The sequence below is a fragment of the Aeromicrobium sp. Leaf289 genome, from assembly GCF_001423335.1.
Taxonomy (GTDB): domain Bacteria; phylum Actinomycetota; class Actinomycetes; order Propionibacteriales; family Nocardioidaceae; genus Aeromicrobium.
In genome coordinates this window covers 1-57,115 of sequence record NZ_LMNK01000006.1, presented here as the reverse complement: position 1 = coordinate 57,115, position 57,115 = coordinate 1, and the positions used below count along the sequence as shown (strand labels likewise).

52 protein-coding genes (1 of these 52 cut by a window edge) are annotated in these 57,115 nt (G+C 71.8%); 34 read left to right on the top strand and 18 right to left on the bottom strand.

Annotation, left to right across the window (positions count from 1 at the left end):
• From ASF37_RS15910 to ASF37_RS15890, 5 genes are all read left to right on the top strand, one after another.
• Positions 1-454, top strand: the 3' portion of a protein-coding gene (locus tag ASF37_RS15910) for a DUF5819 family protein (protein ID WP_156368231.1). It extends 326 nt beyond the left edge of the window; only the last 454 of its 780 coding nucleotides appear in the window; its start codon lies off the left edge, out of view; it ends in the stop codon at positions 452-454.
• A gap of 80 nt (positions 455-534) precedes the next feature.
• Positions 535-1,437 (top strand): HTTM domain-containing protein, encoded by a 903-nt coding sequence (locus ASF37_RS15905; RefSeq protein WP_162237348.1) that lies wholly within the window; start codon positions 535-537, stop codon positions 1,435-1,437.
• Between the two features lie 163 nt (positions 1,438-1,600).
• Entirely contained in the window at positions 1,601-2,956 is a 1,356-nt protein-coding gene (locus tag ASF37_RS17000) for a hypothetical protein (protein ID WP_082506563.1), read from the top strand.
• Between the two features lie 76 nt (positions 2,957-3,032).
• The gene (locus tag ASF37_RS15895; RefSeq protein ID WP_056555277.1) at positions 3,033-3,806 is read left to right on the top strand and encodes a DUF5819 family protein; all 774 of its coding nucleotides are present in this window, start codon (positions 3,033-3,035) and stop codon (positions 3,804-3,806) included.
• Positions 3,803-4,864, top strand: coding sequence for an HTTM domain-containing protein (locus ASF37_RS15890; RefSeq protein WP_056576044.1), 1,062 nt, complete (start codon positions 3,803-3,805; stop codon positions 4,862-4,864). Before ASF37_RS15895 ends, ASF37_RS15890 begins: the two co-directional genes overlap by 4 nt.
• On the opposite strand, the gene ASF37_RS15885 is transcribed toward ASF37_RS15890, so the two are convergent.
• Positions 4,845-6,074, bottom strand: a complete 1,230-nt coding sequence (locus ASF37_RS15885; protein WP_200914503.1) for an MFS transporter — start codon at positions 6,072-6,074, stop codon at positions 4,845-4,847. The two genes, ASF37_RS15890 and ASF37_RS15885, sit on opposite strands and share 20 nt — an antisense overlap.
• The gene (locus tag ASF37_RS15880; protein WP_056576521.1) at positions 6,071-8,038 is read right to left on the bottom strand and encodes a M13 family metallopeptidase; all 1,968 of its coding nucleotides are present in this window, start codon (positions 8,036-8,038) and stop codon (positions 6,071-6,073) included. The genes ASF37_RS15885 and ASF37_RS15880 overlap by 4 nt, the downstream gene beginning before the upstream one ends.
• 108 nt (positions 8,039-8,146) lie before the next feature.
• On the opposite strand from ASF37_RS15880, the gene ASF37_RS15875 reads away from it, so the two are divergent.
• A complete protein-coding gene (locus tag ASF37_RS15875) occupies positions 8,147-8,980 on the top strand; it encodes a siderophore-interacting protein (RefSeq protein ID WP_056555279.1) in 834 nt (277 codons plus the stop codon).
• A gap of 294 nt (positions 8,981-9,274) precedes the next feature.
• On the opposite strand, the gene ASF37_RS15870 is transcribed toward ASF37_RS15875, so the two are convergent.
• Positions 9,275-10,528 carry a DUF6716 putative glycosyltransferase gene (locus ASF37_RS15870; protein WP_156367983.1) on the bottom strand — a complete coding sequence of 418 codons (1,254 nt, stop codon included), beginning with the start codon at positions 10,526-10,528 and terminating at the stop codon, positions 9,275-9,277.
• Positions 10,529-10,608: 80 nt separating this feature from the next.
• Between ASF37_RS15870 and ASF37_RS15865 the strand changes: the two genes are divergently transcribed.
• Entirely contained in the window at positions 10,609-12,018 is a 1,410-nt protein-coding gene (locus ASF37_RS15865; RefSeq protein WP_200931250.1) for a bifunctional cytidylyltransferase/SDR family oxidoreductase, read from the top strand.
• A gap of 3 nt (positions 12,019-12,021) precedes the next feature.
• On the opposite strand, the gene ASF37_RS15860 is transcribed toward ASF37_RS15865, so the two are convergent.
• Positions 12,022-13,338 (bottom strand): DUF6716 putative glycosyltransferase, encoded by a 1,317-nt coding sequence (locus tag ASF37_RS15860; protein ID WP_235499135.1) that lies wholly within the window; start codon positions 13,336-13,338, stop codon positions 12,022-12,024.
• Positions 13,339-13,524: 186 nt separating this feature from the next.
• Here ASF37_RS15860 and ASF37_RS15855 point away from each other — a divergent pair, with 186 nt between their 5' ends.
• From ASF37_RS15855 to ASF37_RS15845, 3 genes are read left to right on the top strand one after another with little or no spacing between them, the layout of a single operon-like run.
• Positions 13,525-14,841 (top strand): acylneuraminate cytidylyltransferase, encoded by a 1,317-nt coding sequence (locus tag ASF37_RS15855; protein WP_082480696.1) that lies wholly within the window; start codon positions 13,525-13,527, stop codon positions 14,839-14,841.
• Positions 14,834-15,721: an N-acetylneuraminate synthase family protein gene (locus tag ASF37_RS15850; RefSeq protein WP_055965209.1), complete on the top strand. Its 888-nt coding sequence runs from the start codon at positions 14,834-14,836 to the stop codon at positions 15,719-15,721. Before ASF37_RS15855 ends, ASF37_RS15850 begins: the two co-directional genes overlap by 8 nt.
• On the top strand, positions 15,718-17,061 hold the full coding sequence (locus tag ASF37_RS15845; protein WP_056576054.1) for a DUF6716 putative glycosyltransferase: 1,344 nt from the start codon (positions 15,718-15,720) through the stop codon (positions 17,059-17,061). The genes ASF37_RS15850 and ASF37_RS15845 overlap by 4 nt, the downstream gene beginning before the upstream one ends.
• A gap of 11 nt (positions 17,062-17,072) precedes the next feature.
• Here the strand turns inward: ASF37_RS15845 and ASF37_RS15840 are convergent, their stop codons facing one another.
• The 4 genes from ASF37_RS15840 to ASF37_RS15825 are packed head-to-tail and all read right to left on the bottom strand — an operon-like array spanning position 17,073 to position 22,361.
• Positions 17,073-18,302 (bottom strand): CDP-glycerol glycerophosphotransferase family protein, encoded by a 1,230-nt coding sequence (locus tag ASF37_RS15840; protein WP_056576056.1) that lies wholly within the window; start codon positions 18,300-18,302, stop codon positions 17,073-17,075.
• Between the two features lie 25 nt (positions 18,303-18,327).
• Positions 18,328-19,467, bottom strand: a complete 1,140-nt coding sequence (gene glf, locus ASF37_RS15835) for a UDP-galactopyranose mutase (protein WP_056581713.1) — start codon at positions 19,465-19,467, stop codon at positions 18,328-18,330.
• On the bottom strand, positions 19,464-20,456 hold the full coding sequence (locus tag ASF37_RS15830; protein ID WP_055965218.1) for a glycosyltransferase: 993 nt from the start codon (positions 20,454-20,456) through the stop codon (positions 19,464-19,466). Before ASF37_RS15830 ends, glf begins: the two co-directional genes overlap by 4 nt.
• 51 nt (positions 20,457-20,507) lie before the next feature.
• On the bottom strand, positions 20,508-22,361 hold the full coding sequence (locus ASF37_RS15825) for a CDP-glycerol glycerophosphotransferase family protein (RefSeq protein WP_156368230.1): 1,854 nt from the start codon (positions 22,359-22,361) through the stop codon (positions 20,508-20,510).
• A gap of 61 nt (positions 22,362-22,422) precedes the next feature.
• On the opposite strand from ASF37_RS15825, the gene ASF37_RS15820 reads away from it, so the two are divergent.
• The 4 genes from ASF37_RS15820 to ASF37_RS15805 all read left to right on the top strand — a co-directional run bounded on the left by ASF37_RS15820 (position 22,423) and on the right by ASF37_RS15805 (position 26,650).
• Positions 22,423-23,769 (top strand): TrkH family potassium uptake protein, encoded by a 1,347-nt coding sequence (locus ASF37_RS15820; protein ID WP_056581634.1) that lies wholly within the window; start codon positions 22,423-22,425, stop codon positions 23,767-23,769.
• Positions 23,762-24,436: a TrkA family potassium uptake protein gene (locus ASF37_RS15815; RefSeq protein ID WP_055965227.1), complete on the top strand. Its 675-nt coding sequence runs from the start codon at positions 23,762-23,764 to the stop codon at positions 24,434-24,436. Before ASF37_RS15820 ends, ASF37_RS15815 begins: the two co-directional genes overlap by 8 nt.
• A 207-nt stretch (positions 24,437-24,643) precedes the next feature.
• Complete coding sequence (locus ASF37_RS15810; RefSeq protein ID WP_056581633.1) at positions 24,644-26,374, top strand: sodium:solute symporter family protein; 1,731 nt, start codon at positions 24,644-24,646, stop codon at positions 26,372-26,374.
• Positions 26,375-26,383: 9 nt separating this feature from the next.
• Positions 26,384-26,650, top strand: a complete 267-nt coding sequence (locus tag ASF37_RS15805) for a hypothetical protein (protein ID WP_056555297.1) — start codon at positions 26,384-26,386, stop codon at positions 26,648-26,650.
• Between the two features lie 3 nt (positions 26,651-26,653).
• Here the strand turns inward: ASF37_RS15805 and ASF37_RS15800 are convergent, their stop codons facing one another.
• Positions 26,654-27,208 carry a 1-acyl-sn-glycerol-3-phosphate acyltransferase gene (locus ASF37_RS15800; protein ID WP_055965236.1) on the bottom strand — a complete coding sequence of 185 codons (555 nt, stop codon included), beginning with the start codon at positions 27,206-27,208 and terminating at the stop codon, positions 26,654-26,656.
• A 109-nt stretch (positions 27,209-27,317) separates the two neighbouring features.
• Positions 27,318-28,196, bottom strand: coding sequence for a serine aminopeptidase domain-containing protein (locus ASF37_RS15795; RefSeq protein ID WP_055965239.1), 879 nt, complete (start codon positions 28,194-28,196; stop codon positions 27,318-27,320).
• 178 nt (positions 28,197-28,374) lie between these two features.
• Between ASF37_RS15795 and leuS the strand changes: the two genes are divergently transcribed.
• The 4 genes from leuS to ASF37_RS15775 all read left to right on the top strand — a co-directional run bounded on the left by leuS (position 28,375) and on the right by ASF37_RS15775 (position 35,277).
• Positions 28,375-31,176 carry a leucine--tRNA ligase gene (gene leuS / locus ASF37_RS15790; protein ID WP_056581632.1) on the top strand — a complete coding sequence of 934 codons (2,802 nt, stop codon included), beginning with the start codon at positions 28,375-28,377 and terminating at the stop codon, positions 31,174-31,176.
• A gap of 35 nt (positions 31,177-31,211) precedes the next feature.
• Positions 31,212-32,039, top strand: coding sequence for a DegV family protein (locus tag ASF37_RS15785; RefSeq protein ID WP_369815240.1), 828 nt, complete (start codon positions 31,212-31,214; stop codon positions 32,037-32,039).
• A 123-nt stretch (positions 32,040-32,162) separates the two neighbouring features.
• Positions 32,163-33,002 (top strand): ComEA family DNA-binding protein, encoded by an 840-nt coding sequence (locus ASF37_RS16990; RefSeq protein ID WP_082506560.1) that lies wholly within the window; start codon positions 32,163-32,165, stop codon positions 33,000-33,002.
• A gap of 34 nt (positions 33,003-33,036) precedes the next feature.
• Positions 33,037-35,277 (top strand): DNA internalization-related competence protein ComEC/Rec2, encoded by a 2,241-nt coding sequence (locus ASF37_RS15775; protein ID WP_056581628.1) that lies wholly within the window; start codon positions 33,037-33,039, stop codon positions 35,275-35,277.
• On the opposite strand, the gene ASF37_RS15770 is transcribed toward ASF37_RS15775, so the two are convergent.
• The gene (locus ASF37_RS15770) at positions 35,262-36,077 is read right to left on the bottom strand and encodes a DUF1206 domain-containing protein (RefSeq protein ID WP_056581625.1); all 816 of its coding nucleotides are present in this window, start codon (positions 36,075-36,077) and stop codon (positions 35,262-35,264) included. The genes ASF37_RS15775 and ASF37_RS15770 overlap by 16 nt on opposite strands.
• A 62-nt stretch (positions 36,078-36,139) precedes the next feature.
• Between ASF37_RS15770 and holA the strand changes: the two genes are divergently transcribed.
• Entirely contained in the window at positions 36,140-37,111 is a 972-nt protein-coding gene (gene holA / locus ASF37_RS15765) for a DNA polymerase III subunit delta (protein ID WP_055965253.1), read from the top strand.
• Positions 37,112-37,318: 207 nt separating this feature from the next.
• Here the strand turns inward: holA and rpsT are convergent, their stop codons facing one another.
• Complete coding sequence (rpsT, locus tag ASF37_RS15760) at positions 37,319-37,579, bottom strand: 30S ribosomal protein S20 (RefSeq protein WP_055965257.1); 261 nt, start codon at positions 37,577-37,579, stop codon at positions 37,319-37,321.
• A gap of 179 nt (positions 37,580-37,758) precedes the next feature.
• Here rpsT and ASF37_RS15755 point away from each other — a divergent pair, with 179 nt between their 5' ends.
• Positions 37,759-38,100 (top strand): hypothetical protein, encoded by a 342-nt coding sequence (locus ASF37_RS15755; RefSeq protein WP_055965260.1) that lies wholly within the window; start codon positions 37,759-37,761, stop codon positions 38,098-38,100.
• A gap of 82 nt (positions 38,101-38,182) precedes the next feature.
• Complete coding sequence (gene lepA, locus ASF37_RS15750) at positions 38,183-40,051, top strand: translation elongation factor 4 (protein WP_055965263.1); 1,869 nt, start codon at positions 38,183-38,185, stop codon at positions 40,049-40,051.
• An 18-nt stretch (positions 40,052-40,069) separates the two neighbouring features.
• Here lepA and ASF37_RS15745 read toward each other — a convergent pair whose 3' ends face one another.
• The gene (locus tag ASF37_RS15745) at positions 40,070-41,308 is read right to left on the bottom strand and encodes an NAD(P)/FAD-dependent oxidoreductase (RefSeq protein ID WP_056555320.1); all 1,239 of its coding nucleotides are present in this window, start codon (positions 41,306-41,308) and stop codon (positions 40,070-40,072) included.
• Positions 41,309-41,383: 75 nt separating this feature from the next.
• On the opposite strand from ASF37_RS15745, the gene ASF37_RS15740 reads away from it, so the two are divergent.
• The 4 genes from ASF37_RS15740 (at position 41,384) to ASF37_RS15725 (ending at position 46,151) form a co-directional block, all read left to right on the top strand.
• On the top strand, positions 41,384-42,049 hold the full coding sequence (locus ASF37_RS15740; RefSeq protein WP_056581624.1) for an MOSC domain-containing protein: 666 nt from the start codon (positions 41,384-41,386) through the stop codon (positions 42,047-42,049).
• Positions 42,050-42,094: 45 nt separating this feature from the next.
• Positions 42,095-43,927: a long-chain fatty acid--CoA ligase gene (locus tag ASF37_RS15735; protein ID WP_055965272.1), complete on the top strand. Its 1,833-nt coding sequence runs from the start codon at positions 42,095-42,097 to the stop codon at positions 43,925-43,927.
• A 3-nt stretch (positions 43,928-43,930) separates the two neighbouring features.
• Positions 43,931-45,121, top strand: a complete 1,191-nt coding sequence (gene hemW, locus ASF37_RS15730) for a radical SAM family heme chaperone HemW (RefSeq protein WP_056555330.1) — start codon at positions 43,931-43,933, stop codon at positions 45,119-45,121.
• Between the two features lie 157 nt (positions 45,122-45,278).
• Positions 45,279-46,151 carry a CHAP domain-containing protein gene (locus ASF37_RS15725; RefSeq protein WP_162239224.1) on the top strand — a complete coding sequence of 291 codons (873 nt, stop codon included), beginning with the start codon at positions 45,279-45,281 and terminating at the stop codon, positions 46,149-46,151.
• A gap of 38 nt (positions 46,152-46,189) precedes the next feature.
• Here ASF37_RS15725 and ASF37_RS15720 read toward each other — a convergent pair whose 3' ends face one another.
• Positions 46,190-47,038: a DUF3097 domain-containing protein gene (locus tag ASF37_RS15720; protein WP_056576098.1), complete on the bottom strand. Its 849-nt coding sequence runs from the start codon at positions 47,036-47,038 to the stop codon at positions 46,190-46,192.
• Complete coding sequence (locus tag ASF37_RS15715) at positions 47,031-47,462, bottom strand: hypothetical protein (RefSeq protein ID WP_056555338.1); 432 nt, start codon at positions 47,460-47,462, stop codon at positions 47,031-47,033. The genes ASF37_RS15720 and ASF37_RS15715 overlap by 8 nt, the downstream gene beginning before the upstream one ends.
• Positions 47,463-47,584: 122 nt before the next feature.
• Here ASF37_RS15715 and hrcA point away from each other — a divergent pair, with 122 nt between their 5' ends.
• From hrcA to era, 8 genes are all read left to right on the top strand, one after another.
• Positions 47,585-48,622 carry a heat-inducible transcriptional repressor HrcA gene (hrcA, locus tag ASF37_RS15710; protein WP_055965289.1) on the top strand — a complete coding sequence of 346 codons (1,038 nt, stop codon included), beginning with the start codon at positions 47,585-47,587 and terminating at the stop codon, positions 48,620-48,622.
• 15 nt (positions 48,623-48,637) lie between these two features.
• A complete protein-coding gene (gene dnaJ / locus ASF37_RS15705; RefSeq protein ID WP_055965294.1) occupies positions 48,638-49,792 on the top strand; it encodes a molecular chaperone DnaJ in 1,155 nt (384 codons plus the stop codon).
• Between the two features lie 19 nt (positions 49,793-49,811).
• The gene (locus tag ASF37_RS15700; RefSeq protein ID WP_055965297.1) at positions 49,812-50,153 is read left to right on the top strand and encodes a histidine triad nucleotide-binding protein; all 342 of its coding nucleotides are present in this window, start codon (positions 49,812-49,814) and stop codon (positions 50,151-50,153) included.
• Positions 50,154-50,254: 101 nt separating this feature from the next.
• Positions 50,255-51,271, top strand: a complete 1,017-nt coding sequence (locus ASF37_RS15695; protein WP_055965301.1) for a PhoH family protein — start codon at positions 50,255-50,257, stop codon at positions 51,269-51,271.
• Complete coding sequence (ybeY, locus tag ASF37_RS15690) at positions 51,249-51,782, top strand: rRNA maturation RNase YbeY (protein ID WP_055965304.1); 534 nt, start codon at positions 51,249-51,251, stop codon at positions 51,780-51,782. Before ASF37_RS15695 ends, ybeY begins: the two co-directional genes overlap by 23 nt.
• Positions 51,779-53,074, top strand: a complete 1,296-nt coding sequence (locus ASF37_RS15685) for a hemolysin family protein (protein WP_056581623.1) — start codon at positions 51,779-51,781, stop codon at positions 53,072-53,074. Before ybeY ends, ASF37_RS15685 begins: the two co-directional genes overlap by 4 nt.
• Positions 53,067-53,420, top strand: a complete 354-nt coding sequence (locus tag ASF37_RS15680; protein ID WP_056555341.1) for a cytidine deaminase — start codon at positions 53,067-53,069, stop codon at positions 53,418-53,420. Before ASF37_RS15685 ends, ASF37_RS15680 begins: the two co-directional genes overlap by 8 nt.
• Positions 53,417-54,331 carry a GTPase Era gene (gene era, locus ASF37_RS15675; protein ID WP_056581621.1) on the top strand — a complete coding sequence of 305 codons (915 nt, stop codon included), beginning with the start codon at positions 53,417-53,419 and terminating at the stop codon, positions 54,329-54,331. The genes ASF37_RS15680 and era overlap by 4 nt, the downstream gene beginning before the upstream one ends.
• A 12-nt stretch (positions 54,332-54,343) precedes the next feature.
• Here era and ASF37_RS15670 read toward each other — a convergent pair whose 3' ends face one another.
• A complete protein-coding gene (locus ASF37_RS15670; protein WP_055965315.1) occupies positions 54,344-54,610 on the bottom strand; it encodes an acylphosphatase in 267 nt (88 codons plus the stop codon).
• A gap of 56 nt (positions 54,611-54,666) precedes the next feature.
• On the opposite strand from ASF37_RS15670, the gene ASF37_RS15665 reads away from it, so the two are divergent.
• The gene (locus ASF37_RS15665) at positions 54,667-55,680 is read left to right on the top strand and encodes a PHP domain-containing protein (protein WP_056581618.1); all 1,014 of its coding nucleotides are present in this window, start codon (positions 54,667-54,669) and stop codon (positions 55,678-55,680) included.
• Positions 55,681-55,709: 29 nt separating this feature from the next.
• Here the strand turns inward: ASF37_RS15665 and ASF37_RS15660 are convergent, their stop codons facing one another.
• The gene (locus ASF37_RS15660; protein ID WP_056555348.1) at positions 55,710-56,081 is read right to left on the bottom strand and encodes a hypothetical protein; all 372 of its coding nucleotides are present in this window, start codon (positions 56,079-56,081) and stop codon (positions 55,710-55,712) included.
• A 19-nt stretch (positions 56,082-56,100) separates the two neighbouring features.
• Positions 56,101-56,835, bottom strand: coding sequence for a hypothetical protein (locus ASF37_RS15655; protein ID WP_056576104.1), 735 nt, complete (start codon positions 56,833-56,835; stop codon positions 56,101-56,103).
• Between the last annotated feature and the right edge of the window lie 280 nt (positions 56,836-57,115).

Sequence of the window (57,115 nt, the reverse complement as noted above, 5' to 3'; positions counted from 1 at the left end):
CGTCGGCGGGCGGGCGGGCTACGTCACGAACAAGCTCTACGGTCCGCTCGGCTCGAGGTACGGCACCCTCGACACCGACCAGCGCGAGGTCGCGGACGTGGCGGACCCGGAGGACGTCGTGTCCTGGCAGCGCCTCGCCCAGGACCTGCGTGCCGGCTCCGACGACGCGCTCGACGACAGCCAGGTGGATCTCTACCTCGTGTACGACCGTGCTACCACCCGGCTCGCCACCGAGGCACTCGAGGCACAGCGACCGGACAGCCGGCTGGTCGCCGTCCGCTACGCGACGCGCAGCCAGGGGGTCACGCTCTGGGAGGCTCGCGGCGAGGATGCGGACGGCCGCGAGCGGGCGCGGCCCGCCGTGCGTCAGCGGATCAACGGGTGGCGCGAGCCCCTCCGTGGCGACGAGGCCGAGCGGGCCTCGATCCGCGACTTCTGGGCGTCGCACCGATGAGGGCGGCCGGGGTGGGGGGCGGGCTCGACCGGGCCTGGGACTGGCTCACGGCCCGTCCGCACGCGACTCGGGGACTCGCGGTGACGCGCATCGTGCTGGGCCTCATCGTCTGGACGCAGATGCTCGTCAACTGGCCCGATCGGCACTACACGTGGGGCGACGGCGCGGCGTGGACGTCGTCGGTGCGCGACGCGAAGCCGTGGCCGGGAGTCCTCGGCATCTTCCAGCAGGCCGACGGACTGACGTTCGACCTCCTCTACCTGCTCACCGTGGTGGCAGGCCTCCTCCTCATGGTCGGTCTGTGGACCCGCGGTGCGGCCGTCCTCACCCTGTTCCTGTGGATGTCGCTGTACGTGAGCAACCCCTTCGTCGGCTCCGGGGGTGACGCCATCCTGCGCATGGTCCTCCTGTACGCGTGCTTCACCGACTCGGGCCGGCACTTCTCCGTCGACGCCTGGCTGCGTGGGCGCAGGGGGGCGGTCCGACCGATCGTGCCGCCGTGGCTCTCGACGACGCTGCACAACCTGGCGGTCGTCCTGATCATCCACCAGGTGGTGATGGTCTACGTCGGCTCGGCGCTGTGGAAGGTGCAGAGCGACGTGTGGATGAGCGGGCGAGCGGTCTACTTCCCGTTGCAGACCGAGGCCTACTCGCCGTGGCGCGACCTCATCCATCCGTTCTCCAGCGCGGAGCCGATCGTCCTGCTGGCCACCTGGACCGCGATCGTCGTGCAGCTGCTCTTCCCGGTGCTGCTGCTCTACCGCAGCACGCGAGCCCTGGCCCTCGTGGTGGTCACCGGCATGCACCTCGGGATCGGGGTGTTCATGGGGATCATGTACTTCTCGCTCGTCATGATCGCGGTCGACATGATGCTCGTGAGCGACGCTTCCTGGCGGCGTGCTGGACGCTGGTGGCGAGCCCGAACGGCCCGGAACCGCAGGGGCCGAGAGGTTCGCGGGCAGGACGAGTCCATCGGTGTGTGATGCGTCTCAGCGTCCGCCCGATGGGACCGAAGACCCACGATTGCCTGAGATCTGCGTAAGATGTTGCCCGCGGCCGCCTGTGGTGGTCGTCACTGGCACGCGGCACACGTCGAGGGAATAATCTTCTCGCGCCGCAACAACAGCGACACGGGAGTCTTTCCACATGAACAAGCTCGGCAGAAACACCCTCGCGCTCGGGTTGGGCACCCTGCTCATCACGACCGCGGTCTCTTTCTCCGCCAGCGGCGCCGACGAGACCGTGGCGCAGTCCAACGCCAGCGCCGTCACCGCCTCCGGCATCACCGGCATCGTCGACTCGCAGGAGTGCGCTGCGGTCTCGACCGGTGAGGGTGCTCCCAGCAACGGCACGGGCCTGTGCGGCACCGGCCTCTCGACGCAGGGCGTCAGCGCCTTCGACCAGACGGCTTCCACCGGTCTGGACGGCGACCGGGGCACCTCCGAGGCTGCGGCCGCCGTCGCGCCCATCGCCATCCCGACGCTCGCGTCGATCGACCTCTCGACCATCGGCGCCGACATCGCGCCCGGTGCCGTGAACACCGGCACGATCCTCGACGGGATCCTCGACGGGCTCGACCCGGTCACCGGCCCGCTCTTCGAGGCCGCCCTGACGCCGCTGCTGACCGCGATCCAGGAGGCCGCGCTCGACCCCGTCCTCGACGCCGTCACCGGCGTCATCGACGTCCGCGCCGAGATCGGTGCCGTCACCAGCCAGTGCACCGCCGAGGCCGGCGCCGACGCCACCGGCACCTCGCAGGTCGCCAGCATCAACCTGATCGTCGACCTGCCCGAGGGCAACGACGTGATCATCCCGGTCGAGCTCGGCGCGGGCGAGCCCAACACCGCGCTCGTCGGTCCCGGTGTCCAGGACCTGGTCAACGGTGTGGTCGACGGCATCATCGCCACGCTCGAGCAGTCGCTCAACGACAGCCTCGGCGCCGTTCTCGGCCCGCTGGCCGCTCTCGTCGCCACGGTCCAGCAGCAGCTGGTCACGCCGATCCTCGACGCCGTCGAGACCAGCCTGCTGAACCAGCTGGGCGAGGCCCTGAAGCCCGTCGTGAACGGCACGATCAACAAGCAGGTCGTCGACGCCGACGGCGAGGCGATCGAGGTCACCGCGCTGAGCCTGACCGCGCTCGGCATCGGCGACAACCCGGCCGTGGCCCTGGACCTGGCTCGCACGAGCTGTGGCCCGAACGCCCTGGCCACGCAGGCCGACGACGCCGACACGCAGGCCGACGTCGACGCCGACGCCGATGCCGACGCTGACGCCGACGCCGACGCCGACGCTGACGCTGACGCCGACGCGGTGGCCGACGCCGACTCCGACGCCCAGGCCGACGCTGCTGCGGACGCTGACGCGCAGGCCGACGCCGACGTCACGACCACGCTGCCGGCCACCGGTGCCCCGAACCTGCTGCCGTTCTGGCTGCTGGGTCTCGGCCTGGTGCTCTTCGGAGCCGCGGTGCTCATCAACGAGCGTCGTCGTCTGAAGATCTGACGACGTAGCACGACGCCTGCCCGGTGACCGGTCTCGGTCACCGGGCAGGCGTCTGTCACGACCTACGATGGAAGGCATGTCGGTGGAGGGAGGTGGCAGTGGCGGATCGCGGCGGGCCGACGTCCCTCGGCACGACTGGCGCACGACCCTCGTCCTGGTGCTCGCCTCGCTCGCTCTCGTCCACTCGGTGCTGCTCGCCCTGTGGCTCGCCCCGTCGGGCCCGGTCCGCGAGGTGGCTGGAGGATCCTTGCTCGCCAGGTACGTCGACCCGTACTTCCGGCAGTCGTGGGACCTGCTCGAGCCCAGCTCCCAGCGGGTCGACGAGTCGCTCTGGGTCCGGGCCCGTGTGCGTGTGGGGAAGGACGAGGTGAGACAGACCCCCTGGCTCGACGTCACCCGTGCCGACCTGACCCGGACGCGCAACGACGTCGCCCCCGCGCGCGTGCACCTCGCCGGCCGCCGGCTCGCCACCAACCTGAACAACGCGATGTTCGGTCTGGGATCGTCCGGTCGTCGCGTCGTCCTCGGTTCCTACGCCGGCCGCCCCGTCGCGGAGCTGCGCGGGGCCCTGCAGGGTGCGGGAGTGCCGGCCGACGCCGTGCGCGGCTACCTGGACCTCGACACGATGGTGACCCGCTTCGCCTCGCTCTACACCCAGGCCTACTCCGACCAGAGGGTCGTCCAGGTCCAGTACCGGGTGGGCCGCCGGATCGTGCCGCCGCACGAGCAGCGCGACGCCGAACGGATCACCGCCGTGGACTTCGAGTGGTTCGACGCCGGGTGGCGACGTGCGGTGCGCGGTTCCGCCGAGGCACAGTCCGCCTTCGACTCCTACCTGGCGGACGCATGAGCACGATCTGGCGCGTCAGGGACGCGATCGGCAGCACGCGCAGGTCGGCGGAGCGGTGGCTCACGTCGGAACGCCACGCCCTGCACGCCGTGGCGGCAGCACGGATCCTCATCGGCCTGTGCGTGCTGGGGCTGCTGCTGACGAACTTCTCCACCCGACAGGTGTGGGTCGGCGACGCCTCCGCGTGGGCCGAGCCCGCCCGCGCCGTGAGTCGGTTCCCCGAGATCGCGCTGCTCGACGGGGTGAGCGGTGACCTGCTCACCGCCATCTACGTGGCGGTGATCCTGGGGGCCGTGGGACTCGTGCTGGGATGGCACGCCAAGGCGATGACCATCGTGGTGCTCGTCGGGTTCATCGCCGTCACCGCGCAGAACCCGGTGCTGGGGTCGATCGGCGACAACCTCGTCCGGCTCGCGCTGCTGTGGATGCTGCTCATGCGAACCTCCGAGGTCTGGTCGCTCGACGCGAACCGGGTCGAGCCGCGCGACAGCGACGACGTCGCGCCTGAGTGGCTGCGCACCGGGATGCACAACGTCGGCCTGGTGGGCCTGGGCACCCAGACGATCCTCGCGTACTTCGCCGGCGGCCTCGACAAGGTCTCCCAGCCCGCCTGGCAGGACGGCACCGCCCTCTACACGACGCTGCAGCTGCCGGAGTTCCGACCGTTCCCGTGGCTCTCGGACCTCATCTCCAACGGTGACGTCCTCCTGGCGGTCCTCACGTGGACCGTGCTCGGCGTGCAGCTGTTCTTCGCACCGATGCTGCTGCGGCGGGGGAGCCGCGACCTGGTGGCGATTGTCGCGATCGTCGTCAACCTGCTCTTCGCCGTGGTGCTCGGCACGCCGTGGTCGTCGCTGGCGGTCATCGCGGTGACGGGGCTGTTCGTGAGCGACGACCGGTGGGCCGAGCTGGGGGAGCGCGTGGCGGACCTGTTCTGGCCCGTCCTGGACCGGACGGCGGACGCCCGCTACGCGGTGGCCGACCGCGTGGCCGACTGGTGGTACGACCGCGTCCTGAGCGTCGTCGACCGGATCCGCTTCAGCGTGTTCCGACGCTGACCTGCTGGGCGGCCCGCCGTCCGGCGACCACCAGCAGCACGACGGGCACCACGAGCGTGCCGGCGACCGCGTTGAGCGTGCCGAAGCCCTGCCACGCCACGAGCACGCCCGCCAGGAGGCCTCCCGCGGCCCCGGCCAAGTTCATCGTCAGGTCGCCGAGCCCCTGCACCAGCGGGCGCACCGCGGGATCGGTGGACCGGGTGAGCAGCGCCGCCCCGGCGATGGTGGCGGCCGACCAGCCCAGGCCCAGGAGCACCAGGCCGACCGTGATCCGCACCTCCGAGGTACCGGACGTCCCGGCGACCACGACGGCGGCGACCAGCACGAGCTGACCGGCGAGGATGGTGCGAGCCGGACCCCAGCGGTCCGCCAGCCACCCCATGACCGGTGACAGTGCGTACATGCCGGCGATGTGCAGGCTGATGGTCAATCCGATCACCTCCACCCCGGCACCGTGGTCCTGCATGTGGACCGGGGTGAGGGCCATGACGGACACCATCACGGCGTGGGCGAGCGCGATGGTGACCACGGCCGTGCGCGTCTCGCCCCGCACGTGCGGCAGGGCGGCGCGGACCCGGGGCACCGGGACGTCGATCCCGTCGCGCCGGGCCGGCGGCAGCGGGTCGGGCCGCAGGAGCACGAGGACCACGGTGCCGGCCACCGCGAAGGCCACGCACGAGAAGACGAGGGGACCGGCGAGGTCGGGCACGCCGAGGGCCCGAGCCGTGGTGGTGCCCGGCCCGATCAGGTTGGGCCCGAGCACGGCGCCGACGGTCGTGGCCCACGTGACGAGCGCGAGGGACCGTCCGACGTGCCGCGGCTCGGCGCGGTCGACCGCCGCGAAGCGCGACTGCAGGTTGGAGGCCGTGCTGACACCGCAGAGGAACAGTCCGACCAGGACGAGCGGCAGGCTGTCGGCGTCGGCACCGAGCACCACCACGGCGGCCCCGACCGCGCCGAGGAACCAGCCGGTGGCCAGGGCCGGCCTGCGCCCGGCACGGACCGCCAGCGTCGCGAGCGGGACGGTCGCGAGCGCCGCACCCAGGGTGAGCATGACCGTCGACATCCCGGCCCAGCCCGACGAGCCCGAGACCTCCCGCAGGAGCAGCACGCCCACGGCCAGACCGGCTCCGTTGCCGACGCCGCCGACCACCTGCACGGCCACGAGGGTCCGCAGGATCCGGCGCTGCAGGCGCGCCTGCTCGGTCACGACGCCCAGATGGTCACACGGTCCTCGGGCGCGAGCCACAGCTCGTCGTCGGGCGTGACGCCGAACGCCTCGTGGAAGGCGTCGATGTTGCGCACGACCTGGTTGCAGCGGAACTCCGGCGGCGAGTGCGGGTCGACGGTGAGGCGGCGGACCGTCTCGGCCGGTCGCACCTTGGCCTGCCAGGCCTGGGCCCACGAGATGAAGAACCGCTGGTCACCTGTCAGCCCGTCGATCGTGGGTGCCTCACCGCCGGTGGCGATCCGGTACGCCTGGTAGGCGATGCCGAGCCCACCCAGGTCGCCGATGTTCTCGCCGATCGTGAGCTCGCCGTTGACGGTGTGCCCGTCGGCACCCTCGGGCGACAGCGCCGCGTACTGCTCGACGAGGGCGGCCGTGAGCTTCTCGAAGGCCACCCGGTCGTCGTCGGTCCACCAGTTGCGCAGGGCCCCCGTGCCGTCGAAGTGGCTGCCCTGGTCGTCGAACCCGTGCCCGATCTCGTGCCCGATCACCGCGCCGATGGCGCCGTAGTTGACGGCGTCGTCGGCGTCGGCGTGGAAGAACGGCGGCTGCAGGATGGCCGCAGGGAAGACGATCTCGTTCATGGTGGGGTTGTAGTACGCGTTCACGGTCTGCGGCGTCATGTACCACTCGTCGCGGTCGATCGGTCGCCCGATCTTGGCCAGCTCGCGGTCCATCGCCACCGACAGCCCACGTCGGGCGTTGCCCAGCAGGTCGGTCGGGTCGGTCTCGAGCGCCGAGTAGTCCTTGAAGGCGTCGGGGTGGCCGACCTTCGGGGTGAAGGCCGCGAGCTTCTCGAGAGCCTCGGCCTTCGTGGTGTCACTCATCCAGGGCAGGGCGGTGATGCTGCGCCGGTACGCCTCGACGAGGTGCTCGATGAGGTCGTCCATGCGGTCCTTGGACGTCGGCGGGTACTCGGTGCGGACGTAGATCTTGCCGATCGCCTCACCCATGGCCGACTCGACGAAGCCGACGCCACGCTTCCAGCGCGGGCGCAGCTCGTCGGTCCCGCTCAGCGTGCGTCCGTAGAAGGAGAAGTTCTCCTCGACGAAGGCCGCGGGCAGGTACGGCGCGGCGGCGTGCAGGACCTGCCAGCGCAGCCAGTCGCGCCAGGCGGGCAGCCGGTCGGCCGTGACGAGCCCGGCGACGCCCTCGAGGAACGACGGCTGCGACACGACGACCTCCGCGAGCACGTCGCGTCCGATGCCGGCGGCCTGGGACCACGTGGCGAGGTCCAGGGGACCGACCAGCGTCTGCAGCGCGTCGAGGTCCATGAGGTTGTAGGTCTTCTGCGCGTCGCGGCAGGCCACCCGGTCCCAGTGGTGGGACGCGATGGCGGTCTCGAGGTCGAGCACCCGCGCCGCGCGCTCCGCCGGCGACTCGAACCCGCCGAGCGTGAACATCGTCTCGAGGTGGGAGAGGTAGGCCTCGCGCACCCCGGCGAAGTCGTCGTCGGAGTAGTAGGACTCGTCGGGCAGGCCGATGCCGCTCTGCACCAGGTGCGTGACGTAGCGGTCGGGGTTGCCGCGGTCGGGAGCGATGTACATGCCCAGCACGCTCCCGACGCCGGACCGTTCGAGCCGCCCGAGCACGTGGACGAAGGTCGGGACGTCGGCGATCCCGTCGACCAGGGCGAAGTCCTCCTGCAGCGGCTCGGTGCCGAGGGCGTCGATCCGGTCGGTGTCCATGAAGCTGGCGTAGAGCTCGCCGATCTTGCGGGAGTCCCCATCGTGGTCGACGCCGTCCTGGCCGGCGCCGTCGAGAGCGTCGCGACAGCCCTCGACGATGCCCCGGACGGTCTTCTCGGCCTCGTCGACGAGGGTCACGAACGCTCCGGCGGTGGCGCGGTCCGGCTCGATCGCCGCGTCCCGGAGCCACGGACCGTTCACGTGCCGGAAGAGGTCGTCCTGAGGGCGGACGCCTGGGTCGAAGGCGGCGGTGTCGATGGCAGGCGCTGTGCCATGGGGAGAGGGGCCATGGGGAGAGGGGCCGTCGGAGGAGGGGGTGGCTGCGGTCGTCGGGGTCTCGTGGCTCACCTGGTTAGGCTACCCATCGTGTCGACGTCGCGCCCCGCTCACCTGACCGTGCTCGACGTCCGGGAGGTCACGCCCCACCTGAAGCGGCTGGTGCTCGGTGACGGTGAGGTCGCCCGGGGCTTCGACGAGCTCGCCGGACGCTGGTCCGGCTGGGCCGACTCCTACGTCAAGCTGGTGTTCCTGGCCGACGGCGTCGACTACCCCGATCCGCTCGACCTCGACGACGTCAGGGCGACGTTGCCGAACGAGGTGTGGCCGGTGCTGCGCACCTACACGGTGCGACGCCTGGACCTCGAGGCCCGCGAGCTCTGGATCGACGTCGTCGTGCACGGCGACGAGGGCGTGGCCGGGCCGTGGGCGGCGCAGGTGCGACCGGGGGCCACGATCCACGTGCGCGGACCCGGCGGTGCCTACTCGCCGCGCGAGGACGTCGACCACCACCTGCTCGTGGGTGACGAGTCGGCCCTGCCTGCCCTGGCCGTGACGCTGGAGCACCTGCCCGAGGGTGCGCGGGCCACGCTGTTCTGCGAGGTCGACGACGCCCGCGACGAGATCGACCTGCCCACGGCGGGGGAGGTCACGGTGCACTGGCTGCACCGCGGCGATGCCCCGGCCGGCAGCACCTCGCTCCTCGACGACGCGGTCCGCGCGTGGGACTGGCCCGAGGGCCGTGTCCAGGCCTTCGTCCACGGCGAGTCAGGTCTGCTCAAGACCGTGCGCCCCTACGTGCGCGAGCGGGTGGAGCGGGCCGACCTCTCGGTCTCCGCGTACTGGCGTCGGGGCGAGACCGAGGAGGGCTTCCGGCGCTGGAAGAGCAGCCAGGACGAGGCGATCATCCGGCCCGGCGGCTGAGGGGGCCGTCGCGGCCTGCTGGTGCGCTGCAGCTGGGGGCGCGCGACCTTGCCGGTGCGATGCTGCGGCTCGCGCTGGGTGTGGCCTCCGAAAGGGCCTTCGACCGAGCGGCGGCGACGTCGCTGGCTCGGCTCTCGGGCTGCGGCCTGGGTGGGCGGTAGGTGGCGCGTATCCCGGAACTCGGAGGTAGACGGCGCGCGGAAAGCGGGCTCGTATCCGCGTGCCACCTACCGCTGCTCCGCGGGAAGCGCGCGCCACCTACCTCCCGCCACCCTCGCGGCCCCCCAAGGCCACTCAGCGCAGGTGCAGCACGGCGCGGTTGAGCCGGCGGGCCGCGGCCAGGAGCAGGCGCTCGAGCGGCTCGAGCGCCGTGCCGCGCCACGGCGCGAGGGCGTCCAGCCGGTAGTAGACGCCCCGCACCCGGTTGCCGAGCGTGGTGGGCACGCGGGCGGGCGCAGGGAGCCCGTGCCGGGCCCGCTCGGCCAGGAGGTGCTCGACCTGGGTCTGCCAGTCGTCGGCAGCGGGGTCGTGGAAGTAGTTGTCGTGCGCCCAGCCGCGGTCCACGCTCCGGAAGCGACCGTGCGCGACGTCGGCGAGCGTGCCCAGCAGCCCGCTCCCCACGAACACGCTGTTGAGGTGAGCGTCGTCCACGCCCAGGTCGGTGAGCACGACGGCGGGGACGCCTGCGGCCACGGCCTCGAGCGCCGCCGAGGAGCCGACCGTGACGAAGCCCGAGGCGCCGCGCAGGTGCTGGCTCATGGGGCCGTCGACCACGCGCAGTCCCTCAGGCGTGGCGCCGTCGGCGTGCAGGCGTGCGAGCAGTGCGGCGTAGTCGCCGGCTCCGCGGTGCGCCTCGACCTCGCCGGCCCGCGAGCGCACCTTCACGTGCACCTCGCGCCCCGGCCTCACGGCGGTGGCGAGCCCGCGCAGGACCCTCTCGCGCCCGGCGTCGTCGTGCGGCACGAGCGACTGAGGTGCGAAGACCACCGGCCCGTCGGGTGCGGGCGGCGCGGCCACGGCGCCACGACCGGCCCCGACCTCGACCGGACGGCGAGCGGCTACGCGCAGGAACGGCAGCGTCGCCAGCGCCACCCGGTGCGGCACGTCGTGCCGGGCGGCGACCGCCACCAGGTCGCGTCGCTCGCGGCGCGAGTGCACGACGAAGACGTCGGCGCCGCGGCGCAGGTTCACGTCGTACCACTGCACCGGGACGCAGACGCCGGCCACGCCCGTGAGCACGACCGGCCGGCCAGGGGCGTCGTCGAGCAGACGCAGCACCGGTGGCACGGCGTGGGCGCGGACGGCGAGGACCAGCACGTCCGGGCGCCAGGCCGTGAGCAGCTCGCGCAGGGCGTCGGCGTCGGTCCAGGTGACCTGCTCGACGTCGAACCCCGAGCCGGCGACCGCGTCGGCGACCTGGCGTCGGCTCGGTGCGGCGTGGCCGTCGAGCACGGCGAGGCGCGACGTCCACGGCGTGGTCGCGGCGAGCGTCGCACCCCACTTCACGTAGGAGTCGGTGTCCGCCAGGACGAGGGCACGCACGCTCATGGCGGCCAGCCTGGCGCAGCGGAGCGAGCGGCAGGAGGACGGTGGGCGACGCCGACATGAACGCAGGTACCCTTCCTCGGGTGACCGAACTGCGCAACGTGGCCGTGATCCTCGCCGGTGGAACCGGGACCCGGGTGGGGCTCTCCATCCCCAAGCAGCTCATCAAGATCGCCGGGAAGACGATCCTCGAGCACACCGTCGCCGCCTTCCAGGCGTCGAGGAACATCGACGAGATCGTCATCCTCATGACGCCCGGCCACCTCGACCCGGTGCGCGCCATCGTCGACGCGGGCGGCTACGACAAGGTGACCCAGATCCTCGAGGGCGGCGAGACCCGCAACGAGACCACCAGCCGCGCGCTGGCCGCGCTGGGCGACGACGAGTGCAACGTGCTGTTCCACGACGCGGTCCGCCCGCTCGTCTCCCAGACGATCATCGACGACTGCGTGGCAGCCCTGCAGGAGTACGAGGCGGTCGACACCGCCATCCCGTCGGCCGACACCGTGGTGCAGGTCGACGCGACCTCGGGCTGCATCGAGGACGTCCTCCCGCGCCACCTGCTGCGCCGCGGCCAGACGCCCCAGGCCTTCCGGTCCTCCGTCATCCGCCGCGCCTACGACCGGGCCTGGCAGGACCCCGACTTCACGGCCACCGACGACTGCACCGTGGTGCTGCGCTACCTGCCGGAGGTGCCGATCACCGTCGTCGCCGGGCACGAGCGCAACATGAAGGTCACCGAGCCGATCGACGTCTACATCGCCGACAAGCTGTTCCAGCTGGCCTCGGCCGACGCGCCCGACGAGCTCGACGAGAACCAGTACCGCGAGGCGCTGGCGGGGAAGGTCATGGTCGTCTTCGGCGGCTCCTACGGCATCGGTGGCGACATCGCCGCGCTGGCGCGGGCGCACGGCGCCACGGTGCACACGTTCTCCCGGTCGTCGACGAACACCCACGTCGACCGTCGTGAGGACGTCGCCGCGGCCGCGAAGAAGGTGCTGGCCGAGTCGGGCCGGATCGACCTCGTGGTCAACACCGCCGGCGTCCTGCCGATCGGCGACCTCGCCGAGACGTCGGAGGAGACCATCTGGGCCGCCACCGAGATCAACTACCTCGCCCCGATCTTCATCGCCCAGGAGTTCTACCCGCACCTGGCCAAGCACCACGGCTCGCTGCTGCTGTTCACGTCGTCGTCGTACACGCGCGGCCGCAAGGGCTACTCCCTGTACTCCTCGGCCAAGGCCGCCACGGTGAACCTCACCCAGGCCCTCGCGGACGAGTGGGCCGGCAAGGTGCGGGTGAACTGCGTGAACCCCGAGCGCACCGGCACGCCCATGCGCACCAAGGCCTTCGGGGCCGAGCCCGAGGGCACCCTGCTGGAGTCCGAGGTCGTCGCCCTGCGGTCGCTCGACGTGCTCCTGTCGCCGCAGACCGGGCACATCATCGACATCCGTCGCGAGGACGGTCCGGCCGCCATCGGCGGCGGCAGCTGAGGCTCAGACCCGACCCAGGGCGCGCCGGTAGAGGTGCCGCACGGGCCGCATGAGGGCCGGCGGGAGCAGCTGGGTGCCGGCGTGCACCACGGTGCCCCGGACGACGCCGTACCGGTGGCGACGCCGTGCCCACGGGCCCGGTGCCCGGGTGAGCGACCCGGCGGCACGTGCCGTCTCGAGCTCGACGGCCGCGCGGAAGTACGGTGACGAGCGGACCAGGCGCGAGGGCCGCTCGCCACTGGCCAGCAGCTTCTCGACCCGGTCCACGATCGTGCCGGCCGAGGACGAGGTGCGGCCACCGAAGTAGCTGTCGACCCAGGCCGCGGCGGGCGTGCCGAGGTCGTCGTCGTCGATCTGGTCGAACGTGCGCAGCAGGTCGCTGTCGAGGAAGACGTGGTTGCCCAGCCGCTCGTGCACGCCCAGGTCGAGCACCAGGGCGACGCGACAACCCGCGTCGACCGCCTCGAGGCACGCGGTCGAGGAGACCGTGAGCAGCAGGTCGGTGCGGGGGAGCAGCTCGGGGATGGAGGTGTAGACGATCCGGAAGTTCGGCGGCAGGTCGACGTCGGCCAGCAGCTGCTCCGGGTGGTGGTGCATCCGGTGGAAGGTGTCCTCGCCGAGGCGGTGTCGCGGCTTGAGCAGGACCTCGCGGTCGGGGTGTCGACGGGCGTGCTCGACGAGCCGGCGGTACAGGTAGCTGCGGTCCCCGGCGCCGGACGGCACCGTGGGCTGGTCGGCGAACAGCACCGTCCGCACCGGCGTGTCCCGCTGGGGCCGAGGCCGCGACGAGAGGAAGGGCAGGCCGCTCAGCACGAGGTTCTCGTCCGGGACGGCGAGCCGCTGGGCGGTGAAGCGGAACTGGTCGAGCTCGTGCCGAGCGTTCACCGCCACGACGTCCGCGCCGCAGCGGTCGAGGTAGCCGGCCGTGATCTTCTCGATGATGATCCCGACCCAGCCGGCGACGACGACCGGACCGGGCTGCAGGGGGCGCTCGGCCAACGCGATGGTGAGCCGCCGGACCAGCGGTCCCGCCAGCGCACAGACCACCACGTCCGCGGCAGCGGCCGCCTCGACGACGTCGTCCCAGTCGACCGTGCGCACCGCGCTGAAGCCGACGTCGCGGACCTGCTGGTCCGAGAGCGCGCTGCGACCTCGCGGCGCCAGCACCTCGACCTGCGCGCCGCGGCTCTCCAGCTCGCGGCAGATGCCCACGGACCACTTGAGCTGCGAGTCGAAGCCGGCGATCGCCACCACGCGCACTGGCGCCTCCGCACGGGCGGTCGTGGCGGCGGCCGGGCTCGTCCGGCGGGTCTGCTCCATGGCGTTCACGGCGCCACGGTAGCCACGATCCTCGCGCGATCCAGCCGTGGCGCGGGGTGGTTCACCCACTGTTGGTCCACGGTTCGACTCGTGGCCCACGGACCCCTCGAGGTGGTCGATCGACGTTCGTCGGCGGGTGCCGTGGCGTTCACCTGACGGACGGACGGCCTCCCTAGCGTCACCGACATGACCGAGCTCCTCGAGCGCAACCTCGACCCGACGTCCGTCGGCGTCGGGACGCTCCCCACCCCGTCCTCGTCGCGTCCCGCCGTGCGCCGCGGTGGCGTGGTGGCAGTGATCCCCGCACGCGGTGGCTCCAAGGGCGTGCCGCGCAAGAACCTGCGGCCCCTCGGTGGCGAGCCGCTGGTCGTGCGTGCCGTCCGGTCGCTGCGTGCCGTCTCGTCGGTCGACCAGGTGGTCGTCTCCACCGACGACCACGAGATCGCCTACGCCGCCCGCGCGGCCGGGGCGCTCGTGATCGACCGTCCGGCGCGACTGGCCGGCGACGAGGCGTCCTCGGAGTCGGCCCTGCGCCACGCCCTCGCTGCTCTCGGCACCCGCGGCGCCGTCCCCGAGGTCACGGTCTTCGTCCAGGCGACCAGCCCCTTCATCGACCCCGACGACGTCGACCGCGCCGTGGCCTGCGTGACGACCGGTGGCTCGGACGTGGCCTTCAGCGTGGTCCGCACCGAGCAGCACGTGTGGCGGCTCGGGCCCGACGGCCCCGAGGGCGTGAACCACGACAAGCGTCGCCGCCAGCGTCGCCAGGACCGGGCCCCGGAGTTCACCGAGACGGGTGCCTTCTACGCCATGCGGACCCACGGGTTCCTCGAGCACGGGCACCGGTTCTTCGGCCGCCTCGAGATGGTGGAGGTCTCCCCGCGCGACGCGCTCGAGATCGACACCGAGCACGACCTGCGGCTGGCCGAGGAGCTGTTCACGAGGCGCGAGGCCGAGAACAGCGACCCGGCCTCGTGCCCGCTGCGGGCACGCGCCGTCGTGACGGACTTCGACGGCGTGCACACCGACGACAGCCTCCGTCTGGACTCCCACGGCGTCGAGTCCGTGGTGGTCAGCCGTTCGGACGGCCTGGGCATCGGACGCCTGCGCGAGGCCGGGATCCCGGTGCTGGTGCTGTCCACCGAGACCAACCCGGTCGTCCGCGCCCGGGCCGAGAAGCTCGGTGTCGACGCGGTGACCGGGTGCACCGACAAGATCGCCGCCCTCACCGCCTGGGCGCGCGACCTGGACATCCCGCTCGCCGACGTCGCCTACCTCGGCAACGACGTCAACGACGTCGAGTGCCTGCGCGCCGTCGGCTGGCCGGTCGTGCCCGCCGGCGCCCACTCCGCCGCCCGCGTGGCGGCCCCCTACGTGCTCCGCCGCCGAGGTGGCGACGGAGCCGTCCGCGAGCTCGCCGACCGCGTGCTCGCCGACCCGCACGATCGCATCACGCAGGACCATCCGAACATCCACGGAGAAGAAGGGCCCGACCATGAGTGAATGGGTACAGATCGGTGAGGAGATCGTGGGGCGTCACCGCCCGACGTACGTCATCGGAGAGATCGGCATCAACCACAACGGCGACGTCGCCGTCGCCAAGAAGCTCATCGACGTGGCTGCCCTCGCGGGTGCGCAGGCGGTCAAGTTCCAGAAGCGCACCCCCGACATCGCGACGCCCGAGGACATGAAGCACACGCGTCGCGAGACGCCGTGGGGCGAGATGAGCTACCTCGAGTACCGCTACAAGGTCGAGTTCGAGACCGAGCAGTACACCGAGATCGCGGCGCACGCCGCGGCGCAGGGCGTCGACTGGTTCGCCTCGCCGTGGGACGTCCCCTCGGTGCAGTTCCTCGAGGACATGGGCGTCTCGACGCACAAGGTCGCCTCGGCCTCGGTGACCGACCACGAGCTGCTGCGCGAGCTGGCCTCGACCGGCAAGCCGATCATCCTGTCGACCGGCATGAGCACGCTGGAGCAGATCGACGCGGCCGTGGAGATCCTCGGCACGGAGAAGCTGATCGTCCTGCACGCCACGTCGACGTACCCCCTCCCCCCGGAGGAGGCCAACCTGCGCACCATCCCGGTGCTCGCGGAGCGCTACGGCGTCCCGGTCGGGTACTCGGGCCACGAGCGCGGCCTGCAGATCTCGCTCGCCGCCGTGGCGCTCGGTGCCGTGGCCGTCGAGCGGCACATCACGCTCGACCGCACGATGTGGGGCTCGGACCAGGCCGCCAGCCTGGAGCCGCACGGCTTCATGAGCCTCACGCGTGACATCCGCGTGCTCGAGAAGGCCATGGGCGACGGCGTGAAGCGGGTCATGCCCGGCGAGCACAAGCCGATGCAGCGACTGCGTCGGGACACGTCGACGGTGGGTGCGTGACGGGGTCCCGCCCCCACACCGACGGCAGGGCCGCGGACGTCGATGACCGTCCGCGGCCCAGGGTCCTGGTCGTCACCGACTCGGACTCCTACGTCAAGTACGGCGCCGCCCTCGCAGGACGGCTGCCGAAGGACTGGGGGGCGCTGCTCGTCGTCGCGCGCAGCAGCGCCCTGCCCAGCCCGCGTCAGCTGACGGACGCGCTGGAGGGCACCCGGTTCGAGGACGACACCGTCGAGGTGGTCGGGCTGGGGGACCTGAAGCGGCTGCTCGAGCGGTGGCGCCCCGACGTGCTGCTGCTCGCCGCCCGCGGCTACACGGTGCAGGCCACCGTCTCCCTGGTCGCGAACACGCCCGATCGACCGGTGCTGGTGAGCGGGCTCGCCGGCATCGCCGTGCCCGTGCTGCCCTACGGGCTGGGGTTCCGGCGCTCGGTCGACGTGTTCGTCGTGCACAGCAGACGCGAGCTGCGCGAGTTCGCCATCGCGAGCCGACGTCTGGCCGTGCCGCTGGGCTTCGAGCTGGCGACCATGCCCTTCATCGACCGTGTCCCGGTCGTCGCGGGCGCGGACGCCATGCGCGCGGACCCGTCGGAGGTGCCGCGGGACCGCATCGTCTTCGCCGCCCAGGCCCAGGTGCCGTCGGGCCGCCGTGACCGTGCGCACCTGCTGGACCGGCTCGTGGAGACCGCCCGTGCCCACCCCCACCTCGAGGTGGTGGTGAAGGTCCGGGCGCAGGAGGGCGAGTCCCAGACCCACCACGAGCAGGACTCCTACCCCGACCTGATGGCCGAGCGGGTGGCCGCAGGTGACGACCTCCCGGGCAACCTGGTGGTGGAGAGCGGCTCCATGCGCGCCCAGCTCCGCCGGGCCGTGGGTCTGGTGACCGTGAGCTCCACCGCGGTGCTCGAGGCCGTCGCCGCGGACGTCCCGGTCATCGCCCTCGACGACTACGGGGTGGGCGCCGCGCAGATCAACGTCGTGCTGAAGGGCAGCGGCCTGCTGGTCGGCTCGGACGAGCTGGTGGCCGGACGCTTCCGCCACCCCGACCCGGCGTGGCTCGCGGACAACTACTTCCACGACCCCGACGACGACACGTGGGTCGCGCGGGTGGAGGAGCTGCTCGACCAGCGGTCGACGCTCGGCCTGCTGCCGTACCGGGAGGTCCCGGCCGGCTGGATGAACCGGCTGCGGCGGCTCATGTACCGCCACTTCGCGTTCAGCCCCGAGAACCCGGGGCGGCTGCGCGAGCTGGAGCGTCGCTTCCTCGTGGCCGCGCAGTGGGTGAACCGTCGCCGGTGGCACCTGACCCGCCTGCTGCGTCGCGTCGGCCTCGCCCGCTGAGCGAGCCCGCGCTACGGGCCGGTGGCGCCCAGGGCCTGCTTCTCGGCCCAGAGCCGGTCGCGTCGGGCCATGACCTGCTCGCACGCGTCGACGAACCTCTGCGTGGCAGCGCCCGGGGTGACGTCGGTCAGGTAGTGGGACACGAGGGCCGTCCGCGCCTGGCGGGTGGGGTCGTCCGCCAGGTGGTGCGCCACGAGGGCGGCGTGGTCGTCGCCGCGGCGGACGCGGGGGAGCAGCTCCAGCATGCGGCTCGCCGGCGTCGGCACCCCCGGCACGGTCACGAGCATCGGCTTGCCGGTGGGGAGCCAGTTGAGGGGCACCGCCGACACGTCGGTGACGAGCAGGTCGGCGTCGGCGAAGGACTGCTCGAGCGGGACGCGCAGGTCGACCCGGTCGGCCGCCTCGCGGACCGCCGCGTCGGCCGCGCCGTACTCGGCCCGCACCACGCCGTTGAGCGGGTGCGGACGGTAGACGACGCGGTAGGTCGGCTGCAGGGCCCGGACGAGCTCGAGGCCCAGGGCGTCGACCGATCCGTACGACACCGACGGCTGCGAGGCCTCCCACGTGGGGGCGTACAGCACCGTGGGTCGCCCGGCCGGGTCCGGCGCCGGCACCACGTCGGGGGAGCCGTCGAGCTGTGGCTGGCCGATGAGGATGCTGCGCTCCTCGGCGTCGTAGTCCATCACGTGCGTGGCCGTGCGCTCCAGCGCGGCTCGGCCGGCGAGGAAGCAGTGGTCGTAGGCCTTGACCTGGTTCGAGACCGACACGCCCTTGTCGCTGTCGCCGTGGCCGAGGTAGACGTGGGCGAGCGAGGTGAAGCGCAGGCACTCGAAGTTGATCGGGTCGTGGTTCACGTAGAGCGCGAGCCGCACCCGGCTGCGGCTCAGGATGGCGTCCAGCTGCCCGTAGGTGGCGAGCGTCAGGCACGTCACGCCGGCGTCGTCGCCGCTCTCGGCCAGAGCGGTGCGCACGGCTGCGGCCGTGCGGGAGTCGCGGAACACGATGGTGACCGGGTGCGTGGTGCCGAGGGCACGGAACGCCGGGAGCCACGGCAGCAGCTGGTACAGCGTGTCCTGGCCCGTGGGGTGGAAGACGATCACGTCTGCGGCGAGCGGCTGCTCGAGCGCGGCGACGTCGACCCGCTTGTCGGGCATGCCGGTGGGCAGGAACCGGGAGCGTCGGATCCGGCCGATCAGCCAGAGCCGCACGCGGACCGCGAGACCCGCCCGTGCGCCGCTCACCTGGACCCCGGCGTTCGTGCGGGGGTCATCGGGTCAGCGCGTTGTCGACCATCGACAGCGCCGAGCCGATGGCCATGTGCATGTCGAGGTACTGGTAGGTGCCCAGGCGGCCACCGAAGTGCACGTCGGGCTCGTCGGCCATGAGGGCGCGGTAGGCGAGGAGACGTTCGCGGTCGGCCGGCGTGTTGACCGGGTAGTACGGCTCGTCGGTGGTGCCGTCGGCGAACCGCGAGAACTCCCGGACGATCACCGTGGCGTCGTCGGGGTAGTGCGTGCGCTCGGGGTGGAAGTGCCGGAACTCCAGGATGCGCGTGTACGGGACGTCGTCGTCGGCGTAGTTCATCACCGACGTGCCCTGGAAGTCCCCGACGCCGAGCACCTCGGTCTCGAAGTCGAGGGTGCGCCACGACAGCGGACCGTGCGCGTCGTCGAAGTAGCGGTCGACGGGGCCGGTGTAGACGACCGGCACCTGGCCGACCGTGGCGTCCTTGGAGACGACCGACGCGGGATCGAGGAAGTCGACGTCGAGGGTGACCGTGATGTTCGGGTGGTCGGCCATCCGCTCCAGCCAGGCCGTGTACCCGTCGACCGGCAGACCCTCGTGGGTGTCGTTGAAGTACCGGTTGTCGTAGGTGTACCGGACCGGCAGCCGGCTGATGATGTCGGCGCCCAGCTCGGTGGGGTCGGTCTGCCACTGCTTGGCCGTGTAGCCCTTGATGAACGCCTCGTACAGCGGCTCGCCGATCAGGCTGATCGCCTTCTCCTCGAGGTTCGCCGGGGTCCCGGTCTGCCGGGCGGCGTGCTCGACCACCCAGGCGCGCGCCTCGGAGGGGGACATCGACGAGCGGGTGAACTGGTTGATGGTGCCCAGGTTGATGGGCAGCGGGAACACCTCGTCGCGGTACGTGGAGTACACGCGGTGCTGGTAGGGCGTGAACGCGGTGAACCGGTTGACGTACTCCCACACCCGCTCGTTGGAGGTGTGGAACAGGTGCGCCCCGTACCGGTGGACCTCGATGCCGGTCCGCGGCTCGGCCTCGGAGTACGCGTTGCCGCCGATGTGGTCGCGACGGTCGACCACGTGCACCTGGCGACCCTGCTCGGCCATGCGCTCGGCGACCGTCAGTCCGAAGAAGCCCGCACCCACCACTACGAGGTCGGTCATCGTCGCACCTCCGGCTCGGTGGCCGGGGGGAGCGCCGGCGGGACGTCGGACGGGTCCATCGGCCGCCACGTGTCGTCGCGCCAGATCGCCCGGTTGGCGCGGAACCCCCGCACGAGGTCGCCGACACCCTTGAGGGTGTGCTGCACGACGACGAGCCGGAACACCTCCTTGGCGAGGGTCAGCGCGGTGCCGAGGCCGAAGCCGAGGCGGTTGAGCTTGCCGTACTCGCGGAAGTACTTGCCGACGTAGGCGCGGTTGCGGATCACGTGGAAGCGGAACAGGGGCGAGCCGTCGTTGAGGTGCCGGATGCCCAGGTTGACCTGCTGCTGCTCCCGCTTGCGCTTGAGCACGAACTCGTCGACGTACACGACCGTGGTGTGCTGGGCGGCCAGCCAGGCGTAGGCGGCGTCGTCCCAGGAGATGAAGAAGCGCGGGTCGGGCAGGCCGATGAGGCGCACGACGTCGGCGCTGACCAGCATCCCCTCGAAGGTGCCCGAGTTCGTGACGGCGTAGCCGCCGCGGTCGAAGTCCTTGACGCTGTAGGGGAGCGGGACGCCGAGGAACTGGTTGAACTTGGCCTGCCAGTAGAAGGGTGAGCCGTCGAAGTCGTAGCGCCGGCCGTGGATGCAGCCGAACCGCTCCATCCAGGGGGCGAAGCGCTCGAGCGCGTCGGGCAGGATCTCGACGTCGTCGTCCATGAGCCACACCCAGTCGGCCCCCAGCTCGAGCGCCACGCGGGTGCCTTCGCTGAATCCGCCCGAGCCGCCCGTGTTCGTGTCGAGCAGTCGGTTCACGAGCACGCCGTCGGGGAACCAGGCCTGGGCGTCGGCGAGCACCTGCTGGGTGTCGTCGGTGCTGGCGTTGTCGACGACGACGATGCGCCACGCCGGCGTCGTCATCGCCGCGGCGCTCTGCAGGAGCTCGGCGAGGAACGCGGACCGGTTGAACGTGACGATCGCGATCGCGATCTTGTCGGGTGCCTCGGTCACCGGGCCACCCTACCGTCCGGGACGCCCGCCACCGGGAGGCCCTGACGCTGCCTACTCGACGTCGCCGAGGCTGTCGTCGGAGTCGCTCGGGTCATGTGACTGGGTCTGGCCGAAGTACTGCTCGCGCTCGCCCTCCGCGCGGGCGATGAACGCCTCGACGCTGGCGCGGAAGGACTCGAGGGTGCGCTTCTCCGGTGCCCCCAGGAGGTAGGTGGCGAGGCGGGTCCGCTCGGCCGCGCGCTCGTCGGGGACCTGGCCGGTGGCGACCTGCACGAGCTCCTCGATGCCCGAGCCGTCGGGGCCCACGATGGTGGCGGCCGACGCGGAGGGGTACTCGGCGCGGAACGTCGTCTCGTCGAGCGGGGTGCCGCCGTGCCCGGTGTGGTTGAACACGGCGATCGGCTTCTCGCTGGCCAGGAAGTCCGAGACCACGCTCGAGACGTCGGTGAACAGTGCCGTGGCGCGGTTGAACCAGGGCTCGATGGGACCGCTGCGCACCACCTTGTGGTCGATGCCGGAGGAGGCGGCGGCCTCGCGGACGCGTGCCGCGATCGCGGCGTCGACGGCGCGGTACTTGGCGTCGCGCTGGCCGGTGAAGGGGTGCGGCTTGTAGACGAGGCGTGCCGGGGTGGGGGAGCCGAGCACGGCCTCGACGATCCTCGCGCCGACGGCGGAGATCGACGAGTACTCCTGCAGGGTGTTCACGCCCTCCCAGGTGGGGGCGTACAGGATCGTCGGCACGTCCTCCTCGCCGACCCGCGGGCTCGAGGAGATGGAGTGCACCTGGGGGCGGCCGACGAACCGGAACTGGCTCTCGTGGATGCCGAGCCCGGACTTGCGGTAGCGGTCGGCACCGGCCTCCCCGGCCACCCACAGCTCGTCGTAGACCCGCGAGAACGGGTTGGCCGAGGCCGACTTGTCGCTGTCGCCGTGGCCCACGAACGCACTCATGATGTGCGGCAGGCGCAGCAGGTGGATGTTGTTGCCCGTGTTCGACGGGTACAGGGCGACCTTGACGCTGGCGAAGTCGAGCATGAGCAGCTCGCCGGCGTTGGCCAGCTGCAGGGTCGGCAGGTCGGTGTGGCGGATGGTGTCGAAGAGCGGCGCGTCGCGCAGCACCACGAGCACCCGGCGGTCGAGGGCCTCGAGCGACTCGAGCCAGGTGTTGACCTGGTAGGCCGAGCCGAGCGGACCGCTGAGGTGCAGCACCACCTCGGGCTGGTACTCGTCGAGGAAGTCCTGCACCTGGCGCAGGGCAGGGGTGAACCCCGTCGCGCGCTTGGCCTGGCGCATCCGCCACGAGGTCCGGGCGTCGGGAACGGTGACGTAGGCCAGGGCGGCGACGGCGAGCACGCCGACGAGCAGGACCAGCCAGAAGGGCGCGCCGAGGGGTCCGACGACGAGCACCGCCGCCTGGGCGAGGCACACCTCGAGCACGCGTGCCGGGGGCTCGACCGCGATGGACGGGTCACCCGGGATGTTGCGGGTGCGCAGGGGGCGCAGCGAGCCGACCCGGCGGTACTCGTGGTGCAGGGCGCGTCCGCACAGGGCCACCAGCGTCGCGAGACCGACGAAGGCCGTCGACGTGTGGGCCGTGCGGTCGTCGGGCAGGTTCAGGAGCGTGAGCACGGCGAGGAGCCGCACCACGAAGCGGACCGGGATGCCGAGCGACGCCTGGTGCAGGCCCGTCCGCACCGCCGGCGGGCCGGAGAGCAGCAGGTACTCGCCGACGAGCGAGACCGCCACGAGGGCGAGCGCGACCCGCTCGGTGCCCACGGAGTCGGCGACCAGCACGAGCAGGAGGGCGGCGGTGGGGAGGGCGAGGCTCATCAGGAGCGCCACGCCGGAGCGCGAGACGGCCACTCGGGCCAACCGGCCGACGGCGGCAGAGGGGCTGGAAGGCATCAGGAGACCGTAGCAGCCACGTACGGCCCCCCGAAGCCTCCGGTAGGGGTACGGTCGTGGCGTGCCACGTCCGAGGATCCCGGCTGCCATCGCGCACCCAGTGCGGCTGCTGCCACTCACGTTCTTCGCCCTGATCCTCCTCGGCACCGCCCTCCTGCTGATGCCGGTCGCCCGCAGTGCACAGGGGCGTGCCGACGTCGTCGACGCCTTCTTCACGTCCGCGTCGGCCGTCACCGTCACGGGTCTGGCGAGCGTCGACACGTCGACCTACTGGAGCCCTGCCGGCCAGGCGATCATCCTCGTCCTCGTCGAGATCGGCGGCCTCGGCATCGTCGCCCTGGCCACGGTGCTCGGCCTGTTCATCGGCGGCCGTCTGGGGCTGCGCACCCGTCTGGTCGCGCAGGCCGACATGCACGTCGTCAACATCGGCGAGGTCCGTCCCCTGTTCCGCCGCGTCGCGGTGATGATGCTCGGCTTCCAGGGTGCGATCGCGGCGTTCCTGACCGTTCGGTACCGCCTGACCTACTTCGACGACCTGCCGACGGCGCTGTGGCACGGCGTCTTCGACTCGGTCATGGCGTTCAACAACGCCGGCTTCTCCCTCAACAGCGACAGCCTGATCGGCTACGCGGGCGACGGCCTCGTCATCATCCCGATCTGCGTAGGCGTGTTCGTGGGGGCCATGGGGTTCCCGGTGCTCGCCGAGCTCTTCAAGGAGTGGCGGACGCCCGCCCGCTGGACCATCCACACGCGACTCACGGTCTGGGGGTCGATCGGTCTGCTGGCCTTCGGCGCCGCGGCCTTCCTGGCCCTCGAGTGGGCCAATCCGGACACCCTCGCTCCGATGTCGCTGCACGACAAGCTCGTGACGGGCATCGAGGGCGGCATCATGCCGAGGTCGGGTGGGCTCAACAGCTTCGACTGGGGTGCGGTGTCGGGGGAGACCCTGTCCATCGGCACCATCCTCATGTTCATCGGTGGCGGCAGTGCCAGCACCGCCGGCGGGATCAAGGTGACCACCTTCCTGCTGCTGGCCTTCGTGATCCTCGCCGAGCTGCGCGGCGACCCGGAGGTGACGGTCGGCAACCGCTCGGTCGGGCCGGCGGTCGTGCGCACCGCGCTGAGCATCGCGCTCATCTCGGTGATGCTCGTGATGTCGACGACCCTGCTCGTCATGGTCCTCACGGACTTCTCGTTCGAGCAGGTCCTGTTCGAGTGCACGTCGGCGTTCGCCACGGTCGGACTCAGCACCGGACTCACTCCACAGCTGCCCGACAGTGCCAAGCTGGTGCTCGCGGTCTTGATGTTCGTGGGCCGAGTGGGCACCATTGCGGCTGCGTCCGCCTTCATCCTGAGGCGGCGAGCGCCGCGCTACCACCTTCCCGAGGAGCAACCGATCATTGGCTAAGGCAAAGGACACCCCCGCCAACGCGCCCGTCATCGTCCTCGGGCTCGGTCGCTTCGGCTCCGCCGTGGCGCGATCGTTGGTGCAGCTCGGACACGACGTGCTGGCCGTCGACGAGCGTCCCGAGATCGTCCAGAGGTACGCGAGCGACTTCACCCACGTCGTGGCGGCCGACACCACCGACACCGAGGCGTTGCGCCAGATCGGCGCGGAGCAGTTCGGCGTCGCCGTCGTGGGCATCGGCACCGACATCGAGGCGAGCGTGCTCACGGTGCTCGGCCTGCTGGACCTCGGGGTCAAGGAGGTGTGGGCCAAGGCGATCAGCGGCAAGCACGCGGCGATCCTCGAGCGGGTCGGAGCCACGCACGTGATCCGTCCGGAGTCGCAGATGGGCAAGCGGGTGGCGCACCTGGTCACCGGCACCATGACCGACTTCATCGAGTTCGACGACGGCTTCGCGATCGCGCGCACGCGGGCCCCCGAGTGCACCGTCGACCGGACGCTCACGGACTCCAACGTCCGGCAGAAGTACGGCGTGACGGTCGTCGGACTCAAGACTCGTGGTGAGGACTTCACCTACGCCAAGGCCGACACGTTCGTCACCACCGGCGACGAGCTCATCGTCTCGGGCCCGACCCCCAAGGTCGAGGCCTACTGCGCCCTCAGCTAGCCCCCCGAGCGCTGACTTCTCCACCGAGCGACGACGTCCGGTGAGTTCTCCACCGTCTCAGCGCCGGGACGGTGGAACGTGCACCGCACCACCCCGGGGCCGCGTTCTCGGTCGAGACGTCGGCGCCGAAGGTGGCCGGCCCCGACGCGCGCGCAAGCCCGGGCGGGCGTACGGTGCTGCTGGTCCATCTCGTTGCAGGGATGAACCATGAGAGGGGGAGTGGTGCACGCACTCGCAGGACCATCGTTGGCGGCCGCGGACGGATCGTTCCGGCTCGACGCGGACTTCTTCGACTACACGATCGTGGCGATCTACTTCGCCGTCGTGCTCGGCATCGGGGTGCTGGCGCGGCGCCAGGTCTCGACGAGCATCGACTTCTTCCTCTCCGGCAGGTCGCTGCCCGCCTGGGTGACGGGGCTGGCGTTCATCGCGGCCAACCTCGGCGCGGTCGAGATCATGGGCATGAGCGCCAACGGCGCCGAGTACGGCATGGCGACCGTGCACTACTTCTGGATCGGCGCCGTGCCCGCGATGCTCTTCCTCGGTGTCGTGATGATGCCGTTCTACTACGGCTCCGGCGTGCGCAGCGTCCCCGAGTTCATGCGCCGCCGCTTCGGCACGGGCGCCCACCTGGTCAACGCGCTCAGCTTCTCGATCGCCCAGCTGCTGATCGCCGGCATCAACCTCTACCTCCTGGCGACGATCGTGAACCGGCTGCTCGGCTGGCCGTTGTGGGTCTCGCTCGTCGCGGCAGCCGCCGTCGTGCTCAGCTACACCGCGCTCGGCGGCCTCTCGGCGGCGATCTACAACGAGGTCCTGCAGTTCTTCGTCATCGTCGCGGCGCTCGTTCCGCTGACGGTCATCGCGCTGCACAAGGTGGGCGGCTGGCAGGGCATCGTCGACCAGGTGCAGCCCGGCCCGGAGCAGCTGTCGTCGTGGCCCGGCACCGACCTCACCGGCATCGACGACCCGTTCTGGTCGGTCGTCGGCCTGGTGCTCGGGCTCGGCTTCGTGCTGTCGTTCGGCTACTGGACGACGAACTTCGTGGAGGTCCAGCGCGCGATGGCCTCGTCGTCGATGTCGGCCGCACGGCGGGCACCGATCATCGGCGCCTTCCCGAAGATGTTCATCCCGTTCATCGTCATCATCCCGGGCATCATCGCGGCGATCGTGGTGCCCGAGCTGGCCTCGCTCAAGGCCGGGGGAGACGCCCAGGGCGCCACCTACAACGACGCGATCCTCCTGCTGATGCGCGACCTGCTGCCCAACGGCATGCTCGGCGTCGCGCTGGCCGGTCTGCTCGCGTCGTTCATGGCGGGCATGGCGGCCAACATCTCGGCCTTCAACACGGTCTTCAGCTACGACCTGTGGCAGCAGTACGTGGTCAAGGACCGCGAGGACGGCTACTACCTCCGGGTCGGCCGACTGGCGACCGTCGGCGCGACGGTGACCGCCATCGGCACCGCGCTGATCGCGTCCAACTACGACAACCTGATGGACTACCTGCAGACCCTCTTCGGGTTCTTCAACGCCCCGCTGTTCGCCACGTTCATCCTCGGCATGTTCTGGAAGCGGATGTCGGCCGCGGCCGGCTGGTCCGGACTGGTGGCCGGCACGGACGCAGCGGTGCTGGTGGCCGTCCTCAGCGAGGACGCCCTCGGGCCGATGAGCCTCGGGGTGATCGGGCTGTCGGGCCAGGGCGCGTCCTTCGTGGCGGCCGGAGCGGCCTTCGCCGTCGACATCGTGGTCAGCGTGGCCGTGACGATGGCCACCGCAGCCAAGCCCGAGAAGGAGCTGGTGGGCCTCGTCTACTCCCTGACGCCCAAGGAGGACCTCGTCGATCCCGACGAGGGCGTGCTTCCCTGGTACCAGTCGCCGGTGAAGCTGGCGGGCATCGGGCTCGCCATCGTCGTCGTCCTCAACGTGGTCTTCCGGTAGGAGCGAAGCATGAGCGAGAAGCACACCGCGGGCGCGTTCGACATCCGCACCCTCATCGGCGGCCTGCTCGGCCTGTACGGGCTGATCCTCACCTGTCTCGGTCTGTTCCGGGCGACGGAGGAGGAGCTGGCCAAGGGCGACGGGCTCAACATCAACCTCTGGGCCGGGATCGGCATGCTCGTGGTCGCGGCGATCTTCCTCGCCTGGGTGCGCCTCAAGCCACTCGTGGTCCCGACGCCCGCCGACGAGTCCGCCGGCACCTCCGACGGGTCGTAGGGCCTACTCCTCGCGCAGGCGCGGGACGGTGGCGTCGGCGGGCTTGATGCCGAGCTTGTCGGCGTAGAAGGCACGCACGAGGTCCATGTCGGCCTTGACGTCGCCGCTCGGGCTGAACGTCGGGCCGTAGCCCATCGTCTTCGTCGGCGGGTCGAAGAACGCGAGCGTGATCGGCAGGCCGGTCTGCTGCGAGAGCCGGTAGAACCCCGACTTCCAGTACTCGCTCCTGGAGCGGGTTCCCTCGGCCGCGATCACGAGCCGGAAGGGTTCGCCGGAACTGGCCTCGGCAGCCAGGTCGGAGACGACCGTGGCCGCGTTGTCGCGATCGAGCGGCACCCCACCCAGGCGCTTGAGCAGCCAGCCGAGCGGGCCCTTGAACAGCTCCTTCTTGACCAGGACGCGCGGGTGCGCGCCGTCGTGCCACATGACGAGCAGCATCGTGACGAAGTCCCAGTTCGAGGTGTGCGGGGCACCGACCAGGATCCCCGAGGGCGGTGTCTTCCCCTTCATCGTGTAACCCATGCGACGGATCACGAAGCGGGCGAGGCGTTGACGCATGCGGTGAGCGTAGCGACCGGGCCGGGCAGGGCCGCGACGAGGAAGGCCGCGGGTGCCCACCCCTGGTGGTGGCACCCGCGGCCTCGCCGACGTCCTTCGTGCTCGATGCTCAGTAGCCCGAGCGCCGCCAGTCCGAGATCGCCGTGCTCGTCCCCGGACCCGGGGCGATGAACTGCGTGTAGCGCGTGTCGTCGTCGACCCAGCGCTTCAGCCAGGCGAGGGAGTACTTCGCGATGGTGGTGTTGCTGGTGTTCGGCGCGAAGTGACTCGCCCCCCGCAGCTCGAGGTATGCCTTCGGCGTGCTCGACGGGATCCCGGAGTAGAGCGGGACGGCGTGCGACCGGGTGGAGGCCACGCTGTCGTTCTCGGCTCCGACGACCATCGTCGGTGTGCTCACGCGCGACCAGGTCTTGGTCAGGTGCCAGGGCGTCAGCGCGACGGCGGCCTTGAGGCTCGGGTCGTCGCTGGCGGCCTCGATCGCTCCACCGCCGCCCATCGAGTGGCCCATGACGGCGAGCCGCGACGCGTCGACGCGGGAACGGACGGTGCTGCTCTCGGTCAGGTAGTCCAGGGCGGCCGCCAGCTGGTCGGCCCGGCTGCCGGGCTGGTCGTAGCGGCTGTTGGTGTCGATGGTGAAGACGACGAAGCCCTGGGACGCCAGTCGTGGGCCGAGCCACGAGATCGAGCTCTGCGCTGCGGTGTAGCCGGGTGAGACGGCCACGGCGCCGAACGTGCCGTCCGCCGTCGAGGTCGGGTAGTAGATCGTCCCGCCGCCGAAGCCGCGGGCGGCGAACGACGAGACGGTCGTGCTGGACGTCGCGTACGGACCGCGAGCGGCCTCGATGGACGCGGTGGTCGGCGCAGGCCCCCGCTCGTACGGGTTCTCGGCCGCGGTGGCGGTCGTCGGCGTGGCCAGCAGGCCTGCCAGGACGGCGAGGAGTGCGACGACGGTCGCGACCGCACCCCTGCGTGGACGGACGTGCTCCATGGTGGTTTCCTTCCCCCGACGAGCGCCTAGTTGCACTCCGTGTGCAGAAAGAATGCCCACCCCCCGACCGCGGCGTCAAGAGGTCCGCCTCGGCCGGGACCGTCGAGGAGTCGACGTGGCCCGGGCGACGGCGGGCTCGGGTGCCGGGCCGTGGGCGGTGCGTCGGTAGCATCGTCCGGTGAGCACCACCGACCGCCCATCGACGTCCAGTCCCGTGACGTCGCACCGCTACACCGCCGAGCTGGCCGCCGAGATCGAGGCACGCTGGCAGGAGCGGTGGGCCGACGACGGCACCTTCGACGCGCCCAACCCGGTCGGCGACCTGGCCGGGGAGACGACGGTCTCGGAGTCCACCTACTACCTGATGGACATGTTCCCGTACCCCTCCGGCGCGGGCCTGCACGTGGGACACCCGCTCGGCTACATCGCCACCGACGTCGTGGGCCGGCACCAGCGGATGAAGGGCCGCAACGTGCTGCACACGCTCGGCTACGACGCCTTCGGCCTGCCGGCCGAGCTGCACGCGATCCAGACCGGTGAGCACCCGAGGGCCAACACGCTCGCGAACATCGCGAACATGCGACGTCAGCTGCGTCGGCTCGGGCTCGCCCACGACTCCCGCCGGTCGTTCGCCACGATCGACCCGGACTTCGTGCGCTGGACGCAGTGGATCTTCCTGCAGATCTTCGACTCCTGGTACGACGAGGAGGCTGGGCGGGCGCGGCCGATCTCCGAGCTGCGCGAGAAGCTTGGAACCGACGACCCGGCCGTCATCGATCCCCACCGTCTGGCGTACGTCAGCGAGTCGCCGGTCAACTGGTGCCCGGCGCTCGGGACCGTGCTCTCCAACGAGGAGGTCACGGCCGAGGGCCGCAGCGAGCGCGGCAACTTCCCGGTCTTCCAGCGCAACCTGCGCCAGTGGCAGATGCGCATCACGGCGTACGCCGACCGGCTCGTCGACGACCTCGAGCGCGTCGACTGGCCGGAGCCGGTCAAGCTCATGCAGCGCAACTGGATCGGTCGTTCGCACGGCGCCGAGGTCGACTTCGACGTCCCCGCGGTCGAGAACGCCACGATCCGCGTGTTCACGACCCGGCCGGACACCCTGTTCGGCGCCACCTACATGGTGCTGGCGCCGGAGCACGAGCTGGTCGACGCGATCCTGACCGACGAGTGGCCCGACGGCACCGACTCCCGGTGGACCGCCGGCGCGGCGTCCCCGTCGGAGGCCGTGGCGGCGTACCGCCACGCGGCGGCCCGCAAGACCGACGTCGAGCGCCAGGAGAACAAGGACAAGACGGGCGTCTTCACCGGCGCCTTCGCGGTCAACCCGGTGAACGGCGAGCGTGTGCCGGTCTTCGTGGCCGACTACGTGCTCGTGGGCTACGGCACGGGCGCCATCATGGCCGTCCCGGCGCACGACGAGCGCGACTTCGAGTTCGCGACGGCGTTCGGCCTGCCGACCCCTCGGGTCGTCACCGGCGGGGACGACCTGCCCTGGACCGGCGACGGGGTCGCCACGGCCTCGGCCAACGACGAGGTCAGCCTCGACGGGCTGGGCGTCGCGGAGGCGAAGTCGCGCATCATCGCCTGGCTCGAGGAGAAGGGGCGAGGCACCGGCACCACCACCTACCGGCTGCGCGACTGGCTCTTCTCGCGCCAGCGCTACTGGGGCGAGCCCTTCCCGATCGTCTTCGACGAGGACGGCCACCCGCACGCCGTGCCCGACCACCTCCTGCCCGTCGAGCTGCCCGACGTGCCCGACTACTCGCCGCGCACGTTCGAGCCCGACGACGTCACGAGCGAGCCCGAGCCCCCGCTCGGCCGCGCGCACGACTGGCTCGACGTCGAGCTCGACCTGGGCGACGGACCGCGCCGGTACCGCCGCGACACCAACACCATGCCCAACTGGGCCGGCTCCAGCTGGTACCAGCTGCGCTACCTCGACCCGCACAACGCCGACGCCCTCGTCGACCCGGCCAACGAGGCCTACTGGATGGGTCCCACGGACGCCAAGTCCACGGGCGGTGTCGACCTCTACGTCGGCGGGGTGGAGCACGCGGTGCTGCACCTGCTCTACGCCCGGTTCTGGCACAAGGTGCTGTTCGACCTGGGACACGTGAGCAGCGAGGAGCCGTTCCACCGGCTGTTCAACCAGGGCTACATCCAGGCGTACGCCTTCACCGACGCGCGCGGGACCTACGTACCGGCCGACGCGGTGGTCGAGCAGGTGGCCGACGACGGCACCACGACCTACACGTACGAGGGCAGCCCGGTCTCCCGCGAGTACGGGAAGATGGGCAAGAGCCTGAAGAACGTCGTCACGCCCGACGAGATGTACGACGAGTTCGGCGCCGACACGTTCCGGGTCTACGAGATGAGCATGGGCCCGCTCGACCAGTCGCGACCGTGGGAGACGCGCGCCGTCGTCGGCTCGCAGCGGTTCCTCCAGCGGGTGTGGCGCCTGGTCGTCGACGAGGAGTCCGGTGACGTCAAGGCCGACGACGTCGAGCCGGACCGCGACACCCTGCGCGTGCTGCACCGCACCATCGACGGCGTCTCGGCCGACATGGACGCGCTGCGCTTCAACACGGCGATCGCCAAGCTGATCGAGCTGACCAACCACCTGACCAAGGCCTCGGTGACGAGCCGGTCGGCGCTGGAGCCGCTCGTGCTCATGCTGGCCCCGTTCGCACCGCACGTGGCCGAGGAGCTGTGGTCGTTGCTGGGCCACGACACCTCGCTCACGCGTGCCGCCTTCCCCCAGGCCGACCCCGCGCTCCTCGTCGCGGACACCGTCACGTGCGTCGTGCAGGTGCAGGGCAAGGTGCGGGCCAAGCTCGACGTCTCGCCCGACGTCACCGACGACGAGCTCACCGCACTGGCGCTGGCCGAGGAGAACGTGCAGCGCTCGATCGACGGGCGCGAGGTGCGCAAGGTCATCGTGCGGGCCCCCAAGCTCGTGAACGTGGTCGTATGAGCGGCGCTGCCGGGAGCCGGCGTCGCATCGCGGTGGTGACCGACTCCACCGCCTCGCTGGACCCCGTCGACGCGGAGCGCGAGGGCATCACGGTGGTGCCGCTCAAGCTGGTCATCGGCGCGTCCACGTTCACCGAGGGTGTCGACGCGACGTCCGACGACGTCGCCTCCGCGCTCAAGGAGTTCGTGCCGGTCAGCACCTCGCGGCCCACGCCCGACGAGTTCGGCGCCGTGTACGAGCGGCTCGCGGCGGAGGGCTTCGACGCCGTCGTGTCGGTGCACCTCAGCGCGGAGATCTCCGGCACGTTCGACTCGGCGCAGCTCGCCGCGCGCGAGGCGACGATCCCGGTCATGTGCGTCGACAGCCGCCAGGTGGGGATCGCCACGGGCTTCGCCGCCGGTCGGGCGGCGCGCGTCGTCCGGGAGGGCGGTGACGAGGCCGCGGCCGTCGGTGCTGCGCTGGCTGCGGGGGAGAGCTCGACCGTGCTCATGTACGTCGACACCCTGGAGTACCTGCGTCGCGGCGGTCGGGTCGGGGCGGCGGCCGCCCTCATCGGGTCGGCGCTCGCGGTCAAGCCGCTGCTCACCCTGCGCGACGGCATGGTCGAGCCGCTCGAGCGGGTCCGGACCACCAGCAAGGCGGTGGCTCGGCTCGAGGTGCTCACCGTCCAGGCCGCCGAGAAGGCGCAGGACGGGTTCGACATCGGCGTGCAGCACCTGGCCAACCCCGAGCTCGCGCAGCAGGTGGCCGACCGCCTGGCTGCCTCGCTCGGTCGGGAGCAGGTCCCGGTCAACGAGGTCGGCGCGGTCATCGGAGCCCACGTCGGCCCCGGGATGCTCGCCGTCACCGTCACGCCCCGCTGAGACCACCGGTCCCCTCGCGGCGCCGGGTGCCCGTCCACAGGGTCTCTCGACCCACGTGACGGCTTGTCCACAGTGCTGTGCCGACGGGTGCCGGGCGGCCGGGACGCTGCCTACCGTCGAGGAGTGAGCACACCACGTCCAGCACCGCCCCAGGAGACCCGGGCCGAGGTCGCCCGACGTCGGCTCGCCCAGCTCACCGCGTCGTTCGAGGCCACCCACCCGGACGACCCGTTCGACCGGCTCGTGGGTGGCTCCGCCCCGGTGGACCACGACGAGCAGCCCGAGCCGGCGGCAGCGTCCCCAGGCGGCGGCCGGAGACGAGCCGCGCCGCGCCGTCCGCGCCGTCCGCGCGGGCTGCACGGCAGCCACCTGCGGATGGCCACCACCGCCGCCGTGGCGGCCGGGGTGCTGCTGACCTGGTGGCTGGTGGCCGAACGCCCCCGCACGTCCGACGTCGATCGTCCGCTCCAGGTCTCGTCGCGCGCGGACGCGACCGGCGACGCCCCCGCCGAGGGAGCGGCGTCCCAAGCCTCGGCCGAGGTGGTCGTCGACGTCGCGGGCAAGGTCCGTGACCCCGGGATCGTCACCCTGCCTGCCGGGTCCAGGGTGTTCGAGGCGATCGAGAAGGCGGGCGGCATCGAGGGCACGCTGGAGGAGCCCACGATCAACCTGGCCCGACAGCTCGTCGACGGCGAGCAGATCCTCGTGGGCGTCGAGCCTGCCGAGCCGGGTGCCGCCGGTGCCACCGCAGGCGCGGGCGGGACCGGCGGGGGAGTGGTCGACCTCAACAGCGCCACCCTCGCGCAGCTCGACGCGCTGCCCGGGGTCGGCCCGGTGACCGCGCAGTCGATCCTCGACTGGCGGCAGGAGAACGGCCGGTTCACCTCCGTCGACGAACTTCTCGACGTGTCCGGCATCGGCGAGAAGACCCTCGAGGACCTGCGCGACCGCGTGACGGTGTGAGCGCCCGGGCCGGGCAGGACCACCGGGTCCACTGATGGACCTGAGGCTGGTGCCGGCCGCCGTGGCCGTGTGGGCCGTGGCGGCCTGGGCCGTCGGTGCAGGACCGGGGGCCGTCCTGGTCGTCGCGGTCGTCTCGGTGGTCGTGGGCGGGGCAGCCGCAGGTCGGTTCCGCGCGCTCGCCCTGGTGGCGGTCGTGGTGGCGGCGGTGGCCGCGTCGACCGCGTGGCGCCTGGGTGACGTGCAGGCCACCCCGGTGGCCGAGCTCGCGGCGTCGCGCGAGCGGGTGACGGTGCAGGCCCAGGTGGTGCGCGACGGTCGGGTCTTCGAGTCGGTCGGGAGTCAGGGGACGGTCGTGGGGCTCCTGGTGCTGCGGGTCGAGGACCGACATGGTCGGGTGCACGGGGTCCGGGACCCGGTCACGGCGTTCCTGCGTGACGCGCACGAGGACCTCGTCGTCGGTCGTCGGCTCGTGCTGCAGGGCCGTCTCGGACCACCCGGCGACCACCGCGACACGGCCACGCTCCAGGTGACGCGACGGTCGGCGGTCCAGGGCGCGGCGTGGTGGTGGTCGGCGTCGGAGCGGGTCCGCGCGGGCGTGCGGTCGTCGGTCGACCACGCGCCGCCGGCTCCGTCGGCGCTCGTCCCTGCGCTCGTCGTCGGCGACGACGCCGCACTGCCCGACCGGGTCGAGGAGGAGTTCCGCCGCACCGGCCTCACGCACCTGCTCGCCGTCTCCGGCACCAACCTGACGATCGTGCTCGCCATGGTGCTGGCCGTCGCTCGTGCCGGGCGTGCGCCACCACGGTTGCTGCTGGTGATCGGGCTGCTGGGCGTGGTGGGGTTCGTGCTGCTGGCCCGGCCGGAGCCCAGCGTGCTGCGGGCGGCGGGGATGGGCGTCGTCGGGCTCGCGGCGCTGGGTCTGGGGTCGCGAGGCGGGATCCGGGCGCTGTGCGTCGCGGTCGTCGCGCTGCTGTTCTGCGACCCGTGGCTGTCGAGGGCCGTCGGCTTCGTGCTCTCGGTGTGCGCGACCGCAGGCATCCTGCTGCTGGCGCCACCCTTCGTGCGCGCGCTGGAGCGATGGCTGCCGCGGTGGGCGGCGATCGCCGTCGCCGTGCCGCTGGCGGCGCAAGCTGCCTGCACCCCGGTCATCGCGGCCATCTCGGCCGAGGTCTCGATCGTGGCCGTGGTGGCGAACGTGCTGGCGGCGCCCGTGGTCGCACCGGCGACGGTCCTCGGGCTGCTGGCCGGTCTCGTGGACCTGGTGTCACCGGCCGTCGCGTCGGTGCTGGGCACGGGTGCGGCGGCGTGCGCGGGATGGATCGTGCTGGTCGCGCACCACGCCGCGTCGCTCCCTGGGGCGAGCCTGGTCTGGTCACGCCCGTGGTGGTCGCTGCTCGTCCTGGTGCCGGTCGCGCTGTGGTGGGGGTGGCGTGCTGCGCCTCACCCGGTGCTGGTGGTCGGGCTGTGCCTCGGGCTCGTGGTGGCCATGGTCCGCCCACCGAGCCCTGGCTGGCCGCCGCCGGGCTGGGTGATGGTGGCGTGCGACGTGGGCCAGGGGGACGCGACGGTGATCCGGTCCGGTGACGACGAGGCGGTGGTGGTCGACGTCGGCATGGAGCCGGCCGACGTGGACCGGTGCCTGCGTGGCCTCGGGGTGCGGCGGGTGCCGGCGCTGGTGCTCACCCACGGGGACGCCGACCACGTGGGTGGTCGGTCCGGCGTCGCTGCGGGACGCTACGTCGGCGTGGTGCTCGTGGGACGTCCGGGGGTCGCGGTGGACGGGGTGCCGACGCGCACGCTCGCCCGCGGCGACCGGTTCGCGGTGGGGGACGTCACGGCCGATGTCCTGTGGCCGCAGGCCGCACCTGCCGGCAGCGCCCGCGTTCGGGGCGATCTCGACCGCAACGGGGCGAGCCTGGTGCTGCGGGTGCGGGTGCAGGGCGTGGTGCTCATGCTCACGGGCGACGTGGGAGAGGCCGAGCAGGACCGTCTCGCCCGGTCGGGCGCCGACCTGCGTGCCGACGTGCTCAAGGTCGCCCACCACGGGAGCGCCGACACGTCGGCCCGGTTCACCCAGGCGGTCGGTGCCTCGGTGGCGACGATCTCCGTCGGGGCCGACAACGACTACGGCCATCCCACCCCCGCCGCCCTGCGGATGCTGCGCGACGTCGGCACGCAGGCCCATCGCACCGACGAGGAGGGCGACGTCGCCGTGATCGTGCGCGACGGCAGGCTGTCGGTGGTCGCGCGGGGGAGCGGTCAGCGGTCGAGGTAGCGGGCCCGGGCCAGGCACCAGGCGCCGTAGAGGCCGATCCCGATGGCGATGAGACCGAGCAGCCAGGGTCCGAACGGCTGCTGCAGGACCGTGCGCAGCGCCTCGTCGAGACCGCCGGAGCGGTCGGCGTCGCGGGTGAGGGCGGCGAAGCAGAACAGGCCGCCGACGATCGCGATCGAGACGCCCTTGGCCAGGTGTCCGGCCGTGCCGAGGCGCACGAGCACGTCGCCCGAGGTTCCGCTGAGCCCCTCCGGCTTCAGGTGGTCGCGGTGCTGGTGGCTGAGCCCGCGCCAGGCGGTCCAGCCCCCGTAGCCGATGACCGCCAGGCCCACGATCCCGACGAGCACCGCGCCGGCGGGCAGCGAGAGCAGGCGAGCCGTCCACGTCTCGTTGCCCGAGCCACCGGAGCCGGAGCCGGACCCGGTCGCGACCTGCGCCGCGCTCCAGGCCACGACGCCGTAGATGACCGCCTTGAGCAGGTCGGCCGCACGGTGCGCCCAGAGCGTGGCTCCCTCGTCCTGACGGTGGTCGAGCGTCGCCTCGAGCACGCGCCACAGCACCAGCACCGCCATCCCTGCGACGACCAGCCACAGGATCGTGCGACCGAACGGCTGCTGCGCGAGCTCGGCCAGCGCCCCCTTGGTGTCGGCCTTGCCGCTCGGGTCGCCCAGGGCCAGCTGGAGGGCGAGGAAGGCCACGACGAGGTGCACGAGCCCGTAGGCCACGAAGCCGAAGCGGACCAGGTTGTCCACCCAGTCGTCGTCGACGTGGGAGGCGACGTTGTCGGCGTCGATCGGCATGGCCGGAGCCTACGCCCACGTCGGCTCCCCGGCCTGTCGGAGACGGACACTAGGGTGGTCCCGTGGCGTCGCCGTTCGGGAAGATCCTGCTCATCACGGGCAGCGCGGAGTACCTGTCCGACCGCACCCGTGCGCGAGCCGTGGCCGCGATCAAGGCCGAGGACCCGCAGTGCGACGTCGCGACCGCCACGTCCGGCGGGTTGGCTGCGGGCGAGATCGCGGGGCTCACCAGCCCGTCGTTGTTCAGCAGCGTCAGCGGGCTCGTGCTCACCGAGCTGCAGGACCTGCCCGACGTCGCCCAGGGCGAGCTGCTCGCGTACGCCGCCGACCCGAGCCCCGACGTCGCGGTCGTCCTCGTCCACGGCGGTGGTCAGAAGGGCAAGGGCCTGCTCGACAAGCTGCGCGCCCAGTCGTCGGTGCACGAGGTCAAGCACGAGGCTCCCAAGTACGAGCGCGACCACGCCCGCTGGGTGGCCACCGAGCTGCGCGAGCTGGGCACCCGCATCGACGAGGAGGCGGCCACGCTCCTCGTCGCGGCCGTCGGGCAGGACCTGCGCGCCCTGGCCGGCGCGGCCGACCAGCTCGCCGCCACGCTCGACTCCGGCACCGAGGTCACCGTCGAGGTCGTGCGGCGCTACTTCGGCGGTCGGGCCGACGTCCGCGGCTACGAGATCGCCGACGCCGCCATCGACGGACGCATCAACGTGGCGCTCGAGCAGGCGCGGTGGGCCGAGACCGCCAAGGTCGCCCCGGTGCTGGTCACCAGTGCGCTCGCCACCGGGCTCCGCCAGCTCGCCCGCCTCGCCGACGCCCCGCCGCGTCTGGGCGAGGGAGAGCTCGCCCGCCACGTCGGCGCGCCCCCGTTCAAGATCCGCGTGCTCCGCCGCCAGCTGCAGGGGTGGGACCCGGCCGGCCTGGCCCGGGCTCTCGACGCGGTCGCCCAGGCCGACCTCGACGTCAAGGGTGGCGCGGCCGAGCCCGCGTACGCGGTCGAGCGCATGGTGCTGCAGGTCGCCGCGTCGCGTCGCCGCTGACCCGGGGGCGGTCGGTGGGTCGGGCCGGCGGGTCAGAGGCAGGTGACGCACCGAACGACCTGGCCAGCGGTCGGTGTGACACCTCTCGAGGACGTTGACGGGTGCCAGGCCCACCTCTGACGGCCGGCATCCGCAGGGTCGAGGTGCCGCAGGAACGACGAAGGCCCCCGGGTGACCGGGGGCCTTCGTGCGAGCTGTGGGGCTACGTCAGAGCGACGCGGCCTTCTTGGCGATCGACGACTTGCGGTTCGCCGCCTGGTTCTTGTGGATGACACCCTTGCTGGCGGCCTTGTCGAGCTTCTTGCCGGCGTCGGCGGCGAGGACCTTGGCCTGCTCGGCGTCGCCGGACTCGACCGCAGCGTGGAAGCGGCGCACGGCCGTCTTGAGGGCGGAGCGGACCGACTTGTTGCGCTCGCGAGCGGCCTCGTTCTGACGGTTCCGCTTGATCTGCGACTTGATGTTCGCCACGTGGCTGACCTGTTCTCTCGTACGTGAAGGGCGTGGTGCAAGTGTGAGGGCGCACCGGTAGGCACGCGACCGCTCACACTACCAGCGTCGGGCAGCCGCACCCAAATCGCCCGTGCGTGCTCGTGCCGAGGGGGCGCACTCCGACGACCGAGCGACCGCGAACCCTTACGATCCGAGTCATGCAGACGCTCTACAACGTGCTCGTGGTGCTCCACATCATCAGCTGGGTCGTGGCCCTCGTCAGCTACGCGTCGGTCGCCCGTCGGCCGCAGATCACGCCCTGGATCGCCCACGGCGTCGGCGCTGCGTTCGTCCTCGGCATCGCCCTCACCGGCATCGCCTCGGCCAGCGACGCCGTCGCCGACCCGAACAACGCCAAGGTCGGCGTGAAGCTCCTGGTCGCCCTCGTCGCCGTCGGCCTGGCCCACGGCACGCGCCGGCGGCCGTCGCCGAACCCCGTCGCACACGTCGTCGCCGCGCTCATCGTCGTGAACGTCGCGATCGCCTACCTCTGGACGTGAGCCGCCTCGGTCGACCGAGCCGGGCGGCCGCTCCGACGGGTGTGGTCGGCGGTCTGGCCGCAGATGGGAGGATGGACCCATCATGACGAGCTCCACGACGCCGGGCACGGCGCCCAAGCCGGGATCGACCGACCCGGCCCTCCTGCGCAACTTCTGCATCATCGCGCACATCGACCACGGCAAGTCGACCCTGGCCGACCGCATGCTGCAGATCACGGGGGTCGTCGACGAGCGGGCAGCGCGCGCCCAGTACCTCGACCGCATGGACATCGAGCGCGAGCGCGGCATCACGATCAAGAGCCAGGCCGTGCGCATGCCGTTCACCAAGTCCGACGGTGACGACGCCGGTCGTCACTACGTGCTGAACATGATCGACACGCCGGGCCACGTGGACTTCACCTACGAGGTCAGCCGCTCGTTGGAGGCCTGCGAGGGTGCGATCCTCCTGGTCGACGCCGCCCAGGGCATCGAGGCGCAGACGCTGGCGAACCTCTACCTGGCCATGGACGCCGACCTGCACATCATCCCGGTCCTCAACAAGATCGACCTGCCCGGCGCGCAGCCGGAGAAGTACGCCGAGGAGATCGCCGGCATCATCGGCGGCGACCCCGACGACGTGCTCCGGGTCTCGGCCAAGACCGGGCAGGGCGTCGAGGCCCTCCTCAACCTCATCGTCGACGAGGTGCCGCCGCCCGTCGGTGACGCCGACGGCCCCCCGCGTGCCCTGATCTTCGACTCCGTCTACGACACGTACCGCGGCGTCATCACCTACGTCCGCGTGGTCGACGGCAAGCTCAGCCACCGCGACAAGATCAAGATGATGTCCACCGGCGCGGTGCACGAGATGCTCGAGGTGGGCGTCATCAGCCCCGAGGCCGTGAAGGCCGACCACCTCGGCGTCGGCGAGGTCGGCTACCTCATCACGGGCGTGAAGGAGGTCCGGCAGTCGCGGGTGGGCGACACCGTGACGTCGAACACCCACGGTGCCGAGGAGCCCCTCGGTGGCTACGCACACCCGAACCCCATGGTCTTCTCGGGTCTGTACCCGATCGACGGCGACGACTTCTCGACGTTGCGCGAGGCCCTCGAGAAGCTGCAGCTCAACGACGCCGCGCTCGTGTACGAGCCGGAGTCCTCGGGTGCGCTCGGCTTCGGGTTCCGCATCGGCTTCCTCGGCCTGCTGCACCTGGAGATCGTCCGCGAGCGCCTGGAGCGCGAGTTCGACCTCGACCTGATCTCGACGGCCCCCAACGTCGTCTACCGCGTGGTGATGGAGGACGGTCGCGAGATCGTGGTGACCAACCCGAGCGAGTACCCGGCGGACGGCAAGATCGCGTCGGTGCACGAGCCGGTGGTCTCGGCCACGATCCTGGCGCCGAGCGAGTACATCGGCGTCATCATGGAGCTGTGCCAGGCCCGTCGCGGCCAGCTCGGCGGCATGGACTACCTGTCCGAGGACCGCGTGGAGATCCGCTACACGCTGCCCATGGGCGAGATCATGTTCGACTTCTTCGACGCCCTCAAGAGCCGCACGAAGGGCTACGCGTCGCTGAACTACGAGGTGTCCGGCGAGCAGAAGGCCGACCTCGTGAAGGTCGACATCATGCTGCAGGGCGAGATCGTCGACGCCTTCAGCGCGATCGTCCACCGCGACTCCGCCTACGCGTACGGCGTGATGCTGGCCGGCAAGCTCAAGGAGCTCATCCCGCGCCAGCAGTTCGAGGTGCCCATCCAGGCCGCGATCGGCGCCCGCATCATCGCCCGCGAGAACATCCGCGCCATGCGCAAGGACGTGCTCGCCAAGTGCTACGGCGGCGACATCAGCCGCAAGCGCAAGCTGCTGGAGAAGCAGAAGGAGGGCAAGAAGCGGATGAAGAACATCGGCCGCGTCGAGGTCCCCCAGGAGGCGTTCATCGCCGCCCTCTCCACCGGTGACTCCACCCCGAAGTAGTCCGCCGCTCCCTTCGGATCAGCGCGCGCCGAGGGCCGCGGCCACCTCGTCGGCGGCTCGCGTGCCCGAGGTCAGCGCCCCTTGGATGGAGGGTGTCTCGCGGTGGTCGCCGCAGACGAAGACGCCGCCGCCGACGTCGGCGGGTCGCCGCAGCTGCAGGGGCGCGAGGGCCCTCGGCAGCGCCCGGCCGACGTCGTGGCGCACCAGCAGGTCCCACGCGCCGACGTCGGTGCGCCACAGGCGGGCCGCCTGCGTCAGCGCCGCTGCGTCGGAGAGACCGGCCCCGGCGAGCGCGGTCACCTGCACCAGGTCGCGCCCCGGCGGGGCGTAGCCGGGAGCGGCCGCCGAGACGACGGCCGTGTTGACCACGGGCCCGCGGTCGCCGTCGACGACCAGCAGACGGTCCTGGGGCATGCCGGTGGGCGCACTGAACCACCACGTCACGAGCCCGCCCACGGGAGGTACCTCGGGCACCGCTTCCAGACCGGCCGCGTCGTGGACGTCGGTGGCGACGACGGCGGCGCGGGCCTCGATGGACCCGGACCCCGTGCGGACCGTGGTGCCCTGCGGGCTGCGGTCGACGCCCACCACCCGCACGCCCGTCTCGGCCGGACGTTGCAGTCCGGCGGCGAGCTGGGCGGGCAGGGCGCGCATGCCGTCGCCCGGAACGGCGGGGGTGCCGAGCAGGAACCACCGGACCAGCAGCCGTGCGTACCGGGACGAGGTGGCGCCGGTGTCGTCGGCCAGGACACCGGCCAGGAAGGGCTCCAGCACCTGTCGGCGCAGAGGTCCGCGCACCCCGGCGAAGTCGAGGGACTCCGCCAGGGTGTCGTCGGCCCGGCTCATGATGCGCTTCTCGCCGCCCAGGATCGGGGCCGCCCAGCGCGCGAGGGCCGCCAGCTCTCGCGGACGCAGCAGACCACTGCGCAGGGTGGAGGCGAGGAGGCCGGGCTCGCGACGCGGGTCGCCGATGGTCGCCACCGAGGCTCCGCGGCGTACTCGCACCCCGGCTGCGAACGGCTTCAGGTCCAGCGCCTCGAGGTCGACCAGGTCGCGCAGAGCAGGGTAGGCCGGGTTGAGCAGCTGGAAGCCGACGTCGCAGAGGTGGCCGTCGACGACGTCGGTGCGCACGCGGCCGCCCACGTCGTCCGCGGCCTCCAGCAGACGTGCATCGATGCCCATGCGCTGCAGCCGCGTCGCGCACGCCAGCCCGGCAAGCCCTGCTCCCACCACCACCACGTCGGTCCGCTCTGCCATGGACCCACGATCCCATCCCTGCTCGGGTCCGGCAGGGTTCGTCGCCTGGCCCGCTCTGCCGCTAGCCTCCCTCCCGTGGCAGCGCACCTCCTGTCGGTCAACGTGGGCCGGGTCGTCGACGTCCCGTGGGGGAAGCTCGGGCGGTCGGGGATCGACAAGCGTCCCGTCGCCGGACCGGTCCAGGTCCACCGCCTCGGCCTCGAGGGTGACGAGATCGCCGACACCAAGCACCACGGCGGTCCGGACCAGGCGGTCTACGCCTACGCCGCCGAGGACCTCGAGCGCTGGTCCGATCTGGCCGGTCGCACGTTCGTGGCCGGACAGTTCGGCGAGAACCTCACCACGCGCGGGCTCGACGTGCAGGACGCGCGGCTGGGGGAGCGGTGGGCGGTCGGCTCGACGCTCCTCGAGGTGTGCGACGTGCGCATCCCCTGTGCGGTCTTCCAGGGGTTCGTCGACGAGCCTCGTTGGGTGAGGCGCTTCGCCGAGCACGGGGTCGTCGGTGCGTACCTCAGGGTCGTGCAGGAGGGCGTCGTCCAGGCGGGCGACCCGGTGCGGGTCGTCGAACGTCGCGACCACGACCTCACCGTCGGGGCGGCCTTCCGTGCCCTCACGACGGATCGGGCGAGACTGCCGTCGTTCCAGGCCGAACCGAGGGTCTCGGCCAAGATCGCGCGGCAGATCGATGAGGTGCGCAACCACTCGTCCGGTGCCCCGAGAAGCGACCGACCAGTAGGTTAGGGTGAGCGGCACCACATTCCCCCGGAACGTCGTGTGAGGACATCCATGCCTGTGACCGCCACCCCCGAGCAGCTCAAGATCGTCGAGGACCGTGCGCCCAACGTGGCCCGCATGTTCTACGACCGTGTGGAGCAGACCCCGAACCGGGAGGCCTACCGCTACCCCGACGAGAACGAGGTCTGGCACTCGCTGACCTGGGCCCAGACCGGCGAGCAGGTGACGGCGCTCGCGGCCGGCCTGCTGGCACTCGGCATCGGCCCGGAGGAGCGCGTGGCCATCGCGTCCGGCACCCGTGTGGAGTGGATCTTCTCCGACCTCGCCGTGCTGGCTGCCGGTGCCGCCACCACCACCGTGTACCCGACCACGATGGCCAGCGACGTCGCCTACATCCTGGCCGACTCCGACAGCCGCATCGTCTTCGCCGAGGACGACGAGCAGGTCGCCAAGCTGCGCGAGAAGCACTCCGAGCTCCCCTCCGTCACGAAGGTCGTCGTCTACGACGGCACGCCCGACGGCGACTGGGTCATCGGCTTCGACGACCTCGAGCAGCTCGGCCGCGACCACCTCGCCGCCAACCCGGACGCCGTCAAGGACCGGGTCGCGGCCATCACGCCGCAGTCGCTCGCGACGCTCATCTACACGTCCGGCACGACCGGCCGTCCGAAGGGCGTGCGTCTCCTGCACGACGGCTGGACCTACGAGGGCGCGTGCATCGCCGCAGGCGGCTACCTGACCGCCGACGACCTGCAGTTCCTCTGGCTGCCGATGGCGCACTCCTTCGGCAAGGTGCTCCTCTCGACCCAGCTGCAGATCGGCTTCGCCACGGCCATCGACGGGCGCGTGCCGAAGATCGTCGACAACCTGGCGATCGTCAAGCCGACGTTCATGGGTGCGGCGCCCCGCATCTTCGAGAAGGCCTACGGCCGCATCGTCGGCATGACCGAGGCCGAGGGCGGCGCGAAGCTCAAGATCTTCAAGTGGGCCGAGAAGGTGGGCATCGAGCACTCGCGCGCGGTGCGCGCCGGCAAGCCGATCTCGCCGGTCCTCAAGGCCAAGCACGGTGTGGCCGACAAGCTCGTGTTCTCGAAGGTGCGCGACCGCTTCGGCGGCCGCGTGCGGTTCTTCATCTCCGGTGCCGCGGCGCTCTCGCCCGACATCGCCGAGTGGTTCCACGCCGCCGGCGTCCTCATCCTCGAGGGCTACGGGCTCACCGAGAACTCCGCCGGCGCCACGGTCAACCACCCGACCGACTTCAAGCTCGGCTCGGTCGGCATCCCGATGCCCGGCAGCGAGATCCGCATCGCCGAGGACGGCGAGGTCCTCGTCAAGGGCCCGCACGTCATGCAGGGCTACCACAACCTCGACTCCGAGAGCGCCTCGTCGCTCACCGAGGACGGGTGGCTGCACACCGGCGACGAGGGCCGTCTCGACGAGGACGGCTTCCTCTACATCACGGGCCGCAAGAAGGAGCTCTTCAAGACCTCCGGCGGCAAGTACGTGGCTCCGCCGCACATCGAGGGCATCTTCAAGGGCATCAGCTCGCTGACCAGCCAGATCGTGGTGCACGGCAACGAGCGCAACTTCTGCTCCGCGCTCATCACGCTCGATCCCGACGCGGTCGCCGAGTGGGCCACGGCGCACGGCATGGAGGGCAAGTCCTACTCCGAGGTCGTCTCCTCGCCGCAGATGCACGAGGTGATCTCCGGTCAGATCGACGAGCTCAACTCCAAGATCAACCGCTGGGAGACGATCAAGAAGTTCGCCATCCTGGACCACGACCTGTCGATCGAGTCCGGCGAGATCACGCCGAGCATGAAGGTCAAGCGCAACGTGGTGGAGTCGAACTACAAGCACATCCTGGACGGCTTCTACGCTTAGTCCATGACCTCGACCGAACGGCCCGCTCCCGACACCGGGGGCGGGCCGTTCGGCGTGCCCGCGACGGCAGCCGGATTCGGTGTGTACGTCCACGTCCCGTTCTGCTCGGTTCGCTGCGGCTACTGCGACTTCAACACCTACACCGCCGACGAGCTCGGCGAGGGTGCCACCCGCGCGACGTACGCCTCCTCGGCGCTGCAGGAGGTGCGGCGCATGGCCGAGGCCGTCGGGCCCCGGCCGGTCGAGACGGTCTTCTTCGGGGGAGGCACCCCCACCCAGCTCCCCGCCGACGACCTCGTCGGCGTGCTCCGGTCGATCGACGAGCACCTCGGGCTGCGCCCGGGTGCCGAGGTGACCACGGAGGCCAACCCAGACAGCGTCACGCCGGCGTCGCTGGCACGCCTGCGCGAGGGCGGCTTCACCCGCATCTCCTTCGGGGTGCAGTCCGCCGTGCCGCACGTGCTCGCCACGCTGGACCGGACGCACGACCCCGCCCGCGTCCCCGACGCGGTGCGCTGGGCCCGGGAGGCCGGGTTCGAGCAGGTGAGCCTCGACCTCATCTACGGCACCCCGGGTGAGTCGATGGACGACTGGCGGACCAGCCTGGACCAGGCGGTCTCCCTCGAGCCCGACCACGTCAGCGCCTACGCGCTCATCGTGGAGGACGGGACGGCCTTCGCGCGCAAGGTCCGGCGCGGCGAGGTGGTCATGCCCGACGACGACGAGACCGCCGACAAGTACCTGCTCGCCGACGCGACCCTCACCGCGGCGGGCCTGGGTTGGTACGAGCTGTCGAACTGGGCCCGCGACGAGGCCGCACAGTGCCGCCACAACCTGCTGTACTGGCACGGCGCCGAGTGGTGGGGCGTCGGTCCGGGCGCGCACTCCTACGTCGACCGACGGCGCTGGTGGAACGTCAAGCATCCTGCCGCCTACGCGCAGCGATTGGCTGCGGGCGACCCGGTCGAGGCCGACGGTGAGGACATCGACGCCCCCACGGCCGCTCTCGAGCGGATCATGCTGGAGATCCGGCTGAGGTCCGGTCTGCCCGTGGCGGCGCTCGACCCCTCGGTACGGGCGCAGGTGCCGGTGCTCGCCGCGCGCGGTCTGCTCGACGTCGTGGACGAGCGTCTCGTGCTCACCCTGGAGGGCCGCCTGCTCGCCGACGCCGTGGTCCGGGACCTCACGGACTAGGACGCCCGCCCCAGTCCAAGGGACTTTCGTCATTCGGATGGCGTGACCAAAGGCACGGTCCTACGGTGCTCCTGGGAGCAAGAAACGACTCGGGGGAGTTGGCGAGGGAGCAATGCGCATCGCGCATTGGCCAGCTCTGATCAGCATGCTGGTCGGCATGGCCATCATCAGTGTGCCGACGTCTGCGGACGCGGCGCCACGCACCGTGCTGTGCACGGGATACAAGCAGTGCGCCGCCAAGGGGTACACCCACGGCGGCTACGCGTCGGTCCGGTCGCGGTCGTACTGGAACATGACGCCCGGTCGCAGCTGCACGAACTACGTCGCGTACCGACTCACCAGGAACCGACTGGTCGCGCGACCGCCCGGCACCGACGCCGCCCTCACGTGGGGCGCGGCCGCTCGGGCCGCCGGACTGCGGGTGAGCGCTTCGGCACCACGCCGTGGCGACGTGGCCTGGTGGAAGGCCGACCGAGGACTGGCCGGCAAGAAGGGGCACGTCGCCGTCGTGGAGCGGGTCCGCGCGGACGGTTCCATCGTCGTCTCCGAGGACAACATGAACCGGACCTTCATGTGGCGCACCGTGCGACGAGGCTCGGGGTGGCCGTCCGGCTTCATCCGCTACCCCACGTCGGACGGGTCGCCGTCGGGCGTCCTGGAGTCGCTCGAGGCGACGGACGGCATGGTGGCGGTGCGCGGTGCGGCGAGCGAGCCCGACCGGTGGGGGCGTCCGGTCGCCTACACGGTCGCGCTGGGGGCGCCGCTGGACCGGGCGCCGGCGGAGACCTTCACGTTCTCCTCCGCCTACTTCCGGTTCTCGTGGCGACGCACCGTCCAGGTGCGCGGCGAGCTGCGCGCCTACCTGTACGCCCACAACGCCTCAGGCACCAGGGGCACGGACGTGCTGCTCGGCGTGGCCGACCTGGAGGTGCGGGACGACGGAACCACCCGGGGCGTCGCCGTGCCACGAGCGGACTGGCTCGACGACGTGGTCGCCCCGGTGCTCGGGCCGGTGGTCGGGCCGGGCTGACGGTCCTCGTCGGTGGGCCTCGCGAGACGCCGTGCCGCTCAGGGAGCGGTGACGAAGTCGATGAGCTCCTCGACCCGGCCCAGGAACTCCGGCTCCAGGTCGGTCCACGACCGGACGCGCGAGAGGATGTGCTGCCACGCGCGAGCGATGTCGGCCTGCTCGGCGTGCGGCCAGCCGAAGGCCGCGCAGATCCCACGCTTCCACTCGATGCTGCGCGGGACCACGGGCCAGGCGTCCACGCCGAGACGACCCGGCTTCACGGCCTGCCACACGTCGACGTAGGGGTGCCCGACGACGAGCACGTGGTCGCGGTCCGAGAGCCTCGCAGCGATGCGCGACTCCTTGGACCCCGGGACGAGGTGGTCGACGAGGATGCCGAGGCGACGGTGGGGACCGGGGTCGAAGTCGTCGACGACCCCGACGAGGTCGTCGACGCCGTGCAGCATCTCCACGGCCACGCCCTCCACCCGCAGGTCGTCGCCCCACACCTTCTCGACGAGCTCGGCGTCGTGCTTGCCCTCGACGAGGATCCGGCTGGGCAGGGCGACCCGTGCACGCTGTCCGGCGACCGCACGCGACCCGGACGCGGTGCGGGCCGCGGCCTTCGGTGCCGCCGCGACCGGAGCGACGAGCACGACCGGCCGGCCCTCCAGGAGGAAGCCCGGTCCGAGCGGGAACGACTTGCGACGCAGGTGGCGGTCCTCCAGCATCACCATGCCGAGGTCGCGCTCCACGCGGACGACCTCGCCGACCCACCCCGAGGTGACCTCCTCGACCACGATGCCGAGGTCGGCAGGGGCCTCGGTGGAGCGACCGCGCGGGGGAGCCTTCCAGTCGCCGGCCAGCACGTCCTGGCCGTAGCGCCCCGGGTGCCTGGCCTCAGCCATGCAGCACCCCGAGCAGCGTCTGGTGGAAGTCCTCCAGGTCCTCGCGGGCGATGGGTCCGCTGCTGGTGAGGATGCGGGTCGACGGGCGGGTGAGCCCGACGGCGAGGTCCACGGCGGCCGGCCAGCTGGGCGTGACGGTCGACGGGACCGTGTCGAGCGGGGGGACGAGGTCGCCGAGCGCGACCACGTCGCCGTCGGGGACGACCAGCACCAGCTCGCCGCCCAGGGGGCCGTGGCCCAGGTGCACCACCTCGACGAACAGGTCGCCGAGGTCGGCGGCCCAGACCGAGCTGAGGGTGCCGCCGCGCGACTCGTGCATGAGGAAGGTGCCGTCGGAGAGGGTGACCCGACGAGGTCGGTAGGTGAGGGTACGCGTGGTGCCCGTGACCGAGACGACCTCTCCCTCGCTCCCGATTGCTCCCACCTCGTTAGACTGGCACTTGCCCTGGGTGAGTGCCAAAGCGCCACGCCGCGTCGTCGTGCCCCGTCTGCGCGCCCCGGGGCCGTCGCGACCCAGCAGGCCCGATCAGCAGAGAGGAGACCGCCGTGCCGGAGGACCGAAGACTCGCCTCTGACGACCGTCGCCTCGAGGTGCTGCGCGCCATCGTCGAGGACTACGTCGAGACCCAGGAGCCCGTGGGCTCCCGGGCGCTCGTGGAGCGGCACCAGCTCGGTGTCTCGCCGGCGACCATCCGCAACGACATGGCGGCCCTGGAGGACGAGGGCTACATCGCGCAGCCGCACACGAGCGCGGGCCGGGTGCCCACCGACAAGGGCTACCGGCTGTTCGTCGACCGGCTGTCCCAGGTGAAGGCGCTCTCGACGCCCGAGCGACGCGCCATCGAGACCTTCCTCGGGGGAGCGGTCGACGTCGACGACGTCGTGCAGCGCAGCGTCAAGGTGCTGGCCCAGCTGACCAACCAGGTCGCGATCGTGCAGTACCCGTCGCTGACCCGCTCCACCGTGCGCCACGTCGAGGTCGTCGCGCTCGAGCACGCACGCGTGCTGCTCGTGGTGATCACCAGCAGCGGCCGGGTGGAGCAGCGCGTCGTCGAGCTCGAGTCCACGCCGGGCGACGTGCTGCTGTCCGACGTGCGCTCACGCATCATGACCGCCACCATCGGGCAGCGGCTGCCCGAGGCGTCGCTGCGCCTGGCCGAGGTGATCGGCACGTTCGCCGAGACCGACCGGCCTCTCGTCACGTCGGTGGTCACCACGCTCACGCACGTGTTCTCCGACGAGCGGTCCGACGAGCGCATCGCCGTCGGCGGCACCGCCAACCTGGCGCGCTTCGGCCGCGACTTCGACTCCTCGATCCGCCCCGTCCTCGAGGCGCTCGAGGAGCAGGTCGTGCTCCTGAAGCTCCTCGGCGAGGCGACCACCGACCCCACCGTGCGCATCGGCCTCGAGACCGGTAGTGAGGGACTGGCGGGCACCGCCGTCGTCTCCTCGGCGTACGGCACCCCCGAGCAGGCGCTCGCCACGTTGGGCACGCTCGGACCCACCCGCATGGACTATCCAGGAACCATGGCCGCCGTCGGCGCGGTCGCCCGCTACGTCGGGCGACAGCTGGCGGACGGCTGAACAGGACGAGGACCAATGGCACAGGACTACTACGAGCTGCTGGGCGTGTCCCGGTCGGCGACGCCCGAGGAGCTCAAGAAGGCGTACCGCCGGCTCGCGCGCCAGCTGCACCCCGACGTGAACGACGCACCCGACGCGGCCGACCGCTTCAAGGAGGTCACCACCGCCTACGAGGTGCTCTCCGACCCGCAGAAGAAGTCGGTCTACGACCGCGGCGGCAACCCGCTCGGCGGCGGGGGCGGCGCGGGCGGCTTCGCCGGCGGCGGCTTCAGCTTCGACGACATCATGGACGCGTTCTTCGGCGGCGGGGGCAACACCCGCGGGCCGCGATCGCGCGTCCAGCGCGGGCAGGACGCCCTGCTGCGCCTGCAGGTCGACCTCGCGGAGGCCGCGTTCGGCGTCACCCACGACATCAAGGTCGACACGGCGGTCGTGTGCACGCGCTGCGACGGCAGCGGGGCCGAGGACGACTCCGAGGCCGTCACCTGCGGCACGTGCCACGGGCACGGCGAGGTGCAGCACGTGCAGCGCACGCCGCTGGGCAGCGTCCGGACCGCCCGCCCGTGCCCGACCTGCCACGGCTTCGGCTCGGTCATCCCCGACCCGTGCCACGAGTGCAACGGCGACGGCCGGGTCAGGTCGCGTCGCTCGCTGACCGTCTCGATCCCTGCCGGCGTCGACCAGGGCACCCGCATCCAGCTGGCCGGCGAGGGCGAGGTCGGCCCCGGCGGAGGACCCCCCGGCGACCTCTACATCGAGGTCGAGGTGGCCCGTCACCCCGTCTTCACCCGCAAGGGCGACCAGCTGCGCTGCCAGGTCACCCTGCCGATGACCGCTGCGGCCCTCGGCACGCACGTCGACCTGCCGACGCTCGAGGCCGACCTGGCCGACCAGGACGGGCCCGACACCGTGGGCCTGGAGGTGCCGGCCGGAACGCAGTCCGGCGAGACCCTGACGCTGCGTGGCCAGGGCGTGCCGCGGCTGCGCGGCCCCGGTCGCGGCGACCTCGTGGTCGAGATGGTCGTCGAGACCCCGGACCGGCTCGACGACGAGCAGCGCGAGCTGCTCAAGCAGCTGGCCGAGCTGCGCGGCGAGGACCGTCCCGAGGCACAGATGGGCTCGACGCACCGGCACGGCATGTTCGGGCGCATCAAGGACGCCTTCCGCTGAGGTGCGGTAGGAAGGGACCATGAGCCAAGACGACTGCCTGTTCTGCGCGATCGTCGCCGGTCGGGTTCCCGCCGACGTGGTGGCCGAGGACGAGCACGCGCTCGCGTTCCGCGACATCAGCCCGCAGGCGCCCACCCACGTGCTGGTGATCCCGCGGGTCCACCAGCCCGACGTCGGCAGCCTCGCCGAGGCCGAGCCGGAGGCGGCGGTCGGGCTGCTGCGGCTCGCGCGTCGCGTGGCGCAGGAGGCGGGCGGCTCCTACCGACTCGTGTTCAACACCGGCGCCGACGCCCACCAGACCGTCTTCCACTGCCACGGTCACGTCCTCGCCGGGCGTGCGCTGGGCTGGCCCCCAGGCTGACGTCCCCGGGTTCCGGGTCCTCGTCGGCCACGGGACGAGCCCGCGACGCCGGTCGTGGGTTGCGCGCGTGTCGCCTGCCCCCCGTACGATGGTGGACAGACATGACTTCTGACTTGCCCGGGGACCAGCGACCCCACACCTTCACCGTCCCGACCAGCATCGACACCGTCGCCCTCTACGGTCCGGCCGACGCGTTCCTGCGCATCGTCGAGGACGCCTTCGACGCCACCGTGCACGCGCGCGGCAACGTCGTGACCGTCACCGGCGAGCCCGGCGAGGTGGCCCTCGTGGAGCGGCTGCTCGACGAGCTCGTCGCCATCGTGCGCACCGGCCAGGGCCTCACGGCCGAGACGGTCGAGCGCAGCATCTCGATGCTCCGCACCGAGACGCAGGAGCGCCCGGCCGAGGTGCTCAGCCTGAACATCCTGAGCAACCGTGGCCGCACCATCCGGCCCAAGACGCTCAACCAGAAGAAGTACGTCGACGCGATCGACAAGCACACGATCGTCTTCGGCATCGGCCCGGCCGGCACCGGCAAGACCTACCTCGCCATGGCCAAGGCCGTGCAGGCGCTGCAGGCCAAGGAGATCACCCGCATCATCCTCACGCGGCCCGCGGTCGAGGCGGGGGAGCGGCTGGGATACCTGCCCGGCACGCTCAGCGAGAAGATCGATCCGTACCTGCGTCCGCTCTACGACGCGCTGCACGACATGCTCGATCCCGAGACGATCCCCAAGCTGCTCACCAGCGGGACCATCGAGATCGCGCCGCTGGCGTACATGCGCGGCCGCACCCTGCAGGACGCGTTCATCATCCTCGACGAGGCGCAGAACACCACCCCCGAGCAGATGAAGATGTTCCTCACCCGGCTCGGCTTCGGCTCCCAGATCGTCGTCACCGGCGACGTCAGCCAGGTCGACCTGCCGTCGGGCCAGAAGAGCGGTCTGCGCGTCGTGCGCGACATCCTCGCCGACGTCAAGGACATCCACTTCTCCACGCTCACGTCGCAGGACGTCGTCCGTCACAAGCTGGTCGGTCGCATCGTCGCCGCCTACGACGCCTTCGAGTCGGCGTCGGGCCCGGGGCAGGTGGACCATGAACGTCGACGTCCTCGATGAGTCGGGGCAGGGCGTCGACGTCGTCGCCCTCACCCGGCTCTGCCGGTTCGTCATGCGCCGCATGCGGCTGCACCCGGCCACCGAGCTGACAGTCCGCCTGGTCGACACCGACACCATCGCCGTGCTCAACGAGCAGTGGATGGGCAAGAAGGGCCCCACCGACGTGCTCTCCTTCCCCATGGACGAGCTCTCGCCGGGCCGGCAGGACCGCGAGCCCGAGGAGGAGCCCGAGGGCTACCTCGGCGACATCGCGCTCTGCCCCCAGGTGGCGGCGCAGCAGGCCCCGGCGGCCGGGCACGATCCGTCCGACGAGATCGAGCTGCTCACCGTGCACGGCATCCTCCACCTGCTGGGCTACGACCACGCCACCGCCGAGGAGCACGCCGAGATGTTCGGCATCCAGGGGCGTCTGCTCCTGGAGTGGCAGCGAGCGGCTGCCGGCACGGACGTCGAGGAGGGCTCCCTGGCCACCGGGTCCGGAGCCGTCGAGCCGAAGGACACGCCCCGATGACCGTGGCGATCGTCGCGTCGATCGTCCTGGCGATCCTCGCTGGTCTGTTCGCGAGCATCGACGCCGCTCTGTCCTCGTTCTCGCGCGCACGGGCGGCCGAGCTCGGCGACGAGGGTCGCGGTGGTGCGGCGGCGCTCAGCCGCATCCTCGAGGACCCCGCCCCGGCCCTGAACGCCGTGCTGCTGCTGCGGGTCGTGTGCGAGACGGCGGCCATCGTCCTGGTCGCCCTCGTGGTCGACGACTACGTCGACGGACTGTGGTGGCAGATCGGCGTGGCCGTGGCGATCATGGTCGTCGTCTCCTACGTCCTCATCGGCGTCGGACCCCGCACTCTCGGGCGTCAGCACAGCGAGTCGGTCGCGCTCGCGTCCGCCGGGCCCGTGCGCCTCGTCACGGCCCTCCTGGGGCCGGTTCCGCGCCTGCTGATCGTCGTCGGCAACGCCCTGACGCCCGGACGTGGCTTCCGCGAGGGCCCGTTCGCCTCGGAGGTCGAGGTCCGCGAGCTGGTCGACCTGGCGGCGGCCAGCAGCGTCATCGAGTCCGACGAGTCCAAGATGATCCAGTCGGTCTTCGAGCTGGGAGACACGATCGTGCGCGAGGTGATGGTGCCGCGCCCCGACCTCGTGTTCATCGAGCACTCCAAGACGCTGCGCCAGGCCATGTCCCTCAGCCTGCGCAGCGGGTACTCGAGGGTGCCCGTGATCGGCGAGAACCTCGACGACGTCCTGGGGATGGCCTACCTGAAGGACGTCACCAAGCGCGTCTTCGACAACCACGTGGCCGAGTCCACCGAGAAGGTCGACTCGATCATGCGACCGTGCCTGTTCGTCCCCGACACCAAGCCGGCCGACGACCTCCTGAAGGAGATGCAGGCGCAGCGCACCCACGTCGCGATCGTCGTCGACGAGTTCGGCGGCACGTCGGGCATGGTCACCATCGAGGACATCCTCGAGGAGATCGTCGGCGAGATCACCGACGAGTACGACACCGAGCCCGACGAGCTCGAGGCGTTGTCGGACGGGTCCTACCGGGTGAGCGCACGCTACGACGTCGACGACCTGGGCGAGCTGTTCGACATCGACCTCGACGACGAGGACGTCGACTCGGTCGGCGGCCTGGTCGCCAAGCACCTCGGCAAGGTGCCGATCCCCGGCAGCACGGTCGAGATCGATGGTCTGAAGCTCGTGGCCGAGGCACCCAGCGGACGCCGCAACCGCATCGGACGCGTGCACGTGTCGCGCCTGGAGCCCGAGCCCGTGTCCGAGCCGAGCAACGGAGGATCCCGTGACTGACCGACCCGACAGCGACCCGGTGACCCTCGCCCCGGAGGACGCCAAGCTGGTGACCCTCGCACGAGCCACGCGAGCACGCACGCAGGCTCCCGCGGGGGCCGCCGTGCGCGACCTCGACGGGCGCACCTACGCGGCCGCCCAGGTCGACCTCCCGTCGGTCCGGGTCGGGGCGCTCGAGCTGGCCGTGGCCATGGCGGTGTCGTCGGGCGCGCGAGGCCTCGAGGCCGCCCTGGTGGTCGCCGACGACCTGCCCGACGTCGCGCCCGTGCGCGACCTCGCCGGCGACGGGGTGCCGGTGCTCCTGGCCGACCCGGCCGGTCGGGTCGTCGACAGGACGACCACATGAGCTTCCGGTCCGGCTTCGCCTGCTTCGTCGGTCGCCCCAACGCCGGCAAGTCCACGCTCACGAACGCGCTGGTGGGTGAGAAGGTCGCCATCACGTCGTCCAAGCCGCAGACCACGCGGCACGCCATCCGTGGGCTCGTGCACCGCCCCGACGCCCAGCTCGTGCTGGTCGACACGCCCGGTCTGCACCGTCCGCGGAACACGCTGGGACAACGCCTCAACGACATCGTCCGCACCACCTGGGCCGAGGTCGACACGATCGCGATGTGCTTCCCCGCCGACCAGAAGATCGGCCCCGGGGACCGCTTCCTCGTCGCCGAGCTGGCCAGGATCCGGCGGGCGCCCGTGCTGGCCGTGGTCACCAAGACCGACCTGGTGGCACCCGAGCGGGTCGGGGAGCAGCTGATGGCGGTGCAGGAGGCCGGTCGTGCCGCTGGTCTGGAGTGGCGCGAGATCGTGCCCGTCTCGGCCGTCAACGGCGACCAGGTCGGCCTGTTGTCGGACCTGCTGGTGGCGACGCTGCCCGAGGGCCCGGCCCTGTACCCCGAGGGTCAGCTCACCGACGAGCCCGAGACGACGCTGGTCGCCGAGATCGTCCGCGAGGCCGCCCTGGAGGGTGTGCACGACGAGCTGCCGCACTCCATCGCCGTCGTGGTCGACGAGATGACCCCGCGCGAGGACCGTCCGGCCGACCGTCCGTTGCTCGACGTGCGGGTCAACGTGTACGTCGAGCGCGACAGCCAGAAGGGCATCGTGATCGGTCACAAGGGTGCGCGGCTCAAGGAGATCGGCACGACCTCCCGCGGCCAGATCGAGCGCCTCCTCGGCACGCCGGTGCACCTCGACCTGCACGTGAAGGTGGCCAAGGACTGGCAGCGCGACCCCAAGCAGCTGCGCAAGCTCGGCTTCTGAGCCGGGTCGGGGTCAGACGGTCCTGAAGCCCGACTCGCCCTGCGGGACCTCGTCGGTGACGACCACCTCGGTCACCGACGCGCGCGGAGGCCCGCCACGGCACCAGGCGACCATCCGGTCGACGGCGGCCGGCTCACCCTCGAAGGCCGCCTCGACCGTGCCGTCGGGTCGGTTGGTGACCCAGCCGGCCAGGCCGAGGCGGCCCGCCTCCTGCTCGCACGAGGCGCGGAAGAAGACCCCCTGCACCCGACCGTGGACGACGACGCGACGGCGGACCATGGGAGGACCGTACCCGTGCACTGGCGGCGCCTCGGCGACCGCGACACGATGGCGTCATGGACCCCGTGTCGGCGCTCGACGAGATCGGCTTCTGGCTGGAGCGTTCCCGTGGGTCGACCTACCGGGTCGAGGCCTTCCGCAGGGCCGCCCGCACGCTCGCCTCGCGTGACGACGTCGAGCAGCTGGCCTCCGCGGGTCGGTTGCGGACGGTCGACGGCATCGGTGAGCGGACGGCCGGTGTCGTCGTCGAGGCGCTGCAGGGGAGGGTGCCCGCCTACCTCGTCGAGCTGCGGGAGCAGGGGGAGGGTCCGCTCGTCCCGGGCGGTGAGCAGGTGCGGGCGACGTTGCGCGGCGACCTGCACGCCCACACCGACTGGTCCGACGGGGGCTCACCGCTCGAGCTGATGGCTCGAACCGCGGCTCGGCTCGGGCACGAGTACCTCGCGATCACCGACCACTCGCCGCGCCTGACGATCGCGAACGGGCTGACGGCCGACCGGCTCGAGGCGCAGCTGGAGCTCCTCGCCGAGGTGGACGCCGAGGTCGACGGGGTCAGGGTCCTTTCGGGCATCGAGGTCGACATCCACAAGGACGGGTCGCTGGACCAGGACGACGCCCTGCTCGACCGGCTCGACGTCGTGGTGGCCAGCGTGCACTCGGACCTCCGGGCCGACAGCATCGCGATGACCCGGCGCATGCTCGGCGCGGTGCGGCACCCGGCCACGGACGTGCTCGGCCACTGCACCGGCCGGCTCGTGGAGGGCTCGCGGGGGAAGCGGCCGCAGAGCAGGTTCGACGCGAAGAGGGTCTTCGCAGCGTGCGCCGAGCACGGCGTGGCCGTCGAGATCAACGCCCGTCCCGAACGGGCGGACCCACCGGACGACCTGGTGGCCCTGGCGCTCGACGCGGGCTGCCTGTTCAGCATCGACTCCGACGCGCACGCCCCTGGTCAGCTCGACTTCCTGGACCACGGGTGCGCCCGCGCCGCCGCTCTGGGCGTGCCCACCGATCGCATCGTCAACACGTGGCCGGTCGACGACCTGCTCGCCTGGACGTCGCGCCGCGCCTGAACCCACCGCAGCCCGAGGGGCGAGCGGCACTAGGTCGCGGGGGAGCCCGCGGCCTCGCACACGTCGGCCGTGGCCGCCAGCGTCCTCAGGTAGTCGGCGTGCACGTCGGCGGCCTCGGTGCCGGTCGGGGTCGTCGCCACTGCGGCAGCCGCACGGGCCAGCGGTCGGAGCTCGGCGGCGTCGGACGTCGACAGGGTGTCGGCCTCCGCCGTGAGGGCGTCGGCGAACGTGCGCATCGCTGCGACGTCGTCCCGTGCGACGTCGCGGTCCACGTGCTCCTCGACGAGGTCGCACCCCGCTGCGAGGGGGTCGGCGCCACCGGCCGCATCCCTGTCAGCGCCCGCCGAGCACCCTGCCAGCAGCACCACGACCGCGAGGGTGGCCCACGCCCTGGACGTCATCGTCGTCGTGAGCCAGGGCTCACAGGTGGGCGGCGAGGGTGCGAGCGTCGCGTGGCGAGACGGGGTCGGGGACGCGGCCGGTGACCTCGTCGTAGACGTCGATCAGCTCGCCGAGGTCGCGGACCATGCGACGAGCACGGGCATGGCCGTCGGCGCAGTCGGCGCGGCACTCGCCGGCAGCCACGCGGTGCGCGACGGCGAGCGTCGCGAGGGACCACGCCTCGGGTGCGGTCAGGTCGGGGGCCGCGGCGAACGCCATGATCCGCGATGCGTTGCGGTGATGGTCGGCGTGGTCCTCGTCGAGGTCGCCCTCGCGACTCGGGGTCGTCCGCGCGACCTCCCAGGCCGCGGCCACCTGCTCGACGTCCGTGCTGTCGTGGAGGTCGTCATCGTGGGCGTCGAGCAGCGCGAGCGTGCGGTCCGCGTAGCCCTGGGCGCCGGCCCGTGCCGTGGGATCGACGAGACGCAGAACCTGGCGGGCCTGGGCCAGCCGCAGGCGGGTCCGCAGCTCAACCGAGTCCTCGCTCGTGCCGAAGAGGCGTCCGACGAGCGGGACCAGGCGGTGGCGGTCGGCGTCGCTGGAGAGGTCGTTCGCGACCCTCGCCTCGTGCGCGAGCAGCGGGTGGGTGCACTCCGGGCGGTCGCTCCACGGCTCGCCGGCCAGCACGGAGACGTACTCCATGACGCACGCCTCGCCGGCCTCGGCGTCGTGGGCGCCGGCCGTGAGCGTGGGCAGACCGGTGGGGAGCGTCATGCGTCCATGATCCCAGGAGAGGCAAGGGTCGGCGCGTCGTCCTTCTGCTGCGTTGCTCCGGCTGGGTCTCGACCTGCGGCTGCGTCGCTTCGGCTCGGTCTCGACCTGCTGCTGCGTCGCTCCGGGTAGGTCGTGCCTTGCGGCTGCGTCGCTGTGGTTCGTCGTCGACCTGCGCTCCGACAGGGCCTCGACCGGTGGACGGGTCCGGGGTCGGGTGGGCTCTCGGAGCGTGGCTCGGGGGACGCAAGGTTCTGCGTTCGTGCGTGAGGGGGCGAAGGAT

Coding starts and splice junctions, on each gene's coding strand:
- ASF37_RS15660 (WP_056555348.1), bottom strand. CDS start 56,081: ATGACGTCCAGGGCGTGGGCCACCCTCGCGGTCGTGGTGCTGCTGGCA.
- ybeY (WP_055965304.1), top strand. CDS start 51,249: ATGAACGTCGACGTCCTCGATGAGTCGGGGCAGGGCGTCGACGTCGTC.
- ASF37_RS15685 (WP_056581623.1), top strand. CDS start 51,779: ATGACCGTGGCGATCGTCGCGTCGATCGTCCTGGCGATCCTCGCTGGT.
- ASF37_RS15805 (WP_056555297.1), top strand. CDS start 26,384: ATGAGCGAGAAGCACACCGCGGGCGCGTTCGACATCCGCACCCTCATC.
- ASF37_RS15670 (WP_055965315.1), bottom strand. CDS start 54,610: ATGGTCCGCCGTCGCGTCGTCGTCCACGGTCGGGTGCAGGGGGTCTTC.
- ASF37_RS15895 (WP_056555277.1), top strand. CDS start 3,033: ATGTCGGTGGAGGGAGGTGGCAGTGGCGGATCGCGGCGGGCCGACGTC.
- era (WP_056581621.1), top strand. CDS start 53,417: ATGAGCTTCCGGTCCGGCTTCGCCTGCTTCGTCGGTCGCCCCAACGCC.
- ASF37_RS15775 (WP_056581628.1), top strand. CDS start 33,037: ATGGACCTGAGGCTGGTGCCGGCCGCCGTGGCCGTGTGGGCCGTGGCG.
- ASF37_RS15810 (WP_056581633.1), top strand. CDS start 24,644: ATGAGAGGGGGAGTGGTGCACGCACTCGCAGGACCATCGTTGGCGGCC.
- ASF37_RS15695 (WP_055965301.1), top strand. CDS start 50,255: ATGACTTCTGACTTGCCCGGGGACCAGCGACCCCACACCTTCACCGTC.
- ASF37_RS15665 (WP_056581618.1), top strand. CDS start 54,667: ATGGACCCCGTGTCGGCGCTCGACGAGATCGGCTTCTGGCTGGAGCGT.
- ASF37_RS15725 (WP_162239224.1), top strand. CDS start 45,279: ATGGCCATCATCAGTGTGCCGACGTCTGCGGACGCGGCGCCACGCACC.
- ASF37_RS15850 (WP_055965209.1), top strand. CDS start 14,834: ATGAGTGAATGGGTACAGATCGGTGAGGAGATCGTGGGGCGTCACCGC.
- lepA (WP_055965263.1), top strand. CDS start 38,183: ATGACGAGCTCCACGACGCCGGGCACGGCGCCCAAGCCGGGATCGACC.
- ASF37_RS15860 (WP_235499135.1), bottom strand. CDS start 13,338: ATGGAGCAGACCCGCCGGACGAGCCCGGCCGCCGCCACGACCGCCCGT.
- ASF37_RS15770 (WP_056581625.1), bottom strand. CDS start 36,077: ATGCCGATCGACGCCGACAACGTCGCCTCCCACGTCGACGACGACTGG.
- ASF37_RS15795 (WP_055965239.1), bottom strand. CDS start 28,196: ATGGAGCACGTCCGTCCACGCAGGGGTGCGGTCGCGACCGTCGTCGCA.
- ASF37_RS17000 (WP_082506563.1), top strand. CDS start 1,601: ATGAACAAGCTCGGCAGAAACACCCTCGCGCTCGGGTTGGGCACCCTG.
- ASF37_RS15825 (WP_156368230.1), bottom strand. CDS start 22,361: ATGCCTTCCAGCCCCTCTGCCGCCGTCGGCCGGTTGGCCCGAGTGGCC.
- ASF37_RS15890 (WP_056576044.1), top strand. CDS start 3,803: ATGAGCACGATCTGGCGCGTCAGGGACGCGATCGGCAGCACGCGCAGG.
- ASF37_RS15735 (WP_055965272.1), top strand. CDS start 42,095: ATGCCTGTGACCGCCACCCCCGAGCAGCTCAAGATCGTCGAGGACCGT.
- ASF37_RS15870 (WP_156367983.1), bottom strand. CDS start 10,528: ATGAGCGTGCGTGCCCTCGTCCTGGCGGACACCGACTCCTACGTGAAG.
- ASF37_RS15655 (WP_056576104.1), bottom strand. CDS start 56,835: ATGACGCTCCCCACCGGTCTGCCCACGCTCACGGCCGGCGCCCACGAC.
- ASF37_RS15755 (WP_055965260.1), top strand. CDS start 37,759: ATGCAGACGCTCTACAACGTGCTCGTGGTGCTCCACATCATCAGCTGG.
- ASF37_RS15745 (WP_056555320.1), bottom strand. CDS start 41,308: ATGGCAGAGCGGACCGACGTGGTGGTGGTGGGAGCAGGGCTTGCCGGG.
- dnaJ (WP_055965294.1), top strand. CDS start 48,638: ATGGCACAGGACTACTACGAGCTGCTGGGCGTGTCCCGGTCGGCGACG.
- hemW (WP_056555330.1), top strand. CDS start 43,931: ATGACCTCGACCGAACGGCCCGCTCCCGACACCGGGGGCGGGCCGTTC.
- ASF37_RS15800 (WP_055965236.1), bottom strand. CDS start 27,208: ATGCGTCAACGCCTCGCCCGCTTCGTGATCCGTCGCATGGGTTACACG.
- ASF37_RS15720 (WP_056576098.1), bottom strand. CDS start 47,038: ATGGCTGAGGCCAGGCACCCGGGGCGCTACGGCCAGGACGTGCTGGCC.
- glf (WP_056581713.1), bottom strand. CDS start 19,467: ATGACCGACCTCGTAGTGGTGGGTGCGGGCTTCTTCGGACTGACGGTC.
- ASF37_RS15700 (WP_055965297.1), top strand. CDS start 49,812: ATGAGCCAAGACGACTGCCTGTTCTGCGCGATCGTCGCCGGTCGGGTT.
- ASF37_RS15855 (WP_082480696.1), top strand. CDS start 13,525: ATGACCGAGCTCCTCGAGCGCAACCTCGACCCGACGTCCGTCGGCGTC.